Genomic DNA, 57,671 nt, shown 5'->3' on the forward strand with positions numbered 1-57,671 from the left:
GGCCGGCGCGCTGGCCGAGGTGCTCGGCGGCTCCCCGGAGCAGGTGGAGAACGCCGCGGAGATCGGCATGGAGCACAACCTCGGCCTGACCTGCGACCCGGTGGGCGGCCTGGTGCAGATCCCCTGCATCGAGCGCAACGGCATGGCGGCGGTCAAGGCCGTCACCGCGGCCCGCATGGCGATGCGGGGCGACGGCAGCCACAAGGTCTCCCTCGACAAGGTCATCAAGACCATGAAGGAGACCGGCGCCGACATGTCCGTCAAGTACAAGGAGACGGCCCGCGGCGGGCTCGCGGTGAACATCATCGAGTGCTGAGGGCAGGGGGCCCGGGCGGCACGCCCGGGCCCCCTCCCCGGCTCAGCCGAAGTTCACGTCGCTGCACCACATGTAGGCCTGGTCGAGGTGCGAGGCCTGCCAGATCACGAACACGACGTGGTGTCCGGTGTACCCGGAGGTCTGCACCGGGAACGTGATGTTCTGCGAAGGGGCGTAGCTGCCGGTCTGCGTGATGAAGTCGAGGTTGCCCCAGCCCAGGTTCTGGGTCTTGGGGTCGAAGCCCTGCTTGCTCACGTAGACCTTGAAGTAGTCGGCACCGTGCGACGCCTGGTCGTACAGGTGGACCGAGAAGTTGTTGCCGACGGTGGTCGTCTTCCACTGCCCGGGCTTGTTCAGGCTGTCGTTCCTCGACAGGTTGTTGCTGCAGAGCGTCCCGTCGGGGGTCCGCGCCTGGAACTGGCCGCCGAGGCCGTCCCGGAGAGCGCTCATCCAGTTCCACATGGTGTCCGCGTTGGCCTGGAAGGCCTGCCAGCACATGGGGTCCTGGGTCTGCATGGCCGGGTTCATGTGGTCGCTGCCCCACGTCTTCCAGCACTGGTACGCGCGGCTGGCGGGACCGACGATGGTGCCGTGGGCCTGGGCGGGGGCCGACCAGGTCAGGGCACCGGCGACTAAGGCGAACAGCATGAGGAGCGCTTGGAGCGGCCGGTGGAGGGGCGACCGCGGATGCCCCGTGAGGGGGGTCCGTGTGCGCATGGGGGGAACTCCTTCCAGTTGTGAGACTGTCATGGGAGCGCTCCCAACATCGAGGCTCCCGCGGGAAATGTCAATGAAACAAACAAAGTTGATGCCAGGGGTGGCAGCGGGCGGGGGCGGCGGGGAGACTGCCCTCGCGTCCGTGTCCGTCCGGCCCCCGGCAGCACCGCGCCGAGCGGGCCGGTACACCGTCACCCCATCGAGACGAGGTCCCATGTACCGGAACCGAGCCGCCGTCAGCGCGGTCGCCGTGACCCTGTTAGCCGCCGGCCTCGCCGTCGGCCCGGCGGCCACCGCCGGCGCCACCGAGGCGAAGGCCCGTGTCGGAGCCGACTGGTCGACCCAGTCGATCGTCTTCACCGCCGCCGCGGGGCAGGTGAACGACCTCAGCATCTACGCCATGTACACCAGTGACGGGATCAAGCGGATCGGCTTCCGCGACGTGGTCCCGATCGAACCGGGCGACCACTGCGCCCACTCCAGGGCCGAGGATCCCACCACCGTCGTCTGCGAACTGCCCGCCGACAGCCCCCGGCCCGACAGGATCGACGCCTTCCTCGGCGACGGCGACGACACGATCGCCGCCTTCACCCCCGGGGTCGGCACCGTCAGCGGCGGCCCCGGCGACGACGAACTGCACGCCCACACCGCCCGCACGGTATTCGGCGACGCGGGGAACGACATGGTCATGGGCCCCGGAGTCCTGCACGGCGGCGACGGCATGGACCACCTGATGGGCGACGACGGCGACCAGCGGATCTGGGGCGGCCGGGGCGACGACATGATCGAGGGCTTCGGCGGTGACGACGCCGTGTACGGCGGCGACGGCGACGACCACGCCATGGGCGGGGACGGCCGCGACATCCTCCTCGGCGGTCCCGGCGACGACACACTGGACGGCGAAGGCGGCGACGACCTGGTCTGCGGCGGCCGCGGGGAGGACACCCTCGAAGGCGGCGAAGGCCGCGACATCGTCCTCCCCTGAGAACACCCGCGCGACGACGGCACGACGGCACGGCAACGGCGACGGCCCCCGGCGGGGAATCCGCCGGGGGCCGTCGTCTGCGCGATCAGGCCTTGTTCAGGTGGGCCCAGAACTCGTCGAACGACAGGAGCTTGTCCTTGTCGGTGTCCTGCGCGGCGATCACGGCCTCGGCCACGGACTCCGTGACGTTCCAGTCGCCCATCTGGGCCATCGCCGTCTTGTACTCGGCCGCCGTGATGAAGCCGTCGCCGTCCGCGTCGTAACGGTCGAACGCCTTGCGTGCTGCCTCGATGTCCGCCACCGGGTCCACCCCTTCTTGGTGCATAACTGACGGGCCCAGATTATCGGCCCGGGCGCGGACCCCGGAGGGCAGGCCGGTACGGCGGACGGCGCGGTCGGACGGCCGGGGTCAGCTGCGCCAGGGCTCGTAGTGCGGGTTGTCCACGCACTCGGCCATGATCTCCCGCTTGGTCTTCCTGTCGACCGGGCAGACACCGACGACGAACTCGCGCGCGATGCCGCCGGGGAAGGCGACCTCGACCTGGTCGGCCCACTTGTGGGTGTCGCCGATGGTCCGGTTCACGTCCACGCCGCCGGGGGCGTCGATGTAGTAGTTCCAGGCGCTCTTCCACTGCTTGTACAGGTCGTGGTCGTAGGTGGTGGAGACGTACGGGGAGGGCTGGTTGACCAGGACGTACTTCTCGATGTCGTACTGGCCGTCGAGCGGCGCCTTGGGGTGGAAGCCCTGCTCGAAGACGATCTCCGGGCCGCGGCCGTCCGCGCGGTAGAGCTGCCCGCAGGTGCTGCGGTAGGCGGGCTCCGGCGTGATCCGCCCGACGTCCACCCGACGGTCGGCGGCGGCGTGGAGGCGGTCCGAGACGACGGGGCACGCGGCGGCAACAGCGGCGGCGGGGACGGCCCGGGCGGCGGCAGGAGCCGCGGCGGGGGCCGGTGCCGCGCCCGCCGAGGCGGAGGCGGCGGCGGGGGCGAGGAGTGCGGACAGGGACAGCGCGACGACGGCGGCCCGGCGCCGCAGACGGGAAGTGATCATGAAGATCACCTTTCCGCGACCGTGGCGGCGGGCGTCGCACCGTCACCCGGGAGCGGGCGATTCGCTCCACGGGTTGACGCGGGAGCCCTCCGGCCCGGTGAGAAACACATGAAGGTTCATTAAAGATTCACCCGAGCATCGCCATAGTTATGCATGGATTGCCAGGTCAGTGGCCCATCGCACCTAAGATTCACCTCGCGAATGAGGCGATTGTGACTGTTTGTCCCGTTAAGGACTTTTGGCGGTACGGAGTCCGTATGCCATAGTCGGTGGCACGACCCCCATTGACCCGGGCCAGGTCGTCGAAGACCGCCGTGGATACACCCCCCCGTCCACGGCGCTCCACACAGAAGCCCCCACAGCGCCTCCACCCCGGCGCACGGGGGCTTCTGTGCACGCGTCCGCGGGGAGGGCGACGGGTCAGCGATCGGCCGTGCGCATCTCGAACCAGGTGGTCTTGCCGCGCGGGAGCAGATCGACGCCCCACCGGTCGGAGAGCGTGTCCACCAGGAAGAGCCCCCGGCCGCTGGTGTCCATCTCCTGGACCGGCATCAGACAGGGCAGCCCCCGGGACGGATCGCGCACCTCGATCCGGATCCAGCCGCGCCGGCGCACCATCCGTAACCCGAACACCCGGGCGCCGGTGTGCCGGACGGCGTTGCCCACCAGTTCGGAGACGAGCAGGACGGCGTGTTCGCACGTCTGGGCGGGCAGCGCCCACTGCCGCAGCACCACGCCCTGGGTGAGCCGCCGCGCGATGCCCGCCGATTCCGGACGGGACGGCAGCCGTACCTCGCCCTCCGTCGGATTGCCGTACAACTCCAGCGCCTTGAGCGCCTGTTCGTCGTCCACGGCCGGGATCCACCGAGCGGCGGTCGCGCTCGCACGCTGCCGCGGTGGTCCCGCACCCTCCAGGCCCGCCATGCGTCCATGATGGCCGCAAAGACGGGGCGCCGTGGGCGATCCGGCGGAATCGAGCCCCTGGAATGCCTGATTCCGGGAGGGTCGTCGGGCATATGCCAGGCGTCGCGATCCGACCCCGAAACCCCGTCCGACCTGCGGCGACGCACCCCTGCCGGTCGGCGCGCGCCAGGAGAGGGGACCTGCGGAGCCCGTGGGCGCCGCCACCCCGACGGGTCACGCCGCCAGGCGCACACGATTGACGTGCGCCGCCCCGGCGGCGTCAACACCGCAGCGATCAGGAGAACTTGGCCTTCCCGGGGCCCTCCTCCACGAAGCTGCGCATGCCCCGCTCACGGTCTTCGGTGGCGAACAGGCCCGCGAACCAGTTCCGTTCGATGGCGAGACCGGTCTCGATGTCGGTCTCCAGACCGGCGTCCACCGACTCCTTCGCGGCCCGCAGCGCCAGCGCGGGGCCCTTCGCCAGCCTGCCCGCCCACGCGAGCGCCTGCTCGTACACCTCGGCGGCGGGCACGACGCGGTCGACGAGCCCCAGCGACAGGGCCTCCTCCGCCTTGACCATCCGGCCCGTGAAGATCAGGTCCTTGGCGCGGGAGGGGCCGATCAGCCGGGACAGGCGCTGGGTGCCGCCGGCGCCCGGGATGAGGCCGAGAAGGATCTCCGGCTGACCGAGCTTCGCGTTCTCGGCGGCGATCCGGTAGTCGGCGCAGAGCGCCAGCTCGCAGCCGCCGCCGAGGGCGTAACCGGTCACGGCGGCCACCACGGGCTTCGGGATGCGGGCGACGGCGGTGAAGGCCTCCTGGAGACCCCGGGAGCGCAGGACCATCGCCGTGTGGTCCATGTTCTGCATCTCCTTGATGTCCGCGCCCGCCGCGAACACCCGCTCGCCTCCGTAGAGGATCACGGCCCGCACGTCGTCGCGCCGGGTCGCCTCCCCGGCGAGCTCGCGGAGCCGGTCCTGGACGGCGATGTCCAGGGCGTTCATCGGGGGCCGGTCCAGGCGGATCGTGCCGACGCCTTCGGAGACTTCGAGGGAAACAGTCATGGGCCGAAGGTTAGCCGCCGTTAACGGGACGGGGCCCGGTGCCGTTGCTCACAGCACCGGGCCCCGTCCGCGGGGTGCGCGGACTACTTCGTCCACTCGGCCCAGGACATGTTCCAGCCGTTCAGCCCGTTGTCGGGGGCGATCTGCTTGTCCTTGGAGTTCTTCACGACCACGACGTCGCCGATGATGGAGTTGTCGTAGAACCACGCCGAGGGCATGCCCTTGTCGTAGCCGCCGCGCACGTCCCGCAGGCCGATGCAGCCGTGGCTGACGTTCGCCGAACCGAAGGTCCCGGCCGAGGCCCAGTAGTTGCCGTGCACGAAGGTGCCCGAGGTGGACAGCCGCATCGCGTGGGGCACGTCCTTGATGTCGTACTCGCCGCCGAAGCCCACGGTGGCGCCGTTCATCCGGGTCACCTTGTACTTCTCGCTGATGACCATCTGGCCGTTGTACGTGGTGGTCGACGGCGCGCCCGCGGTGATCGGGACGTTCTTGATCTCCTTGCCGTCCCGCACGACGCTCATCGTGTGGGCCGCCGCGTCCACGGTGGAGACCTGGGAGCGGCCGATGGTGAAGGTGAAGGTCTTGGCCTGCTTGCCGTACACGCCCTCTCGGCCCTCGACGCCGTCGAGGTTGAGCTTGACGGTCACCTTGGTGCCGGCCGCCCAGTACTTCTCGGGACGGAAGTCGAGGCGGTCGTTGCCGAACCAGTGGCCCTCGACGGGCACGGCGGGCTCGGCCGTGACCTTGATCGCCTTCTCGACGCCCTCGGGGTTGGTGATGCCCCGGGTGAAGTTGATGGAGACCGGCATGCCGACGCCGACGGTCGAACCGTTCTCCGGCGTGTAGTGGCCGATGAAGGTGTTCTGCGGGACCAGCGTGGTGAACGTGGTGTCCTTGGCGGACTCACGGCCGTCCGCGTCCTTCGCCACCGCGTGGACCTTGTACTTGGTGGAGCCCGCCAGGTGGTGCAGCGGCTCCCAGCTCGCGCCGTCGGCGGATATCTTCCCCTCCACCGCGGTGCCCTTGTCGTCCTGCACCGTGACCGTGGTCAGCTTGCCCTTCTCCGCGGTCACCTTCAGCGCGCCCGTCGTCGCGACGGCGTCGGCGCCGTCCTTCGGCGCGATGTCCACCACGGCCTGGGAGGCGGCGTTCTCCACCGTCCCGCCGCCCTTGCCGTCGGACCGCGCGCCGTCCTTGCCGTCGTCGCCGCCACCGCAGGCCGTCAGCACCAGCAGCGCCCCCAGCGCCAGAGCGGACAGCCTGGCGCCCCCGCGCCTGCGTCCGGTCCGGACCGATGCCCCCGAAATCGGCTGCCCGTTCACCGTTGTCGTCTCCCCTCGCACGGCCTGGCAACGCCACGGCCCGCACCCCCGCGCACCTCACGCACGCACAGGGTTCAGAAAATCACACCGCACGTCATGAGAAGTCCCCTCGGATGTCACCGTTCCGTCCCAACTTCTCCGCCGGGACGGACGGTGAAACCGCTGATGAGGGTGGTGGCGGCGCGGGGCGGGAGGAGACCGCGCGCCGCGCCGGGGGCCCGGGCCGCCGCGGGCGGGATCAGCGCAGGGCCGAACCGGCCCGCCAGCGCTCCCAGTCGAGGTTCCAGCCGCCCAGACCGTTGTCCGGCGCGACCGTGCGGTCCTTGGAGTTGACGACCTCGACCACGTCGCCGATCAGGGTCCGGTCGAAGAACCAGCCGGCCGGGGACTCGCTGCTGCCGCCCTTGTCGTCCCGCAGGCCGACACAGCCGTGGGAGACGTTCTCGCTGCCGAAGGTCTCCGGCTCGGCCCAGTAGTTGCCGTGCAGGAAGGTGCCCGACGTGGTGAGCCGGATCGCGTGCGGCACGTCCTTGATGTCGTACTCGCCGCGGCCGTCCTTCGTGGTGAAGCCGACCGTCGCGCCGTTCATCCGGGTCACGTCGTACATCTCGGTGACCACCATCTTCCCGTTGTACGTGGTGGTCCTGGGCGCTCCCGCGGTGATCGGGACCTTCGCCAGCAGCGCGCCGTCGCGCACCACCCGCATGGTGTGCGCCTCGGCGTCGACCGTGGACACCTGCGAGCGCCCGATGGTGAACGTGATCCTCTTCTGCTGGATGCCGTAGGACCCGGGGGCCGCCGCCACGTCGCGCAGCCGCATGTCGACCGTCACCTTGGTGCCCGGCTTCCAGTACGCCCGCGGCCGGAAGTCGAGCCGCTCGGCGCCGAACCAGTGGCCGGCGACCTCCACCGGCGGATCGGACGTCACCCGGATCGCCCGTTCGACGGCCGCCCGGTTCTCGATCGCCCGGTTGAACGAGAACGAGACGATCATGCCGGTGCCGACGGTGGAGCGGTTCTCCGGCTTGAAGTAGCCGATGAAACGGCGCTCGGGGACGGCCGTGGTGAACGTCGTGTGCCGGGCGGTGCGCCGCCCCTGCTCGTCGAGGGCGACCACGTCGACGCTGTACTTGGCCGCGAGCCCCAGCCGGGCGCCTTCCTCCGGCGCCCAGCGCAGCCCGTCGCCGGAGATGCGCCCCGGCACTTCGGCGCTGCCCGCCGCCTCGACCCGGGTCACCTCCACCCGCTCCAGCCGGCCGCCGGCCAGCCGGACGGCGAGCGGGCCGTCCGGGCCGACGTCCTTCGCGCCGTCCCGCGGCGTCACCTGGATGGTCTCGTCGGGCGAGCGCGGCTTGCCCTCGCCGCCGTCCCCCGCGCCGGTGCACGCGGCGAGCCCCGCGATCAGCCCGGCCCCTGCCAGTGCGAGCCCCGCCCGCCGCCCTGCCCGCTTCAGTACATGTCTCACACAGGCCCAACGACGGCCCCCCTCCCCGGGCAACGTGGGCGCGCGATGTTGGGACGGGTGCCGCGCGGGAAGACATGACGGGAGGAGAGACGCGGGGCGAACGGCCGGGACGCCGTCCGCCCCCTGTCCGTGCCCCGCCGAAGGGCGGGGCGACGAGCCGCGGGAGGCCGCAGGGTGTCGAGCGCAGCCGAGCAGGAGACGGTGGACGACGGGGTGCGCGACGCCGTGCCGGCCGCCCTCGGACAGGCGGCCGGCCCGCGGGGACGCCCGGCCGGCGGCCCGGCCCGGCCGGTCTGGCCGGGTGCCCCGACACCGCTGGGGGCCCGGTACCGGGTGGGACCGGACGGTGCCGCCGGGACCAACTTCGCCCTCTGGGCAGGCGGGGCGGAGGGCGTGGAGCTGTGCCTCTTCGACGGCCCCGGGCCCTCGGCGGCCGAGACCAGGATGCCGCTGACGGAGCTGACCCACGGGATCTGGCACGGCTTCGTGCCCGGCATCGGCCCCGGGCAGCGCTACGGCTTCCGGGTGCAGGGCCGCTGGGACCCGTGGACGGGCGCCCGCTGGAATCCGGCCAAACTGCTCCTCGACCCGTACGCCCGCGCGGTGGACGGCGACTTCGCGCTGCCGCCGCAGGTGTACGGGCACGTCCGGGACTGGCCGGAGCAGCATGTCGCCGACACCGTCCGCGACGACCGGGACTCGGCGCCGTACGTGCCGAAGGCAGTCGTGGTGCACGACGAGGCGGGCGGCCAGGACGAGTGGATGGACGACCGCAGGCCCAAGACCCCTTGGGCCGACTCCGTCATCTACGAGGTGCACGTGCGCGGCTTCACCCGGCGGCACCCCGGGATCCCCGAGGAACTGCGGGGCACCTACGCGGGGCTGGCCCACCCCGCGGCGATCGAGCACCTGACCGGGCTCGGGGTGACGGCGGTCGAGCTGCTGCCGGTGCACCAGTTCGCCCACGAGGACCATCTGCTGCGCAGGGGCCTGGTCAACTACTGGGGCTACAACTCCATCGGCTACTTCGCCCCGCACGCCGGCTACGCGGCGACGGGCACGGCGGGGCAGCAGGTCGGCGAGTTCAAGCGGATGGTGCGGGCGCTGCACGAGGCCGGCATCGAGGTGATCCTCGACGTCGTCTACAACCACACCGCCGAGGCGGGCGAACTCGGCCCGACGCTGTCGCTGAAGGGCGTCGACAACCGCGGCTACTACCGGCTCCAGCAGGACGCCCGCCGGTACGCCGACTACACCGGCTGCGGCAACACCCTGCACGTGGTGCAGCCCCATGTGCTGCGGCTGATCACCGACTCGCTGCGGTACTGGGTCACGGAGATGGGCGTCGACGGCTTCCGCTTCGACCTGGCGGCCGCCCTCGCCCGCTCCATGCACGACGTGGACATGCTCTCCCCGTTCCTCGCCGTGATCGCCCAGGACCCGGTGCTGCGGCGGGTGAAGCTGATCGCCGAGCCGTGGGACGTGGGCAACGGCGGCTACCAGGTGGGGGCGTTCCCGCCGCTGTGGACGGAGTGGAACGACCGCTACCGCGACGCGGTGCGGGACTTCTGGCGGGGCGCGCTGCCCGATGTGCGGGACCTCGGCTACCGGCTGTCCGGGTCGAGCGACCTGTACGCCTGGGGCGGCAGGCGCCCGCACGCGTCGATCAACTTCGTCACCGCCCACGACGGCTTCACCCTGCGGGACCTGGTGAGCTACGACCACAAGCACAACGAGGCGAACGGCGAGGGCAACCGCGACGGCACGAACGACAACCGCTCCTGGAACTGCGGCGCCGAGGGCGAGACCGACGACCCCGAGGTCAACGCGCTGCGGCGGCGCCAGATGCGCAATCTGATCACCACCCTGCTGCTGTCCACGGGGGTGCCGATGCTGGTCGCCGGCGACGAGATGGGGCGCACCCAGGGCGGCAGCAACAACGCGTACTGCCAGGACAACGAGACGAGCTGGCTGGACTGGTCGCTGCCGGACGGGGAGCCGGGCCGGGGGCTGCTCGCCCTCACCCGCCGGCTGCTCGCCCTGCGCCAGGCCCATCCGGTGCTGCGCAGGCGGGCCTTCTTCTCCGGGCGCCCGCAGGCCCCCGACGGGCTGCGGGACCTGGCCTGGTTCACGGTGCGGGGCGCGGAGATGACCGAGGCCGACTGGTACGCCCGGTCGGCGACGCTGGCGCTGTTCCTGTCGGGCCGCGACATCCCGGGGCGGGACGCGCGGGGCGAGCAGGTGACCGACGACAGCTTCCTGACGGTGCTGCACGCCGGGGCGGATCCGGTGGACTTCCGGCTGCCGGGGCCGCCGTGGGCCCAGTCGTACGAGCTGGTGCTGGACACCTCGCGGGAGGAGCAGACCGAGGCGCCGGGCACGGTGCACGAGGGCGGTGCCGTGGTCACCGTGCCCGCGCGGTCGGTGCTGCTGCTGCGGGTGCGCGGCTGACGGGGGCTCGCGCCGGGGGCGGGGCTGTGCGGTCGAGACGGGGCGGACGGTCCGTCAGGCGCTGGTGGTCGAGCCCGGGCGGGCGGTCCGTCAGGCGCTGGTGGTCGAGCCCGGGCGGACGATCATCAGGACGACGACGACCGCCCAGAGCAGGTTGAAGACGCCGGTGAGCATGGCGAGCCGGGCGGCGGCGGCGCGGGGGCCGGGATGCGCGGGGGCCTCCGGCACCGGGGTGCCCGCCGTGGCGAGGAGGCGTTCCTGGCCCGGCAGGATCAGCGCGCCCAGGACGACCGCGGCGGCCGTGGTCAGCACCAGTGAGACGACCAGCCAGGCGTCGGTGAGCACACCGAGCCGCGCGCCGGTGGCGATGCCGAAAACCGGCACGCTCACGCCGACCACCGCGTAGACGCGGCAGATCCGGTGCAGGAAGGCCGCCGTGACCCAGCCGCCGAGCGGCGGCTGCCCGCCGGCCGCGCCGGGCCCGGCCGGATCGCCCGCGGTCTCCTTCACCGCGCGCGGGAACAGCGAGGCGGCGACGGCGACCGGGCCGATCGCCAGGATCGCGGCCAGGACGTGTACGGACAGCAGGAACTTGGTCACCGAGGACGCCTCCGGGACGGACCGTGCAGATATGTTGGCTGCCAATAGATAGCACGCCAAGACAACGGATGTGTAGGCTGCCTACTCATGAGAGGGGATCCCGTCCGCGGTCATCTCGACGGCCTGCTGCTCGCCGCCCTGGAGTCCGGGCCGAAGCACGGCTACGCGATCATCACGGCCGTACAGGAACGCAGCGCCGGCGCGCTGGAACTGCGCACCGGCACCACCTACCCGGCCCTCAACCGGCTGGAGCGGGCGGGCCTGCTCGCCAGCCGCTGGGAGTCCGTCGGGGAGCGGCGGCGCCGGTGCTACGAACTGACCGACGCGGGGCGCGCCTCGCTGGCCGAGGAACGCGCGTCGTGGCGGGAGTTCACCGCGGCGATCGGCTCCGTGCTCGATCCGGGGCCGCTGCCCGGGGCCGCCACATGAGCGGGGCGGCCGCCCGGCTGGTCGAGGGGCATGTCGCCGCCCTCGCCGAGGGGCTGCACGGCCCGGCCCGCGCCCGCGCCCGTCTGCTGCGCGAGGCGCACGACGGGCTGAGCGACGCCGTGGCCGACCTCGTGGGCCGGGGCGTGCCCGAGGGGCGCGCGGCCGAACGCGCGGTGCGGGACTTCGGCACCGCGGACGAGGTGCGGCCGGCCTTCCAGGCCGAACTCACCCTCGCCCAGGCGCGGGGGACGTCGCGGCTGCTCGCGCTGGTGCTGCCCGCGCTGATCGCCTGCTGGTACCTGGCCGCCACCGTCGCCCCCGCACCGGGCGACGCGGCGGCGCTCCTCGCCGGGCTGCTCGGGGCGGTCGCCGTGGGCGGCACGCTGCTCGCCGCCGGGGCGGCGGCGATGACCGGCGCGCTGGGCCGGGTCGTCCCGGCCCCGGCCCGCCTGCCGGAGGCCGTCGCCTGGACGGCCACCTGCATGAGCGTCGCGCTCGCGGTGGGGGCGCTGTCGCTGACCGCGGTCTGGACCGCCTCCGGCGACTGGGCGGCGGCGGGGGCGGCGGGCGCCCTGACCCTGCTCTCCCACGCCCGGGTCGGGTCGTCCGCCCGGGCCTGCCGGCGGTGCCTGGGGGGAGCGGGTCGCTGACCCGCAGGACCCGGCCGCGCACACGAGCCCGCGCCCCCCGGTGGGCGCAACACCGCGCTCCGCACGGAGTCCTCAGACACCGGACGGGCTGAAGCCACCCGACCCCGGCCCGATCCAGCCTCGCCGGCACTTGAGCCGCGGGCTGCGGGGCAGAGCCCCGCCGGACCCGCCTGCGCACACGACCCCGTGCCCCCCCAGTGGGCACAACACCGCGCTCCGCACGGAGTCCTCAGACACCGGACGGGCTGAAGCCACCCGACCCCGGCCCGATCCAGCCTCGCCGGCACTTGAGCCGCGGGGAGCGGGGCAGAGCCCCGCCGGACCCGGCCGCGCACACGGCCCCGTGCCCCCCGGTGGGCACAACACCGCGCTCCGCACGGTGTCGGGCCGGGTGTCGCCGAGCTCCGTCAGGAAGCCCCGAGGATGCCGCGGTCGTACGCGGTCGCCACCGCCGCCGCCCTGTCCTTCGCGCCGAGTTTGGCGAAGATGTGGGTGAGGTGGGTCTTCACGGTGGCCTCGCTGATGAACAGCTCCGCCGCGATCTCCTTGTTGGACGTGCCCTTGGCGACCAGCTCCAGCACGTCGCGCTCGCGGGCCGAGAGCTGTTCGCCGCCCGGGGACGCCGGGGTGCGGACGCGGGAGACCAGGCGGGAGGCGACGGCCGGCGAGAGGACGGTGCGGCCCTCGGCGGCCGCGCGCACGGCGGTGAACAGTTCGTCGCGCGGGGCGTCCTTGAGGAGGTAGCCGGTGGCGCCCGCCTCGATGGCGGGGAGCGTGTCGGAGTCGGTGTCGTAGGTGGTGAGCACCAGGACCCGGGAGCGCGCGCCCCTGCGGGCGAGTTCGGCGATGGCCGCCACTCCCCCGCCGCCCGGCATCCGCAGGTCCATCAGGACGACGTCCGGTGCGAGCCGGAGGGCGAGTTCGACGCCGGCGACGCCGTCCGCCGCCTCGCCGAGGACCCGGAAGCCGGGCGCGGACTCGAACATGCCGCGCAGGCCGTCCCGTACGACGGGATGGTCGTCGACGACGATCAGGGTGATGGTGTGCTGGTCAGCCATGGCGCACCAACGGTACGCGAGCGGAGACGGCGGTGCCCTGCCCGGGTTCGGCCTCGACGGCCGCGGAGCCGGCGATGCGTTCGGCGCGGGCGCGCATCCCGGCGAGGCCGAAGCCGCCGGTGCGCGAACGGGGCGGCAGGGCGAGGGGGTCGAAGCCGCGGCCGTCGTCGCGGATGTCGAGGGTGACCTCGTCGCCCATGTAGGACAGGGTCACGCCGACCCGGGTGGCGTCGGCGTGCCGCGCGGTGTTGGCGAGGGCCTCCTCGGCGATCCGCAGCAGGGTGCGGGCGACCTCGTCGTGGAGCGGCTCCTCGGTGCCGGTCACGGTGAGGCGGGCGGTGACCCCGTGGTCGTCGGACCAGGCGCGGACGGTGCGCTCCAGCGCCTCGGGCAGGCTGTCGTGCTCCAGCGCCGCGGGGGTGAGGTTGTGCACCGAGCGGCGGGCCTCGCCCAGGCTCTGGCGGGCGAGGTCGGCGGCACGGTCGACGTGCCGGCGGGCCAGCGCCGGGTCGGTGGCCGACTGCACCACCTGGAGCTGGGTGATGATGCCGGTGAGGCCCTGGGCGATGGTGTCGTGGATCTCCGCTGCGATCCTGCGCCGCTCGTCGGAGATGCCCGCCTCCCGTGCCTGGAGCAGCAGTTGGGCGTGCAGGCCGGCATTCTCCGCGAGGGCCTGCTCCAGGCGGGCGTTGGTGTGCTCCAGTTCCCTGATGGTGGTGATGCGCTGGCGGGCGCGTTCGGCCTCGTGGACGCCGATGTTCGAGAAGACCACGCACAGGGAGGCGTTGAGGAGGTACAGCGCCCCGAACAGGGCCCAGTTCATCCCGCTCGCGGGCGGCAGTCCGCCGGACTGCGAACCGGCCATGCTGACGGCGGTGGCGAGCAGTCCGATGCGGGCCCCGCGCCGCGGCAGCAGTTCCGTCGCGTCGAAGTAGCCCATCACCGCGTAGATGGCGTACAGCGGGTTGAGCCAGGTCAGGACGAAGGCGATGAGGGTGCGCAGGGCGAAGTGGAGCTGGGCGGCCGGGGCGTGCTCGGGTACGCCGGGGCGTATCGCGCTCCAGCGCCACTCCACCGCCAGCGCCACCAGCACCAGGCCGCCGGCCGCGTACATCTCGCCCGCCGTCATGAACGCCGGTGCGCTGGCGGCGGAGACCACCGTCGCGAGGGCGAGCAGGGCGTAGGGGCCGTGGACGAAGAAGCGCGCCCACAGGGAGTCCGGCAGGTCGCCGGCGGGCGGCGGCCCGGCCGCCGCCGGCCGCGGCCTCCCCCACCGGCCGCCCGCCGGGCGGCCCTCCGGGGTGGGCGCGCCGCAGGGCGTGCCGGGCGCCAGCGGTTCCCGTGATGCCCCCCGGGGCACCGTGTCCGACAGTCTCATGCGCTCAGTGTCGTGCACGGGCCCCGTCCCCGGCCCTGCTCCCGGCCCATTCCCCTCACTCCCAGCGGAACCAGCGGACCGCGGCCGCCGTGAGGACCACCGCCCACAGACCGGTCACCGTGAGGTCGCCCCAGGCGGGCCAGCCGCCCGCCGCGGCCTCGTCGAGGGCCTGGGCCGCCGCGCCGAACGGGGTGAAGGCGACGACGTTCGCGAGGGTGTCGGGCATGGCCTGCACCGGCACCCAGACGCCGGCCGTGAACATGCTGGGGAAGAAGACGGCGGACCCGACGGCGGTGGCGATCTTCTGGTTCGGCGACACGGCGCACACCGTCGCGCCGAGGGCCAGCGCGGCGGCGGTCGTCAGCACCAGCGCCAGTACGTAGCCGGCGAACTGCCCGGGCAGCGCGACGCCGAAGGCGATCCGCCCGATCGCGACGGCCAGCACGGAGGCGACGAGGACCGCCGCGCCGTGCAGCACGAGCTGGGAGGCGAGCAGGGCGGAGGGGCGCACGGGGGTGGTGTGCATCCGGCGCAGGATGCCGCGCTCGCGGTAGCCGGTGAGGATCGGCGGCATGGCCTGGAGACCCGCCATGATCGTCGCGAGCAGCACCACGACGGGGACGTAGAGGTCGATGACGCTCAGTCCGGCCAAGTCGTCGGAGGGCTCCCGGAAGGACGGGATCAGTCCGAGGATCGTCAGCAGGACGCTCGGGAACACCACCACCCAGAAGAGCGCGGCGGGCTCCCGGGCGAACAGGCGGGCCTCGGTGCGCAGGACGGCGAGGGCCGCCGCGCGGCGCACGGGGGCGGGGGTGACGGTGACGGCGGCGGTCATCGGGTCCTCTCTTCGTGCGCGGGGGTGTGCGCGGGAGCGTGCTCGTCGGCTTCGGCGTCGGCGGCGTCGGGTGCCGCGGATCCGGTCAGGTCGAGGAAGGCGTCGTCGAGCGTGGCGTCGGAGACCCGCAGCCGTGCGGCGGTGATGCGGTGGCGGGCGAGCAGCGACACGACGGCGTCGACCGTCTCGTCGGTGCCGTTGATCACGATGCGGTCCGCCCGGCGCTCGATCGACACCGCCTGCGGCAGCCGGTCCAGTTCGTCCTGGTCCAGCGGCTGGGAGGGGGTGAACGAGATGACGGTGGACGCCGTGGAGCGCGACACGAGACCGGCGGGGGTGTCGAGGGCCGCCACCCGTCCCTGGTCGATGACGGCGATGCGGTCGCAGAGGCGCTGCGCCTCCTCCATGAAGTGGGTGACCAGCAGCACGGTCACCCCGGAGTCGCGGACCTCCTCGATGAGCTGCCAGGTGTCCCGGCGGGCCCGGGGGTCGAGGCCGGTGGTGAGCTCGTCGAGGACGACCACCCGGGGGTTGCCGATCAGGGCCAGCGCGATGGACAGCCGCTGCCGCTGCCCTCCGGAGAGCGCGGCGAACCGGGTGGTGAGCTTCTCCTCCAGGCCGAGGCGCCCGACCAGCGCGCGCCAGTCGGCGGGGTGCTCGTAGAACTTCGTGTACTGCTCCAGCGCCTCGCGGACGGTGATCTTCGGCTGGAGCTCGCTCTGCTGGAGCTGGGCGCCGAGCACCGTCGTGAGCCGGTCGTGGTCGCGCACCGGGTCGAGCCCGGCGACACTGACCGTGCCGCTGTCGGGGACGCGCAGTCCCTCGACGCACTCGACGGTGGTGGTCTTGCCCGCCCCGTTGGAGCCGAGGATCCCGAAGATCTCCCCCTCCTCGACGGTGAAGCTCACCCCGTCGACGACGTTGCGTCCGCCGTACGCCTTGCGCAGGTCCTTCACTTCGACAATCGCCATGGCGGAAGCCTCCCGCGGGGGGCGGCGCCGGCGGTATCGGCCGTCGCGCCCGACCGGGCATCGTCCGTTCGCCCGGGCATCGTCCGATCGGACGATGCCCGGGCTACGACCTCCGGGGCGCCGGCACCCCCGACGAGGGCGGCGGGTGCGCCGAGCAGGCACTCCGGGCGGGCGGGGCGGGTGCGGCCGGGCGGAGGGGCCGGGCGTGGCGGGGAGGGGAGGGCGGGGACGGCCGGGCGGGAGGCGCGGGTACGGCCGGGTGGACGGGGCGGGCGCGGCGGGGCGGGGCGGGGCGGGCGTGGCGGGGCGGAAAACCATGTGAGGCTGTCAGTGGCGAACCGTAGGCTCGCTCCTGATGCCCTCCTTCGACAACGACACCCAGGACCGGTCCGCCGTGCGCTCGCTGCTGCGCCTGTGGCCGTACGTACGGCCGGTGCGCACCCGGCTCTTCAGCGCGGCGTTCGTCGCCGTGGTGGCCTCGTGCCTGAGCCTCGTCATCCCGCTGGTGCTCAAGTGGATCGTGGACGGCCCGGTGGCGGACCGCGACCCCGGCGGGGTGTGGCTCGGGGCGCTGGCGCTGCTGCTGCTCGGGATCACCGAGGCGGTGCTCTTCGGTTTCCGGCGCTGGCTGGTCGCCCGGCCGCTCGCGGGGGTGGAGGCGGCCATGCGGGCCGACCTGTTCCGCCATCTCCAGCGGCTGCCGGTCGCCTTCCACGACCGGTGGGCGTCGGGGCAGCTCCTGTCGCGCGGCACCACGGACCTGATGCTGCTGCGGATGTTCCTGGCGTTCCCGCTGACCTTCCTGCTCGTCAACGGCACGACCATCCTGGCCGGTTTCGTCATCCTGTTCCTCCAGGAGTGGACGCTCGGGCTGCTGCTGCTCGCGCCGGTGGTGCCGCTGGTGGTGGCGTGCTCCCTCTTCGAGTCGCGGTACTCGCTGGCGGCCCGGCGGTCCCAGGACCAGGTGGGCGATCTGACCACCGTCGTCGAGGAGAGCGTGCTGGGCATCCGGGTGGTCAAGGGCTTCGGACGCCACCGCAGCCAGGCCACGGCCTTCCGGGAGATGGCGGAGCGGCTGCGCGGCACGGAGCTGCTCAAGGCGCGTCTGCTGGGCGGGATCTGGGCGCTGATCACGGTGATCCCCGAGCTGGCCGTCGGTGCGGCACTGGTCCTCGGCACCGTGCAGGTGGCCGACGGCGACCTGTCCGCCGGGACCCTGGTGGCCTTCCTGTCGACGGCGCTGGCGCTGCGCTGGCCGGTGGACTCGATCGGCTTCCTGCTCGCCATGAGCCAGGAGGCCGCGACCGCGGCCGACCGCTACTTCGAGGTGATGGACGCCGCCGTGGAGCACGAGAGCCACGACGGCGCCCCGGAGGCGGAGCGGGCACCCGGCACGGCGGACGGCCTGCGGTTCGAGGGCGTGGTGTTCCGCTACCCGGACGCGCCCGCGGACGGCGAGCCGGTCCTCGGCCGGATCGACCTGCATGTGCGTTCCGGCGAGACGATGGCGCTCGTCGGCGGCACCGGCAGCGGGAAGACGACGCTGACGGCGCTGGTGCCGCGGCTGTACGACGTGGACGCGGGGCGGATCCTGCTCGACGGCCACGACGTCACCGGCATGCCGCGGGAGCGGCTGCGGGAACTGGTGTCGGTCGCCTTCGAGGAGCCCACGCTGTTCTCGGCGAGCGTCGGCGAGAACGTGCTGATGGGCGCGGGCGGCGGCGCGGGCGACGCGGAGCTGCGGCGCGCGCTGGACATCGCCCAGGCCGGCTTCGTGGACGGTCTGCCGCACGGGGCCGGCACCCAGGTCGGCGAGCAGGGCCTCAGCCTGTCGGGCGGTCAGCGCCAGCGTCTCGCGCTGGCCAGGGCGGTCGTCGGGCAGCCGCGCTTCCTGGTCCTCGACGACCCGCTGTCGGCGCTCGACGTGCACACGGAGGCGCTGGTGGAGGCGGCACTGCGCGAGGTCCTCGCCGGCACCACGGCGCTGGTCGTGGCGCACCGCCCGTCGACGGTGATGCTCGCCGACCGGGTCGCGCTGCTGTCCGGCGGGCGGATCGCGGCGGTGGGCACCCATCACGAACTGCTGCGCGACAACGCGGAGTACGCGTGGCTGATGTCGGGCGGCGCGGAGCGGCCGGCACCGGGCGGGCCGCCCGGCACGGCGGCGGCGGCCTACAGAGCACAGGCGGGCGGCGGAGCGCACGCGGGCGGCGAAGCACAGGCGGCCGACGGAGCACCAACGGACGGCGAAGCGCACGCGGGCGGCGGAGCGCACGCGGCCGACGGAGCAAAAGCGGACGGCGGAGCACAGGCGCGCGGCGGAGCACGGGCGGCCGGGGCCGCGGAGAGCGCCGCGGGCGCGGAAGGGAGCATCCGGTGACGGCGGGTCCGGCGACGGTTTCGGCGAAGGAGCCCGCGGAGGAGCGGCCGAAGGACGCGGATCCCGGCGCGGGCTCGGGCGGACCCGGCCCGGTGCCGGAGCCCGGTGCGGAGGCGGGCGACCCGTTCGACCGGGACGCCCTGCCCGCGCCGCGCGGGGCCACCGGCGCGCTGCTGCGCTCGCTGCTGGCGCCGCGCCGCGCCCGGGTGGCGTTCGCCGCGGTGCTCCTGCTGCTCCAGCAGGCGGCGGTGCAGGCCGGGCCGCTGCTCGTCGCGTACGCCATCGACCGGGGCGTGCCCGCCTTCCGGGCGGGCGACAACGGGCCGCTGGTCGCGGTGGGCGCCGGCTACGCCGTCTGCGCCGTCGGGGCGGGGGCGCTCCAGTACGGCTTCATCCGCGCCTCGGCACGGGTCAACCAGGACGTGCTGCTCGACCTGCGGGGCCGCATCTTCCGGCATGCGCAGGCGCTCAGCGTCGACTTCCACGAGCGGTACACCTCGGGCCGGCTGATCTCGCGTTCCACCACGGACGTGGAGTCGCTCCAGGAGCTGCTGAGCGAGGGCCTCCAGGAACTGATCGGCGTCGTCCTGTCGTTCGTGTACATCTCCGCGATGCTGCTCTGGCTCGACCTGGGGCTCGGCGGTGTCGCGGTGCTGTCCTTCGTCCCGCTGTACCTGCTGGTGCGGCTCTACCAGCGGCGGGCGAAGTCCGTCTTCATGACCCGGTCGACGGCGATCGCCGCGGTGATCGTCAAGTTCGCCGAGACGATGAACGGCATCCGCCCGGTGCGCGCCTTCCGCCGCGAGCGGGCCAACGACGAGGCGTTCGCGGGGCTGAACCACCGCCACGAGCGGAGCAACGGGGACGCGCTGCTGGAGATGGCCCGCTATGTGGTCGGCTCCCGGCTGGTGGCCAACACGGCGGTCGCCGCGATGGTGCTCTGGGGTGCGTACCGGGTCGCGTCGGGCACCCTGGCGCTCGGGGTGCTGGCGGCGGCGGTGCTCTACCTGCGGCGGCTGTACGACCCGATCGACCGGCTGGGGATGTTCCTCAACTCCTACCAGTCGGCGGCCGCCTCGCTGGAGAAGATCGCCGGTCTGCTGGCGCAGGTGCCGTCCGTCCCGGAGGCGGCCCGTCCCCGCGAGCTGCCGGTGCGCGGCGGCACGGGAGCCGGGCGCGAGGTGGTCTTCGAGGGGGTCGGCTTCGCCTACCGCACGGGCGGCGAGGTGCTGCCCCGGTTCGACCTGACCGTCCCGGCCGGCCAGACGGTGGCGGTCGTCGGTTCGACGGGCGCGGGCAAGTCCACCCTGGCCAAGCTGCTCGCCCGGTTCTACGACCCGACCGAGGGGCGGGTGCTGCTCGACGGGACGGACCTGCGCGAGCTGTCGCTGCCCGAACTGCGCCGCGGGGTGGTGATGGTGACGCAGGAGGCGTTCCTGTTCTCCGGCACGGTCGCGGAGAACATCGCGATCGGGCGTCCGGAGGCGAGCCGCGCGGAGATCGAGCAGGCGGCGAAGGCGATCGGCGCGCACGACTTCATCGCGTCGCTCCCCGACGGCTACGACACGGACGTGCGCAAGCGGGGCGGGCGCATCTCGGCAGGTCAGCGTCAGCTCGTGGCATTCGCCCGGGCGCTGCTCGCCGATCCGGCGGTGCTGATCCTGGACGAGGCGACGAGTTCGCTGGACATCCCGGGCGAGCGGGCGGTGCAGCAGGCGATGGACACGGTGCTGCGGGGGCGTACGGCGGTGGTGATCGCGCACCGGCTGTCGACGGTGGAGATCGCGGACCGGGTGCTGGTGATGGAGTCGGGGCGGATCGTGGAGGACGGCACTCCGGCCGAACTCATCGGCGGCGAGGGCCGGTTCGCGGGGCTGCACCGGGCGTGGCGCGAGAGCCTGGCCGGCTGACCCGCCCCGTGTGCCCGTCCGAGGGCGGGCACACGGGCCCGCACGGACGGGCACCGCCGGAGCGACCCGGGCTCCGGCGCGCCCTCGCCGTGCCCGCCGCCCCGCCGTGCGGGCTTCCGCGCGCCGGGGTGCTCCACGCGGGCGTACGCCGGGGGCGCTCGGATCCGGCCAAGCGCCGGGGGTGTCGGCCCCCCGGCCGCGACGCCACGCTCCACACTCCTGTCACATTCCGAGACGTCCCCGCGGGGCCCCGCCGCCCATTCGTCCCCGGCCTGGGGCTACATCCCGGCGGCACCGTCCGCCCACGCGACGAAACGTCCGCTTAACGAACATCAGCCATCGGACACCGGACGATTTCCGGCCAACTTCTTGTCGCGCTCCTGACAGGAACCGTTCACGACTGCCACTCTTCCCCCGTTCCACGCAACGGTGTTCCACCGCTCCAGATCCACCGCGCAGCACCGTATTCCACGCTCCGCACGCCCCACTGCACGCCCGGCCGGCCCGACCCAGCCGACCGGTACCCCCCTCGCAGAAGGAGTCCGCGTGAGACCCACGCATCGCCGTCGCGCCACCGCGACCGGAGCCCTCATCGCGTCGGCAGCCCTGATAGCCGTCGGCTTCCAGACCGGCACCTCCGCCGCGGCCCCCGCGGCCGCCCCGGCCGCACAGGCGTCCGCGGCCGACCCGGGCGCCCTGCCCAAGAGCCTCACCCCGGCTCAGCGCGCCGAGCTGATCCGCGCGGCGACCGCCACCACGGCCGCCACCGCGAAGGAACTGGGCCTGGGCGCCCAGGAGAAGCTCGTCGTCCGCGACGTCACGCAGGACCGCGACGGCACCACGCACACCCGCTACGAGCGCACCTACGCCGGGCTGCCGGTCCTCGGCGGCGACCTGGTGGTCGCCGAGACCGCGGCCGGGGCCACCGAGGCGGTCACCAAGGCCAACCGGGCCCAGCTGAGGGGCATCGCCACCACGGCCGGCGTGGCGGCGGCCACCGCCGAGAAGCAGGCGCTCGGCGCGGCGAAGGCGGAGGGCTCCAAGGCGACGGAGGCCGAGCGCGCCCCGCGCAAGGTGGTCTGGATGGGCACGGGCAGCCCCACGCTCGCCTACGAGACGGTGGTCGGCGGCCTCCAGCACGACGGCACCCCGAACGAGCTGCACGTGGTCACCGACGCGGCCACCGGCGAGAAGCTCTTCGAGTGGCAGGCCGTCCACAACGGCACCGGCAACACCCAGTACAGCGGCACGGTCACCCTGGGCACGGCCCCGTCCTACTCGCTGACGGACACCACCCGCGGCAACCACAAGACCAACAACCTCAACCGGGGCACGTCGGGCACCGGCACGCTGTTCTCGGGCTCCGACGACGTCTGGGGCGACGGCACCCCGGGCAACGCGGAGACGGCCGGCGCGGACGCCCACTACGGCGCCGCGCTGACGTGGGACTACTTCAAGAACGTGCACGGCCGTTCGGGCATCCGGGGCGACGGCGTCGGCGCCTACTCCCGTGTGCACTACGGGAACAACTACGTCAACGCGTTCTGGCAGGACAGCTGCTTCTGCATGACGTACGGCGACGGCGCGGGCAACGCGAAGCCGCTGACGTCGATCGACGTCGCCGCCCACGAGATGAGCCACGGCGTCACCTCCAACACCGCGGGCCTGGTCTACAGCGGTGAGTCCGGCGGCCTGAACGAGGCGACCAGCGACATCTTCGCCGCCGCCGTCGAGTTCCACGCCAACAACAGCTCGGACGTGGGCGACTACCTGGTCGGCGAGAAGATCGACATCCGGGGCAACGGCACGCCGCTGCGGTACATGGACAAGCCGAGCAAGGACGGCTCGTCGAAGGACTACTGGTACTCCGGCATCGGCAGCATCGACGTCCACTACTCCTCGGGCCCGGCGAACCACTGGTTCTACCTGCTCTCCGAGGGCAGCGGCGCGAAGACGGTCAACGGCGTGAGCTACGACTCGCCCACCTCGGACGGTCTGCCGGTCACCGGCATCGGCCGCGAGAAGGCCGCGCTGATCTGGTACAAGGCGCTGACCACCAAGTTCAACTCGACCACCAACTACGCGGCCGCCCGCACCGGCACCCTCGCCGTGGCGACGGAGCTGTACGGCGCGAGCAGCGCCGAGGTGAAGTCGGTGACCGACGCGTGGGCCGGCATCAACGTCGGCGCCCGCCCCGGCGGCGGCAACCCCGACCCGGGCACGGTCTTCGAGAACGCCGCCGACGTCGCCATCCCGGACGCCGGCGCCGCGGTGACCTCCACGGTCAACGTGACCGGCCGCACCGGCAACGCCCCGGCCGCGCTGAAGGTCGACGTGGACATCGTCCACACCTGGCGCGGCGACCTGGTGATCGACCTGGTCGCCCCGGACGGCACCGCCTTCCGCCTGAAGAACTCCAGCAGTTCGGACTCGGCGGACAACGTCCAGGCGCAGTACACCGTCAACGCCTCCGGCGAGGTGGCCAACGGCGCCTGGAAGCTGCGGGTGCAGGACGTGGCCCGGTACGACACGGGCTACATCAACAGCTGGAAGCTCACCTTCTGAGCCGGCCCCGCACCGGCTGAGAACCACCGAGCACGGCTGAGCGACACCGACACACCATCGAGGAACCGGCCGCCCGGGGTGCCCCACGCGCCCCGGGCGGCCGCGCGTCGTGCCGTCGTACAGTGACCGGATGATCAGGGTGCTGCTGGCCGACGACGAGGCACTGATGCGGGCCGGTGTACGGGCGGTGCTCGGCGCGGATCCCGGGATCGAGGTGGTCGCGGAGGCCGCCGACGGCCGGGAGGCCGTGTCGCTCGCCCTCGCCCACCGGCCGGACGTCGCGCTGCTGGACGTCCGGATGCCCCGGCTGGACGGCCTCGCGGCGGCCGAGGAACTGCGCCGCGCGGCACCCAGCACCGCCGTCGTGATGCTGACGACGTTCTCCGAGGACGAGTACATCGAGCGGGCGCTCGGCTGCGGCGCGGCCGGCTTCCTCCTCAAGTCCGGTGATCCGCGCGAACTGATCGCGGGGGTACGGGCGGTGACGGAGGGCGCCGCCTTCCTCTCGCCGGTGATCGCCCGGCGGGTCATCGACCGCCTCGGCACGGGCCGGCTGACCCGCGGCGCCTCGGCGCTGGCGGCCCTGGAGCCGCTGACGGGGCGGGAACGGGAGGTGGTGGCACTGGTGGGCGCGGGGCTGTCGAACGCGGAGATCGCCGCCCGGCTGCATGTCGTGGAGAGCACGGTCAAGGCCCATGTCAGCGCCGTCCTGGGGAGGACCGGGCTGCGCAACCGGGTGCGGCTGGCCGTCCTCGCGTACGAGGCGGGGCTGGTGGAGGAGCCGCCCGCACCGCCCCCGGCACGATCGTCAACCACGGGTTGACGATCCGGGGAGCGTCAACCTAGGGTTGTCGCATGACGGACACCGATCCCGTGCGTCTCACGCACCCCGTGCGGCTCGACGATCTGATCGAAGCCATCAAGAAGGCCCACTCCCAGCCCCTCGACCAGCTCTCCGACGCGGTCATCGCGGCGGACCACCTCGGCGACATCGCCGACCACCTCATCGGCCACTTCGTGGACCAGGCCCGCCGGTCCGGCGCGTCCTGGACCGACATCGGCACCTCCATGGGCGTCACCAAGCAGGCCGCCCAGAAGCGCTTCGTGACCAAGCAGTCCGACCAGCCGCTCGACCTCGACCCCAGCCAGGGCTTCGCCCGCTTCACCCCCCGGGCCAGGAACGTCGTCGCGGCGGCCGCCAACGAGGCGGTCGCCGCCCGCAACGCGCTCGTCGGGCCCGAACACCTCGTCCTCGGCCTGCTCGCCGAACCCGACGGCCTCGCCGTGAAGGCGCTCGCCGCCCAGGGCGCCGCCCCGGACGCGATCCGCGCCGCGGCCTCGGCGGCGCTCCCGCCGGCCGCGGACGAACTCCCGGAGATCGCCCCGTACGACGCCCGCGCCCGCAAGGTGCTGGAGCTGACCTTCCGTGAGGCACTGCGCCTCGGCCACAACTACATCGGCACCGAGCACATCCTGCTCGCCCTGCTGGAGGCGGAGGACGGCAGCGGGCCGCTGGCCACGCTCGGCGTCGGCAAGGAAGCCGCCGATCAGTGGGTGACCGACACCCTCGCGGTGTTCCTGGCAGCACGGCAGCAGCAGCAATAGGGGTCCCCCCACCCCCACTTCCGTCGGGGGCCCCGGACGCGGGGTCCCTGACAGGGTGGGGGCATGCGCAGAGAGAACACCCGCGAAGTCCTCACCGACCTGGCGCTGTGGGCGGTGCTCGCCCTGTGCGTCCTGCTGCGCTCCGACCCGGACGACGGCGGCTCCTGGTGGTGGGTCGCCACCGGCGTCCCGCTGCTCGGCGCCGCCGTCCTGCTGTGCCGCACCGCGCCGCTGGTGTCCCTGGGCATCGCCGTCGCGCTGAGCGCCTGGCAGACACCCGAACTCTTCACCGCCTCCTACGCCCCCGCCATGGCCGCGTTCGGCTACCTCTCCGGCCGGCGCACCGCGACGGCCCGCCCCGCGCTGCTCGCCTTCGGCGCGACGGCCGCCGCCGGGCTCGTCCTGTGCCTGGCCCTCAGCGACCTGTGGAGCTGGTTCGCCCTCCTGGTCACCCTGCTGCTGGTGGTCGTCGTCCCGTGGCTGTCCGGCCGCTACGTGCGCCAGTACGCCCAACTGGTCTCCACCGGATGGCGGCTGGCCGAGCACATGGAACGCGAGCGGGAGGCCGCCGCCGACCGCGAGCGGCTGCGCGAACGCTCCCGCATCGCCGGGGACATGCACGACTCCCTCGGCCACGACCTGTCCCTGATCGCCGTCCGGGCCGCCGCGCTGGAGGTCGACGCGAGTCTCGGCGAGCGGCAGCGCGAGGCGGCGGGCGAGCTGCGCCGGGCGGCCGCCGACGCGACCGCCCGGCTGCGCGACATCGTCGGGGTGCTCCGGGAGGACGGCACGCCGGCGCCGACCGCGCCGTACGGGGAGACCGTGGCCGCCCTCGCCGAACGGGCCCGCGAGGCGGGCCTCGACGTCACCCTGGACGAGGCCCCCGCACCGGCCCCACTGCCGCCGATGACGGCCCTGGCCGTCCACCGGGTCGTCCAGGAGTCCCTGACCAACGCGGCCAAGCACGCGCCGGGCGCCGCCGTGCGGGTGTCCGTCGCGTATGCCGTGGACACCCGCACCGTCACCGTCACGGTCGCGAGCGGCCCGGGCGACGGGGGCGCCGCGCCGGCCGCCTCGGGGGGCACCGGCCTCGTCGGCCTCGACGAACGCGTCCGCCTCGCCGGCGGCACCCTCGCCCACGGCCCCGGCGCCGGCGGCTTCACCGTCACCGCGCGGCTCCCGCTGTCGCCCGGCGTGCGTCCGGCCGCGCCCGCCCCCACCACGGCCGGCGAACTCCACGACGCCCGGCGCCGGGTGCGCCGCAACCTGCTCCAGGCGGTCACCGTCCCGCTCGCCGCCGGCCTGGCGCTCGCCCTGCTGATCCTGGGCTTCCGCTTCTGGAGCGACTCGCGCACGGTGATGGACCCGGCGCAGTACGACGCCCTGCGCGTCGGCGACACCCGCGCCGAGGTGCTGACCCGTCTCCCCCGGCTCTCCCTCGACGGCCCGCCGGCCGGCGTCCCGCCGGAGCCGGCCGGGGCGGGCGCCTGCGAGTACTACCGGGCGGAGCGGTACGAGGCCACCCCGGCCTACCGGCTCTGCTTCAGGGACGGCCGGCTGCTGTCGAAGACGGTCGTCACGGACGTGGCGAACGAAGAGGACCGCCCCCGGTGACACCGGGGACGGTCCTCGCGCCGCGGACGGCCCCCGCCGGGGCCGTCGGCGGCGGTCCGGTCACTTCATGCCGAGGAGCTGCTCCACCGGGTCGATGGCGAAGTAGACGAGGAAGAGCGCCGCGGTGCCCCACAGCAGCCAGTGCACCTCGCGGGCCTTGCCCAGGCATGCCTTGATGACGACGTAGGCGATGAAGCCGGCGCCGATGCCGTTGGTGATGGAGTAGGTGAACGGCATGACGACGATGGTGAGGAACGCGGGGACGGCGACCTCGTAGCGGTCCCACTCGATGTGCTTGACCTGCGTCATCATCAGGAAGCCGACCGCGACGAGCGCGGGGGCGGCGGCCTGCATCGGCACGATGGTCAGCAGCGGCGCGAGGAACAGCGCCAGCGCGAACACACCGCCGGTGATGATGTTGGCGAAGCCGGTCCGCGCGCCTTCGCCGACACCCGCGGCGGACTCGATGTAGGTGGTGGCGGACGACGACGAGGACGCGCCACCGGCGACGGCGGCGGCGCCGTCGATCAGCAGCACCCGGCCGAGACCCGGGACCTGGCCGCGCTCGTCGAGGAGCCCGGCCTCCGCGGTCACACCGACGACGGTGCCCATGGTGTCGAAGAAGTCGGAGAGGATCAGGGTGAAGACGATCAGGACCACCGTCAGCACGCTGACCTGACCGAACGCGCCGAACAGGTCGAAGTTGCCGAGCAGCCCGAAGTCCGGTGCCGCGAAGACCTCGTCGGGCAGGGACGGCGTCGTCAGACCCCAGGACTTGATGTCGGCGAAGGCGTTGACGACCACGGCGAGGACGGTCATCACGACGATGCTGATGAGGATGGCGCCCTTCACCTTGCGGGCGAGCAGCACGATCGTCATGAGGACGCCCAGGCAGAAGATCAGCATGGGCCAGCCGGTGAGCGTGCCGGTGCCGAGCTGCACGGGCACGGTGGTGTTGGCGACGTCCGGGATACGGGTGACGAAGCCGGCGTCCACGAAGCCGATGAAGGCGATGAAGAGGCCGATGCCGACGCTGATGGCCTGCTTGAGCGGTTGCGGGATGGCGTGCATGACCGCCTCGCGCAGGCCGGTCACGACCAGCACGCAGATCAGCAGACCTTCGAGCACGATGAGGCCCATCGCGTCGTCCCAGGCCATCAGCGGAGCGACCTGGAAGGCGACGACGGCGTTGATGCCCAGACCGGCCGCGAGGGCCAGCGGCAGATTGCCGCCCACGCCCATGATGATGGTCATGACCGCGGCCACCAGGGCGGTGGCGGTCACGAGCTGACCGGGGTCGAGCTGGTCGCCGAACTTGTCCTTGGCACTGCTCAGGATGATCGGGTTGAGCACCAGGATGTACGCCATCGTGAAGAACGTGGCGAATCCACCACGCACTTCACGGCCGACGGTCGAGCCACGTTCGGTGATGCGGAAGAACCGGTCGAGCGGGCCACCGTCTCTGGCGGGCGGCGCGTCGACCGTGTTGGTCGCGCTGTTCTGCATGAGGGCGTCTCCTGGGACTGCGGAAAGGGATCGGGGACAGTCGGCGCGGCGGGGAAAGCGCATGCGCGCGCGTCGTACGAACGCACATACGACGCCCCGCGGAGCGGATCATACGCGCCACGCCGGAAACCTCAACCGGCGTGACTTCTAGGGGAAGTTGGTGGTAGGGGGCACCTTCTGTACGTTCCTACAGAATCGAACACGACCTACTCCACAAAGCGGGATGCAGGCGACGGCGGCCGTGGAGTAGCCGGCTGTGACGGCCTACTCTCAGCGCGTGCATCCACCGCTCCCCTTCAACGCGCGCGCCGCCCGGTTTCTGCGCGAGAAACTCGGGATGGCCCACGGCCACGTCGCCTACGGCATGCGCGCCTCCTACGGCATGAACCACATCACCCCGGAGCACATCGCTGCCTGGGAACGCGGCACGGCAGTGCCCACCTCCGACGAACTCGCCGCCCTCGCGGGCGCGCTGTGGTGCGGTCCCGGCGAACTCATGGGACACCCCCGCACCCTGCGCGAACACCGCCTCGCCCGGGGCGTCCCCCCCGAGGACGTGGCACGCGCGATCGGGCTCCGCATCGAGGACTACCTCCGCATCGAGGAGACCGGCCGATGGACCGGCGACGCGAGGCAGTCAGCCGCGCTGGGCCAGGTACTCGCGCTCCCCGCACGGGACTTCATCGCCGTCACCGGCCTGGAGGACGAACTCGCCCGGCTCCTCACCGAGGCCGTCTCCACCCGCTGGCAGGCCCATCTGCGCTCCATCGCCAAACACCTCGGCATGGACAAGCGCGACCTCAAGGAGACCCTGCGTGCCATGCACGCCGAGTACCAGTCCCTGATGGCCGCCACCCTCAGCCGCGCCGGCGGCACCACCGCCTCCGGCGAGGACGGCCGGCGGTACGTGGAGGGGATCGTGGAGCGCTTCTGGGAGGGGCTGCCGAAGGAGTGAGGCGCGGCGTCACGACTGCTTGCACACGAAGGCCGCCCCCGGTGAATCACCGGGGGCGGCCCGTCGTTGCTCCTCAGAAGGAATCTGCCTCGCTCACACGTGTGGCGGTGCCGGCACCGTCGCACGGCAGGAACCAGGCGGGCTCACCCCAGTCCGTGGACAGGACGAGAGCGTGCACCTCCCGCGCAGACTTCCGGCGGAAGGCCAGCAGGAGCACGCAAGCGGGGGCGAGCGACCTCAGACGCTCACCGTCCTCCTCCTCCAACTCCTCGATCGCGGCCGACTGCGGGGCCTCGATCGAGACCTCACAGGTCGTACCGTCTGCCAGCCGGCAGAGCAGGTACTGCTCGCCGGACGGGGCGGTACGGATCTCGACGCCGACTTCCTGCGTCGCCAGCGACGTGCCCACTGCGGAGAGCGTCACCTCGTGCGAGGTGGCGACCAGAACCGAATCCACGCTACGGCCTCAGCACTTCCAGGAGATCTTCCAGTGAACTCTGCCTGCCACCGGCGGCGACGCCTCCTGCGGCATTGATGGACTTGGATGCTACGCCCATGTTCCTCGCATAGCCGAAGACGGGTTTGCCCTGCGGATTGATCGCCGACGGTCCTTGCCGACGCTCGATCTGCTTGGTCAGACCCGACCCGTTGCCTCCCTTGACCTCGATGATGGCGTTCCTGGTCTCGATGTCGATCTCGACACCGTCCCTCGTGTGGTTCACGTCGACGACGTGTCCGGGGTAGCGCTCCTCGATGGCGTTCGCCAGCTCTGCCACGTCGGGGTCGTCCGACGTGAAGCGTCGCGGAGATGGAACATCCCCTGCCCCGTCGCAGTTGTGCACGAGGAGCGGGGTCGAGCCGGCCAGGACGTAGTACGCGTGAATACCCGTGACGGTGAGGTCGTGGGTCCGCTGACGCTCGTCGAAGTAGCGGGTGTCCGTGACCTTTACGGCGTCGCCGTCCGGAGTACGCAGCTCCATGCCGGGTCGGAGATCACCCGCCTCGATCCACCGCCCTTCGGACTGCACCCAGAACGGGTGGGTCGTGGTGGAGATGAGCGCCTCGGGCACTCCCGCCCCGCCGAGGACCGTCAGATCGACGAAGTGCTTGTCGTCCTCAGTGACGATCGTGCCGGCGACCTCCCTGACCGTGGTCTTACCGGTCTCGGAGTCGGTGACCGTCACCTTGTCTCCGAGAGCAACCTCTTCGATCGCCTTGGTGGTTCCATCGGCCAGGAGCACCTGCGTACCCGGCAGGAAGCTGTGGCACTTCGGCTTCTTCTTGAGCGCCGCCGCTGCCTTTTTCTTGGCCGCGGCCAGTGCGTCCTTGGCCTTGGAAACGCCGTCCTTGGCCTTGTCGACGGCCTTGCTGGCCTTCCAGAGGTCCTTCACCCCGCCGACCAGGTCGCCGACGAGATTGACGACCCGCTTGGCGAGTTTGGCGCCCTTGGCCCAGTTCCACGGTGCGCCGTACTTGGCGAGGATCTTGCCGGCGAGACCGCCGGCGAAGCTGCCCGCGATGTTCAGCAGCGTCTCACCGCACGCGCCCATGTCACCGCTGGAGACACAGTCGAGAGCGGCGTCCACACCCAGGATGTCCCGGGCGATCTTGACGAGCGCCTTGCCCGCGGACTTGATCCGCTGCTTGGCCGCCGTCTGCTGGCCCTGCGCCCCGGCCAGGTTGGTCTCCGCCCCGGAGACGGCCTTCTCCTCCTGGTAGGTCGGGTTCCTGTCCTTGCTGGGGACGGGGAGACCGCCGCGGCACTCGATCAGGCCCTGCATGCACTCCGGGATCGCCATGCCGCTCGGGTCGGCGTGGGTGACCGGGGTGTTGTTGGCGTACGCGTAGCCGTTGATCTGCTGCGGCTGGGTGTAGTCGATCAGCGGGTCGACGGAGATGAACTTGCCGATCACCGCGTCGTACTCGCGTGCGCCGAGATGGGTCAGCCCGGTCGACTTGTCGATGGTGCCGCCGACATAGCCCTTCTCGCCCGGCCAGGTCCCGGTCGCCGTGCCCCGTTCGACACCGTAGGGATCGAAGCGGCGCTGGGACACAGAACCGGTCACGGCGTCGACTGCGACCTCGCCGGTGCCGTGGTGATCCGACGCGACGAACGACACGGTGCCGTCGTCCGTCCGCACGGCGATCGTCTGCCCGGCGTGGGCGTAGTAGCGGGTCGCCGTCTTCTTGGCGCCGTCGGCGGAGAGTTTCAGCTCCGTATTGGGGAGGTAGACCGTGGTGCCGGTGGTGTCCTTGCGCTGGACCCGGTTGCCGGCGCTGTCGTAGAGGTAGGTCGTCTCGGAGCCGTTGGCCTCCTTCGCCTTGGCGAGCTTCCCGTCGGCGGTCCACTCCAGCGTCTGGGCGTTGCCGCCGATGGTGCGCTTGGTGGTGTTGCCGGAGTCGTCGTACTCGTAGCTGGACTGCCGGTCGCCGGTCGGGGTGTTCTCGACGACCTTGGTGACCTGGTGCGGTCCGTCGCCGAGCGCGCCCGCGCCGCCGTAGGTGAAGGTGCGGGTGATGTTCTTCGCCGGGTTCAGCCCGGTGTCGTGCACCGTCTCCGAGGTCCGGTTGCCGATGGCGTCGGTGACGTACGACTTCCAGTACGGCGCCGGGCCGCCGAGCGCCTTCGCGCCGGGAGCCGCCTGACAGGCGGCCGGGCCCGAACCGTCGAGCGGCGCAACCGAACCGGTGGAGCCGCTGCCGGCCGCCTCGGCGACGGTGGCCGCAGGTGTCCACGCCTCGGCGAGACGCTTGCGGGCGTCGTAGCCGAAGCACTGCACGTCCGGCGAGGCCGTGTTCGAGGTGTCCGCGATCGACAGGACGTTGCCGGCCTGGTCGTAGGAGTAGTTCGCCTCCTTCACCGGCGCCGGAGCACCGTACACGTCCACGACCATGCGCTTGAGACGGTTGGTGCCCGTCTCGTAGTCGAAGGTCTGCCAGACCTTCTTGCCACCGGTGTTCAGCTCGTACTGTTGAACAAGGCTCTTGTTCGAGTAGACCGTGTTGGTGACGTACGGCGTCGCACCCGTCAGGGTCGTCGGCCGCTGCAACTCGTCGTACTCACTGACGAGGACTTCGCCGGCCAGACCGCCGGCAGCCGGCAGACCACTGGACTGCACCGTGCCGTCCCGGTTGTAGGCCGAGGTGAACGAGTAGGTCCCCGCCAGCGCTCCCTGGGACGCCGGCACCACGTAGTCCGTCCGCAGGGGCCTGTAGAGGTCGTCCCACGTTTGCGTGACCGTCGCGAAGTACTCCGTCGGCGAGACATAGCTCAGGTCCGCATACGGCTGCCCGAGCATGCCGGCCTTGTCGTACCGGGTCTCCGTCAACCGGGTCCCCGTGTTCGCCTCGCCCTGCCAGGTCGACAGGGGCCGGCCCAGCTTGTCGTAGACCGTGGAGATCTTCTTCCCGCGACCATCGATGGCCGAGACGGGTCGGTCGAGCCCGTCGTACTGCGTCGTCGACGTCCCCGCGTCGGGGTCCACGCTCTTGGTCTTGCGGCCCAGCAGGTCGTACTCGTAGCGCCACACGTTGCCCTTGGCGTCGGTGACGGTCTCCAGCTGGCTCTTCGGTGTGAAGGTGTACTTGGTGACGTCGTAACCCAGCAGCGGGTTCGGGGAGTCGCCCTTGTAGTGCCAGATCTCCTTCGTGTTGCCCCGGGCGTCGCTGATCGACGTCGTCGGGACACCGCCCTGCGGCGGGTCGACCGTGGTGCGCTCGCCGTCGTAGCTCGTCGTGGTGCGCCACTGCTCGGCGCCCGAGACGGCCATGATCTGCGCGGTCGGACGGCCGAGACCGTCGTACCGCAGCAGCGACTGCTGGCCGACCTCGCCGTTGCGGACGATCAGCAGCTCGTCCGACGCCGCTCCCGCCGCGTTGTAGGTGGCATTGGTCTGCTTGACCTTGCCCGTGCCGTCGTAGAAGGCGTCCGCCACCATCCGGGTGCCCTTCGGGCCCTCGGTCTGGAGCTGACGCGGGCGCAGCAGGCTGTCGAACAGCTCGTACTCGGAGCCGTAGGAGCCGTCGTTCTCGATCTTCTCCGTCCGGATCGCCGTGACCTTGTCACGCCGGACGTTGTAGGAGTACTTGATGGACGGCGTCTGCGTCTTCGCCCGGTCCGGCAGCCAGACCGAGGTCAGGCGGCCCAGTCCGTCGTAGGCGAGGTCGGTGCGCTTGCCGTTGGCGTCGGTCTGACCGGCCGACATGCCCCACGCCGGGACGTAGTCCGTGGTGGTGACGTGGTTCAGCGCGTTGGTGTTCTTCGTCTGCGAGATCAGGCCGTTGACGTCCGTGTACGACGTCTTGGTCTCGGCCCCCGACGCGTCCTTCTGCGACAGCGGCCGCCCGAAACCGTCGTAGGTCGTGGTGCCGGTGACCTGGTAGGTGCCGGTGGTGCCGTTGTGCGCGGTCAGCCGCTCGGTCGTGGTCGCCAGACCCCGGGTCGGGGCCTCGCCGAACGCCTTGTTGTCGTAGGACGTGCGCTCGTCGGCGTGGACCTGCGTCTTGCGGTCCGGCGTCGCCGAACACTTCACGCCCACCGACTCGCTGCGCGACGGCAGCGTGAGCAGGTTGGCGGAGAGATTGTCGGCGTACCAGGTGCGCGTGCAGGTGTCGTCGGACGAGGTGGAGACATCGCCCTGGTCGTCGACCTCGGTCACCCGGCCGGTGCCGTTGGCCGTGTCGTACTTCGTGACCGTCTTCGACTCCAGCCACGACCCACCGGACCGCAGCTCGAAGCCGCGCTCGGTCTCGGTGCGCACGATCGACGCGTGGGTCGTACCCCAACTGCGCGTCTGCGTGGCGGTGTTCACCTTCCACGGAGTGCCGATGACCTTGGAGACGACCTTGTCGCCGTTCCAGGTCTGGGCCTCCAGCTGGTGCCCGGTGAACTCCTCCGCGTCCGTGAACTCCGCGCCGGTCGAGTCCTTGACCTTGACGGAGCGGTTGCCGCCGTCCGGGTCCTTGTCCCCGTCCATGCCCTGGAGATAGGTGTAGTCGACGCGGGTGGACTGGACATCGGCACTGCCCGAGGTGACGGTGACCTTGCCGTAGCCCTGCCAGCCACCCCAGGTGAGGTACTTGTCCTCGGTGATCCCGTCCGGCTTCGCCTTCCGCCAGGCCGCGTCACCCTTGTAGTCGTAGCGGGTGACCAGGGAGTCGCCACCACCGGTGCGGTCCGTCTCCACGATCTCCGCGACCACGTACTTGTGGAACCAGTCCGTGATCGGCTCGATCGTCCCCGGCGGCGCCCACTTCACCGGATAACACCGCTTCACCGACTCACCCGGCTTCGGCAGCGACGCCTTCGAGCACTCGGTCGGCGCGTAGTTCACATCGAGCTGCGCGCCCGTCTCACTCACCACAGCGGCGAGGCGGTAGCGGTGGAACGGCGCGATGTTGTCACCGATCGCATCCACCCGGTTGACCAGCTGCTCACCGAACAGCTCCAGCGCCGGCAGCTTCGCCGCCGTCCCCACCCGGCCCTCGTGCTCCAGCTTCGACAGCCACAGCGTCTTCGAGTCGTCACCGTTGTCCGTGAACAGATGCGTGAACGACCACGCATCCACATCCTGGTACTCGGTCGCACTCTTGCGCATCTGGGTCGTGATGCCCGTCAGCCGCTTCGTCGTCCAGAACGTCTGCCCGACCGTGCACTTCGTATCGGCCTTGCACTCCTGATCCACCGGAGTGTCCGGCCACCGCGCCGCGTTCGCCTTCGTCCGCTTCGACTCCGCACAATCGAAATCCGACGTCGGAAGACAACGCTCCGCGGTCTCGAACACCACCCGCGCCGGCGCCTTCGCCGCATACACCTGACCGTCACGCTGACCGTAGTCGATCCGCTTCAGCCAGCCGCCACGGTGATACGCCGTACCGTTGACGTCCGTCTTCCCGTTCAGCGCGTAGTAGTTCGTCTCCGGCGCGTAGAAGTACGACATCACATTGCCGTGCGTGTCCTTGACATAGTCAAGACTCCACCGCCACGCCTGCTTGCAGTGCGCACTGGTGAACGTCGCGTTGTAGCACGGCTCCCCGGAGTCGTCACCGAACACCGGCACGGTCCACGTCGAACCGGTCGTCTCCTTGCCGTCCGTGTACCCCGGCAGCCGGTTCAGCCCGAACCAGTACTGCGTACCGTCGGCCGTCGTGACCTTCCAGTGCTCACCGTTGTCGTCACCGTTCGACGCACCCGTGAGCTTCTCGACCTTCGTACCGTCGTCCGAAGCGAACTTCCACGCCCCGGAATCGTCGTCCTTGATCAGCTCACTCGACGTCCCGTTGAGCATGATCGAGGCATTGTCGAACGCCCAGCACTGCTCACCCGACGACTCGTGCCCGTCATCGGAACAGGGCTTGTAACGGCGCTCGATGAACCCCGCGTCGTACGAGAAACCCTCACCGACCCAGGAACCCTGGTTGTTCGTCACCGCCGTCCGGCCGTCCGCCGACTGCGACGAATACCCCAGACCCACCGTCGGCGACAGACCACCCGGCGTCGGAACCGTCCGCATCGGATAGTTCCAGCTGAACCCGCCACTGGAATTGGCGACGCTCCAGCTCGACGCAGGAGCCAGGGACGTCGCCTTGTAGGAACCCTGGCCCGACGACGGACCCGCCGCCAGCGCCACCAGCGGCGCGGCCTCGGCCGCCATCGTCGACGCGCCCGCCGCCTGCGCAGGAGCCGCCGTCACCGACGCCGACACCGTGCGCGCCTCGGGATCGTTCACCGTCGCCAGAGGCTTCGGCAGCTCCGGACACCCGGCGCTGCCCGGCACCGCGACCGCCGCACACGCCGGCAACTGCACCAACCGCAGCCGCGACGCATACGAGCCGCCGTACCCCTCCGCGAACGACGAGTAGTCCACGGTCAGCCGGACCGGAGCAGCCTTCGCCCCCGCGTCCGAACGCTCCACCCGCAGCACCGCACCCGCGCCCAGCTCACCGGCCCGCTTCCCCGGCAGCACATCCACCCGCACCTCGGCGGGCGACGCAGCCGCAGCAGCACGGGCCGACTTCGCCGCCCTCACCGGCACGGATGTGACGGTGACCGGCAGACCGCCGACCACCTTCTCCTTGCCCGAAGCCGCAACGGCCAGCTCCGCGCTGCCGTCGCCCGGCCAGACCGCCTTGTCCAGCGCCGTGACGGCCGCCTTCCGCGCCGCATCGGCACGCCGCGGCGCCGCCTTCGCGTCCCGGCCCTCGACCGGATCACCGAAGTCCTGCACACCGGGACGACCCCGGACCTGCTCCTCCAGGGTCAGCGGCATCGCCTGCACCGAGGAACCGGTCAGAGCGATCGTCACCCCCAGAGCGGTGGCCGCAAGCAGCCGCCCTGGTATTCGCCGGTTCAGCAACCGGCCGCGAAATGGCATCACGTGTCTCCGCACGTCAGTAAGGAATGGTGGGTGGTGCGTGGCCGCCACGGCCTCGGGGACCGTGGCGGCCTCGCGGCTGTGCCACCCGGCGGGCAGGGGCTCGGGCCCCCGCCGGCCGGGTGCGTCATGGGGCGCGGCTGTGCCGCGTGTGCCGTCAGCGGACCGTGGCGCCGAAGGCGGTGTCGCCCGCGGGGATGCCGCCTTCGCCCGGCCTGAACGACTGGCTGGGGGCACCGCCGTTGGCGGTGTTCCAGGGGAAGAGGTGGACGGAATGGCCGGCGGCGGGGCCGTACGGCATGCCGACGTACAGACCCGCCGTCGATCCCGAGAGGCTCAGTCCGGCGAGCTGGAGCGGTGCGGGCTCGCCGGGGACGCCCCAGCCCGGGTCGATCCACGCGTCGGACGTGCCGGGGGCGCCGACCATCGGGACGATGTGGACGCCGCCCTTCTCGCGGTGCTCCTCGGCCGACTCCTCGCCGGGCACACCGATCGCCAGGCGCGCCGTCGTGCCCGTGGTGGTGGTGTTCGGGGAGGTGTTGACGGCGGCGAGACGCTGGCCGAAGAAGTCGCCCGCCTCGCCCTCCTGCTCGACGTCGGCGGTGTTCTGCTCGACCCACATGGTCTCGCTGAACCCGCCGCTCGCGTTGATCCGGAAGATCTGCACGGCTCCGGCGTCCACGGTCGTCGACAGGTCCTCGCCGGGGCTGCCGATGGCGAGCAGGACCTCGGTGGTCGAGGTCGCGCCCGAGGGCCGGTAGGGGACCATCGCCAGCGCGGTGCCGAAGCCGTCGCCCGCCTCCTCGGCGCCGGCGACGGTGTCCGCGTCCTGTGACAGTCCGAGGAGCGGCTTCGGGTATCCGGAGGCCAGCGTGTGGCTGAAGACCGCGACCCCGCCGGCGAACGGCACGGTGCCGATGGCCTCGCCGGGGGTGCCGACGGCGAAGTGCGTGGGGGTGGACGTGAGGGAGGCGCCGAACCGGTCGTCGGTCTCCGCGACGCCGGGCACCGCGCCCCCGGTCTCCACGTTCTGGCTGATCACGCCGACGACCGTCTGCGCGGTGCCGTGGATGTAGACGAAGCCGCCCGCGTCCTCGACGGCAGGGCTGCCGATGGACTCGCCCGGCACGCCGGCGACGAGGTACGGCGTGCCCGCCGAGGTCTTGCCGGCGACGAGCGCGTAGCCGAGCCAGTCGCCGGGTTCGGCGGCGCCGCCGATGGTGGTGCCGGCGCCCTGGAGGTGCTCCTTGGGCACCTTGCCGCCGTTGAAGCCCGCGGCGGAGCCGTAGACGATGTGGACCGAACCGGCGTCGGCGTTGGTGGAGATGTCCTCGTAGGGAGCGCCCACCGCGAGGTCGGCGCAGCCGTCGAGGTCGGCGTCGTAGACCGCGAGGGCGAAGCCGTACCGGTCTCCCTCCTCGGCGCCGCCGGGGATGTTGGGAGAGTCCTGGCTGAGTTCGTAGGTGCCCTTGCCGCCGCCGTAGACGATCCGGACGAGTCCGGCACGGGCGTGCCCGGTGACGGTGGCCTCCGGGTCGGCGATGGCGGTGTCGCGGATGCCGTCGCCGTTGAAGTCGGACTCGGTGCCGGAGCAGGCGGCGGCCGCCGCCGTCGCGCCGGGCGCGAGCCCGAGCGTGGCGGCGGCGAGGACGACGGCGCTCGCGGCGAGCGCAGTCCGCCGTCGTGCCGCCCGCGGGCGCGGGCGGGTCGGTCGGTTCATCGGTGGGGTCCCTCCCCCGGAGCCGCGTGCTGTCCCGCCGGCGGTCCGGGCTGATGTCGGACGGAAGAAAAAGGGGCGGGTGGGACGGCACGGCCGTCCCACCCGCCCTCAGGGGTCCTACATGTCCGGCAGGGCCATCGGGTTGGCCATCTGCTGGACCGCCGTCTTGTCGGCGGCTCCGCTGTAGACGCGGACCTCGTCGATGGCGCCGGCGAAGTACTCGCTGCCGCCGCCGAGGGCCGAACGGCCGACCTGGAGGGCGCCGGTGGCGGCCCACAGGGTGTCGTCGCTGCCGTGTGCGATGTCGGCGAGCATGCCGTTCACGTACAGCCGGATCTCGTTGGCGAAGGCGTCGTAGACGACCGCCAGGTGCTGGCCGGCCGGGTCGGTGTCCGGCAGCTCCTGGTCGTCGCTGAACGTCTTCACCGTGGCGCCGGCCGTGTCGGTCTCGGCGACCGCGAGCTCCCACATGGGGGGCGAGTCCACGTCGGCCCCCGGGCGGTAGCGCACGGCGAGGCGGTTGGCCGCCGCGCCCGGCAGCGAGAGGACGGTCTGCGCCTTCTCCGGGTCGATCGTGGTGAGCATCGCCCGGGCGGTCAGCGTGAAGCTGGCCGCGCCGGTGACCGGGGCGGTGGCCGTGGACGCGTAGTCACCGGCACCGTCGAGCACCATGTGGCCCGCGCCGACCATCGGGAACGGGTCCGGCGACAGCGGGTCCTCGGGCTTGGGCATGATGAGGGCGTTGCCCGCCAGGGTCAGCGGCTGGCCCGTGCCGGTGTCCGGGGAGGTCGTGCCGGACTTCACGTCGAGCTGCCAGTAGTTCTTGCGCTCGGGCTTGACCGTCATCATCTCCGCCACCTGGGCGGCGGGCAGGACGCGGTCGAAGACCCGGACCTCGGCGAGGTCGCCGGTGAAGTTGTCGCGGTAGCCGCTCTTGGCCGTGCTGCGGCCGATCTGGAGCGGACCGTACGACTTCCACACCGAACGGCGCGACGCGGTGCCCTTGGAGTCCTTGTTGATGTAGAGCCGCAGTTCGGACTTGGTGGCGTCGTAGACACCGGTCAGCAGCACCCACTGGTCGGGCACGACGGTGACACCGGTGGCGACGGCCTTCCACTCGCCGAGCGAGTCGACGTCGGTCACCGGGACGGAGAACGCCCAGGTGCCGGCGGTCTTGTCGTAGCCGAGGGTGAAGCCGGGCTCGCCGGTGCCGTCCTGGCTGACGACCGCCATGTCACGCGTCGGGGTGCCCTTCGGGCGGACCCAGGCGCTGACGGAGAAGCTCTCCGAGGAGTCGAGCACGGTCTCGTTGACGTCGGCGTAGGACGCCGCGGTGCCGTCGAAGCGGGCGGCCGCGTCGGCCTTGCCGCCGGGGCCCTCGACGCCGAAGGTGACACCGGTGCCGGCGTCGGCGGCGAACACGCCCGTCTCGTCGTGCGCCTCGGTGCTGGCCGGCGCGTCGGCGAGGTTCCACTGCGCGGCGACCGGCGTGCCCTCGGTGACGAGGAACTCGTAGTGCGCCTTGGTGCTCGGGTTCTTCGCCTTGTCGACGGCGATCACGTCGACCCAGTGACGCCCGGAACGGGTCGGCATCCAGTTCACCGTCGCGGGACCGCCCGCGGAGGTGGCGGGCACGGTGGTCGCCGGGGTGGCCGTGCTGTCGAACGCGTACCGGTACTCGACGATGTCGGCGTCCGGGACGTTGTCGTTCGGGTTGGGCGTGAAGGTGAACGAGCCGTACGTGCCGACGCCGTCGTGGTACACGCTGTCGGACGGGTACTGCTTGGACAGCACGTTCGGCTTGCCCGGCAGGGTGGCGTCGTACATGAACTCGCAGCGCACCGTGTCCCCGTCGTAGCTCCACGGGCCGTAGCCGTCACCGTCGGTGGCGCGTGCGCTCCAGTAGATGACGGTGTTCTGCGGGATCGACGACTTCACGGTGTGGGTGAACTTGGTGCCGGAGGTCGGCGCCAGCCACGACGGTGTGAGATACGTGTAGCTCTTGGCCTCCTTGGTCACCGGGTCCGTCCAGTCGACCTTGAACTCGACCTTCACCTTGTCGGTGCTGCTGGAGGTGTGGTCCGGGTCGCTGGCGATGGCCTGGAGCTGCGGGGGCTTCTCGGCGTAGGGGCGCCCGGCGCCGGAGGTGCAGATGCCGCCCGGGTTCTGCGACAGCGAGGTGATCTTGCGCGGCAGGTTGTTGTAGCTGATCGACAGGTACGCGTTGCCGCAGATCCGCTTCCACTCGGGCAGGCGGGACTCGTCGGAGGCGCGCAGACCCAGCGTCATCGAGGACCAGCCCTCGGCCGCCGCGGTCTTCACCTCGCTCGTCAGCTCACCCGAGGCACCGCCCTCGAAGTGCAGGTTCGCCCCGCTGGAGCAACTGGTGGGCGAGATCGCCTTGTCGACGGTGCCGATGTGGTCCGACCAGTCGTTGGACGCGCTCGACCAGCTCGTCGAGGAGTTGATGCTGTAGTTCTTGCCGCCGATGCGGTAGAGCCGGATCGGCTCGGCCGTCGGCGAGGCGCTGTAGATGTGCTCGACCCGCGCGGAGAACGTCGCGCCGAGGATCTGCTTGCCCTTGTAGAACGACATCCCCATGGTGAACAGCAGCCGGCGCACGCCGACACCGTTGCAGGAGACCGGGCTGTAGTCGGTCGGGCACTTGCCCACACCCGCGCTGCCGGAGTACTTCCAGTCCTGCTCGCCCGGCATGCCCGACATGATGCCCGTCCACGCGCTGCGCGACGTGGTCCGCTGGATCGGGTCGATGACGACCGGGAAGACGGTGTCCTTGCCCCTCAGGAGCTTCTGGTCGGGGACCAGCGACAGCTTCCCCTTGCCGACCTCCACGCCGAGCGGCGAGGTCTTCCCGCCGCCGCCGGGACCGGCGAGCGCCGGCTCGGGCGCGATCGACGGAGCCGGGTCCGCGTCCGCGCTCGCCGCCGCGAGCGCCTTGGAGACCGCCTTCGGGCCCTGCTTCCTGGCGGCCGCCTCCTTGACCGCCGCCGAGTCCCACATCACCGGCTTGCCCGCCTCGAAGACGGTGCCGCCCACCGCGGCGTCCTCCGCCTTCAGCGCACCCTTGGCGTCCTCGCTGATCTTCAGCCCGTCGGCCTTCATGCCGAGGTCGAGCCGCGCGAGGCGCGGATCGGCCGCCGCCTCGGGCGTCTTGACGATCAGCAGATGACCGAAGCCGTCCGCCTCCGCGCGCACCGCGAGGTCCACCCCCGGCAGCGCGTCCCGGTACGTCGCGGTGTCCCCGTCCAGGACCGGCGCCGCGAGCTTCCCGTACGGCCAGGTCAGCGACAGCTCGCGGCCCGCCTGGTTCATCGTCACGAACGGCCGCCCGGCCGTGCCGTCCGAGAACTTCAGGTCCACCGCGGTCGCCTTGGGCGCGACACTGCCGTCCGCGGCCCGCCGCAGCGTCCGGTCGATGTCGGCCCAGGAACCGTTCTTGAACGTGCGGATCGGGTCGGTGTACTCACGGGCCGTGAAGGTGCCGTCCGGCTTGGCGTAGATCTCCCGGCGCGCAGTGCGCATACCGAGGATCTCCACCTGCTTGTTGCTCTTCTTCGCGACCGTGAGGGCCTCGGCCTCCGTCTGCACCGGGGTGCCGGTGCCGACGGTCTCCTGCTCCGGTGCCGCGCCGGCGTCGCCGCCGTCCTGCGGCAGGGCGTTGAAGCCGCCGGTCAGTACGGCGCCGGCGGCGACCGCGGCTATGGCGGCGCGCAGCAGGATGCCGCGGGGTGTGCGTCTGGACATCTGTCCGTTCTCCTTGTGGTTCATCAGCGGACCGTGGCGCCGAAGGCGGTGTCGCCCGCGGGAATGCCGTTCTCGCCGGGCTTGAACGTCCGGCTGGGGAAACCGCCGTTGACGGTGTTCCAGGGGAAGAGGTGGACGGCGTGGCCCGCGGCGGGGCCGTACGGCATGCCGACCAGCAGTCCCGCCGTGCTGCCCGACAGGCTCAGGCCCGCGAGCTGGGTGGCCGCGGGCTCACCGGGGATGCCCCAGCCCGGGTCGATCCAGGCGTCCGAGGCGCCGGGGGCGCCGATCATCGGGACGATGTGGACACCGCCCTTCTCGCGGTGCTCCTCGGCCGACTCCTCGCCGGGCACACCGATCGCGAGCCGCGCCGTGGCGCCGGTGGTGGTGGTGTTGGGCGAGGTGTTGACGGCGGCCAGGCGCTGTCCGAAGAAGTCGCCCGCCTCGCTCTCCTGCTCGACGTCCGCGGTGTCCTGCTCGATCCACATGGTCTCGGTGAACGAGGAGGCGCCGATCCGGAAGATCTGCACGGCTCCGGCGTCGACGGTGGACTTGAGGTCCTCGCCGGGCACGCCGACGGCGAGCAGCGACTCGGTGGTCGAGGTGGCCCCGGAGGCCCGGTACGGGACCATCGCCAGGGCGGTGCCGAAGCCGTCGCCCACCTCCTCGGCGCCGGCGATGGTGTCCTGGTCCTGGCCCATGCCGAACAGCGGCTTGGGGTACCCGGACGTGAGCGTGTGGTTGAACACGGTCGCCGCGCCCGCGAAGGTGGCGGTGCCGAGCGCCTCGCCGGGGGCGCCGACGGCGAAGTGCGTCGGCGTGGCCGCGAGGGAGGCGCCGAACCGGTCGTCGTTCTCCGCGACACCCGGCACGGCGCCGGCCGTCGCGGTGTCCTGGTGGTTGCCGAGGGCGGTGGCGGCGTCGTTCTGGACGTAGAAGAAGGCTCCCGTGTCCACGGCGGTGCCGATGTCCTCGCCGGGCGCGCCGATCAGGAGGTAGGAGGCGCCCGCGGACGTCCTGCCCCCGGCCAGGGCGTATCCGGTCAGGTCGCCGGCCTCGGCGCCGCCGCCGAGCGGGGCGCCCTCGCCCTGCTTGTACTCGCGCACCGCCTTGCCGCCGTTCAGTCCGGCGGTGGAGCCGTAGACGATCTGCACGAGGCCCGCGTCCGGTGTGTCCAGGTCCTCGTAGGGGATGCCGACGGCGAGGTCGCTGCATCCGTCGCGGTCGGCGTCGTAGACCGCGAGCGCGAAGCCGTACTGGTCGTCGGCCTCGGCGGCGCCGGGGACGCCGGCGGTCTCCTGCGACAGGACCATGGTGCCCTTGCCGCCGCCGTAGTCGATGTGCACGACGCCGGCGCCGGGCATGCCGTTGACCGTCGCCTCCGTGTCGGCGATCGCGGTGTCGCGGATGCCGTCGCCGTTGAAGTCGGACTCGGCGCCGGTACAGGCGGCTGCCGCGGCGGCGGCCGGGGACACCGGTCCGAGCCCGAGCGCACCGGCGGCGGTCAGGACGAACGCCCCGGCGGCGAGCGCCGTGCGTCGTCGTATGGCCCGCTGGCGCGGGCGGAGCGGTCTGATCACTGAGGTGGGTCCCTCCCCTGGTGCGGTTCCGGCTCGTCGGGCCGGGATCCGTGATGGCGCCGCGTCCCCTTCGGGTGCGGCCTGCCGGCCGCGGCCGGCGCTCGGCACACGCGTCCCCGGGCCCCGGCCCCTGGGCGGCTGTGCCCGGGGTGGGCCTGCGGACTGCGGAGGTGCCGGTGCCTGCGGGCCGGCTGCCCGGGGCGGCCCCGCGCCGGGCGCACGGTGACCGGCCCCGCGAGCGCGGGGGCGGGTACGTGCCGGACGGGACGGAGCCGGGCAGGGCACGGCGGCCCCCGGGGCGCCGGACGGGGCCCGCCGGGACGGCGGGGCACCCGGCCGGGTGCCGGGAGGCGGCCGGTCGGTCAGCTCAGAAGTGCTCCGAAGGCGGAGTTCTCCGCCGGGATGCCGCCCTCACCGGGGCGCCAGGTCCGGCTGGGCGCGCCGCCGTCGGGGGTGTTCCACGGGAAGGCGTGGACGGCCCGGTTCTCGGCGGGTCCGTAGGGGACGCCGACGTACAGCGCGGTGGGGCTCGCGCCGATGCCGAGGCCGAGGAGCGTGCGGGGGGCCCGGACGGCGGCCGGGATGCCGTGGCCGGGCGAGAGCCATACGTCACCGGTGCCGGGGTCGCCGAGCAGCGGCAGGATCTGCACGCCGCCCTCCTCGGGGAACTCCTCGGTGTCCTCCTCGCCGGGGACGCCGACGGCCAGGCGCATGGTGGCGGCCGTGCCGGGCGCGGACGGGGAGGTGTTGACGGCGGCGAGCCGCCGGCCGAAGAAGTCGCCGGGCTCGGCCTCTCCCTCGACGCCGGGCTGGTTCTGGTCGATCCAGCGCAGCGGTGTCACGGTGCCGTCGGCCTTGATGTGGTACGTGTGCACGGCCCCGGCGTCGACGGTCCCCGCGAGGTCCTCCCCGGGGACGCCGACCGCGAGGAGCGAGTCGGTGTTCGAGGTGGCCCCGGCGGGCCGGTAGGGCGCCATCGCCAGCGCGGCGCCGTACTGGTCGTCGGTCTGGGCGGTGGTGTCGCCGGTGCCGGTGCGTCCCTGGCCCATGCCGAACAGCGGGTCGGGGATGCCGTAGGTGTTGATCGACGGCCGGAAGGCGACGACGCCGCCGGCGAACTCACGGTTGCCGGTGCTGGTGGCCGTCGACTCGCCCGGGGCGCCGACCACGAAGTGCCGGTCGGTGGCGGCGATCGAGGCGCCGAAGCGGTCGTTGGGCTCCGGGTCCTCCCAGACGCCGGTGCTGTCCTGGGCGACGTGGGCGACGTCGTACCCGACGCCGTAGACGTAGTGGAACATCCCCATGTCCTTGCCCTCGCCGCCGTCCTCGCCGGGGGCGCCGATGACCAGGAAGGGGATGTTGGTGGCCGAGCGTCCGGCGGCCACGGCGTAGCCGACCCAGTCCTCGGCCTCGTAGCCGCCGGCGAGCTTGCCGTCGGAGCCCTGGCGGAAGCCGATGGAGCTGGTCCCGCCGGTGACGCCCGTGGTCGAGCCGTAGACCAGATGGACGAGTCCGGCGTCCTGGACGGTGCCGACGTCCTCGAACGGGATGCCGACGGCGATGTCGCTGCATCCGTCGAGGTTGGCGTCGTAGACGGCGTACGAGAAGCCGAACTGGTCGCCCTCCTCGGCACCGTCGGAGACGTTCGGCGAGTCCTGCGACAGCAGGAAGGTGCCCTTGTCCCCGCCGTAGACGATGTGGATCTGTCCCGCACGTTCCTTGCCGGAGACCGTGGCCTCCGGGTCCGCGATCACGGTGTCGCGGATTCCGTCCCCGTTGAAGTCGTGCTGTGCGCCGGCGCAGCCGGCGGCAGCGGCGGCCGGTGCCGCCGGCACCACCGCCTGCCCGATCAGTGTGACGGCACCGGCGATTGCCAGCGCGGCCACCCCGCTCCGTGTACGTGTCATCGCACGCGGCATGTTCCCCCCACCCCGCAGATCCTCCGTACCGTCAGAAACCGTACGGAGGTGATCAGTTGAACGCTCTACGACCTTGGTCCCCCCACGGCCACAGAAGCGGAACGGGACTATTCCATGGTGACGGCGCACCGACAAGGTCCGATGTCGGACATGGCCTCATCAGCGGCAATCATGGGTTCGTCACATCCGTCACACGGCACGGTCATGATTTGGTCACACCCCGGACACCGCGACCGGAAACCGGACAACGCGATCCGGCCGAGGTCCCCGCGTACGGAACGCCGGGGAGCCGCATCGGCGAGCCGCGCCGCGAACGCCGAGGGCCGCCCCCGCGAGCGGGGACGGCCCTCGTCCTTCTGCCGGTCGTTCAGATCATCCGGAGCGCGTCGCCCGGGTGCGGAAGTGCACGGGGTCCAGCAGGAACCCGGGCCGGTCCCCGGTGAACCGGGAGACCCCCACCGCCACCTTGGAGCAGACGACCCAGCCGAGCGAGTCCCCGCCGCGCAGCACCAGGGCGAGCAGCGGGTTCGGCCGCGGCTTCAGCACGCCCGTCGCGGCGATCTCCGCGAGGACGGTCTCGTCCGCCGTCTCCAGACTGAGCCCCTCGAAGGACCGCCCCAGGTTCATCCGTTCCACCGCCTCGAAGCGGAGGCCGAGCGGTTCGTCGTCGATCCCCTGCCCGCTCTGGGTGCGCAGGAGCAGCTGCGAGTGCCCGATCCCGTACATCCACAGGCTGAAGCGGAGCGGGCTGGACCACAGGACACGCCCCGGGGCGTGCGGCTCGTCACTCAAAGGGGTTCGACACCTCTCTTCCCTTGCGGTACCAGGTGACCCGGCTCCAGGCACCCGAGGACTGGCTCAGCCGGTACATCTCCCAGCGGGTGGCGCCCTGCATCTCGGGGGCCGGCTTCAGGTCCTTGCCCAGCTTGGCATAGGCGACGGGGTCGTCGATGCCGTCGAGGTTGACGTGGATCCTGGTCTTGCCGTCCTTGAGGAACTTGTTGACGTGCTCGTACCACCAGGAGTCGTCGTCCCACTCCTTGTACGTGGTGGCGCCGCGCTCCATGGCGAAGATGTCGAGTGCCATGTCGTCGCCGTCGACCGTCTGCTTGCCGAGGGCGATGTCGTCGCAGTTGTGGACGAGGACGGGCGTCGTGCCGGCCGACACGTAGTAGGCGTGCACACCGGCGACGGTCAGGTCGTGGGTGCGCTGGCGCCGGTCGAAGAAGTCCTTGCCGGTGACCTCGACGCGCTCGCCCCGCGGGGTGAGCAGCTCCATGCCCGGGCGCAGGTCCCCGGCCTCGACGAACGCCCGCTCGGAAGCGACCCAGAACGGGTGGGTCACCGTGGAGGTGAGCGCGGCGGGGCCGGCGGGGGTGGCGACGGACAGGTCGACGAAGTGCTTGTCGTCCTCCGTGACGATGGTCCGCACGACCTCGCGGGCCGAGTTCTCGCCCGTGCTCGGGTCCGTGACGGTGACCTTGTCCCCGAGTGCGACGTCCGCGATGGGTCTGCTCGACCCGTCGGCCATCAGGACCTGGGCGGCGGGCAGGAAGGAGTGGTTCTCACACGAGTCCTTGTCCCGTTTCCTCTTCTTGTCCGCCTTCGCCTTCGCCTTCTTGGACTTCTCCAGGGCGTCCTTGGCGTTGTCGACCCGCTTCTGTGTCTTGCGCAGATTGCTGATCGAGTCGTAGAGATCGTCGAGCAGGGTGAGGGCCTTGTAGACCTTCTTGCCCTTGACCAGCACCTTCACCGCCGACCCGAGGAGCAGCGAGGCGACCTCCGCGGCGGCCTTGAGGCAGGTGCCGACCCCCGGGTTCGACGCGCAGTCCTGCAACGCCGTGACACCGACGATGTCCTTGACCTCTTCGATGATCTTCTCGGTCACCTGGGAGACCTGGTACTCGGCGTAGGCGTGGTCGGCCTCGGCGGCCGCGACCTCCTTCTCCTCCTTGGACGGCTGCGGCTTCGGGTCGCCGAACTCCCAGCCGTTGGGGCCCATCCGGCAGGTGATGAGACCTTCCCAGCATTCCGCGGGAATGGCGCCGGTGGGGTCGGAGAACGTGACGGGCGAGTTGTTGGCGTACGCGTAGCCGTTCATCTGCTGGGCGTTGCCGAAGTCGATCAGCGGATCGACCGAGATGAACTTGCCCAGTCCGGCGTCGTACTCACGGGCACCGAGATTGGTGAGACCGGTGTCGGCGTCGGTCGTGCCGCCGACGAAGCCCTTGCGACCGGCCCACGACGCGGGCTCCGCCCCCCGCGCGTTGCCGTACGGGTCGAAGCGGCGCTGGGTCGTGCCTCCCGTCGCGGCGTGGACGCTCAGGTCGCCGGTGCCGTGGTGGTCCGACGACAGGAACGTGACCATGTTGTCGTCGGTCCGCACCGCGACGTCCTGCCCGGCGTGCGCGTAGGTGCGCGTGGCCTGGACCTTGGCCGCGCCGGCCGGCAGGTGGAGCTCCATGCCCGGCAGGTACAGGGTGGTGCCGTCGCTGTCCTTGCGCTTCAGCCGGTCGCCGTCGGGGCCGTACAGGTACGTGGCCCGGGTGGCCTCGTCCGCGGGTGTGGTGACGTCGTCGGGCCGGTCGACCTGGGTGAGCTTGCCGCCCGCGTCCCAGGTCAGGGTCTCGGTGTTGCCTCCGATCGTGCGGGTGTCCATGTTGCCCGCGGCGTCGTAGCCGTAGGTGGCCTGGCTGTCGCCGGTCGGGGTGTCGGACACGACCTTGGTCACCGCGTGCGGTCCGGCCGGGCCCTCGCCGTAGGTGAAGGTCCGGGTGACGTCCTTGGTGGCGTCCAGACCGGTGTCGTGGGTGATGTCCTGGGTGCGGTTGCCCACCTCGTCGGTCCGGTACGACTTCCAGTACGCGGCCGGTCCGCCGAGGGCCTGGCTGCCCGGTGCCGCCGAGCAGGCCGACGGCACGGTGCCGTCGACCGGGGCGGTGGTGCCGGCCGTGCCGGAACCGGTGGCCGCCGCCGTGCTCGCGCCGGGAGTCCACGCCTCGGACAGCCGCCGGTTCTGGTCGTACTGGAAGCACTGCACGTCGGGAGCCGCGGCGCCCGAGCCGATGTCCGACACGGACAGGACGTTTCCGGCCTTGTCGTAGCTGTAGCCGGTCTCCTTGACCGGTCCGGTCGTGGAGCCCGCGACGTCCACCACGGCGCGGGTGACACGCTTGGTGCCCCGCTCGTAGTCGAAGGTCTGCCAGACCTTCTTGCCGCCGGTGTTCAGTTCGAGCTGGAGCAGGTCGGTCGTCGGCGACCAGGTCGTCCCGGTGACGTAGGTGGACAGGCCCTCCATCGTCACGGGCCGCTGGAGCTCGTCGTAGCCGTAGCGGATCACCTCGGCGGCGAGTCCTCCGGCGGCGGGCAGACCCGCGGACTGGACGGTCCCGTCCCGGTTGTAGGTGTTGGTGAAGAGGTAGGTGCCGGCGAGCGCGCCCTCGGACGCGGGGACGATGTGGGCCGTCTTCATCGGACGGTACTGGTCGTCGAACTCCTGGACCGCGGTCCCGAAGTACTCGGTCGCGCCGGTGTACCGCAGCGAGGCGTACTGCTTGCCGAGCGCCCCGGAGCGGTCGTAGCGGTTCTCGGTGAGCTTCTTGCCCGCCGACACCGGCCCGTCGTACGTGGCCGTGGCGCGTCCGACGGCGTCGTAGGCGGTGGTCACCTCGGTGCCCCGGCCCTCGTGCCGTACGGAGACCACCCGGTCGGCGTCGTCGTAGCCGGTGATCGTGGTGCCCGCGTCGGGGTCCACGGACTTCACCTTGCGTCCGCGCTGGTCGTACTCGAACGACCAGGCGTTCTGCTGGGCGTCGGTGACCGTCGCGAGCTGGCCCGACGGCGTGTAGGTGTACCGGGTCGACGTGTACGACGACGGGCCGGCCGACAGCGGGCTGCCGCTCTGGTACTGGCGCTGCTCGGTCACCTGCCCGTCCACGTCCGTCAGCGACGTGGACACGACGCCGCCCTGCGGCGGGACGCTGTGGGTGCGGTCGCCCTCGTGGACGGTGGTCGTGCGCCACTGCTCGACGCCGGCGACGGCGAACACGGCCGCGGTGGCCCGCCCCATGTCGTCGTACTCGTAGAGCTTCTGCGACTCGACCTCACCGTTGCGCACGACGAGGAGCTGGTCGGAAGCGGCACCCGCGGCGGCATAGGTGTCGTACGACGCCTTCAGCTTGCCCCGCGCGTCGTAGAAGGTGTCGGCCACCAGCCGGGTGCCGCCCGGTCCCATCGCCTGCTTCTGACGCGCCCTCAGCAGGCTGTCGTACAGCGTGTACTCGGTGGTGTAGGAGCCGCTCTCCTCGACGATCTCGGTCTTCACCGCGAGCGGCGCGTCCTTGCGGACGAGATAGCTGTACTTGGTGTTCGGGGTCTGGTTGCTCGCCTTCTTGCGGTCCTGCAGCCAGACACCGGTGATGCGGCCGAGGCCGTCGAAGGTGAGGTCGGTGCGCTTGCCGTTGGGGTCCTGCTGGCCCTTGGACTGGCCCCAGGCCGGCTCGTAGTCCGTGACGCTCGCGTGACCGAGGACGTTGGTCGCCTTCGTCTGCGTGGTCAGGCCGTTGACCATGGTGTACGTGGTCGTCGTGCGGCCGGAGCCGGGGGTCGTGGCGGAGGTCGGACGCCCGTAGGAGTCGTAGACGTTCTTGAAGACCTCCTGGTACACCGGCGTGGTGCCGTCGTGCGACGCCAGCCGCTCCGACGACGTCTCCAGGCCGCGGACCGGGGCGGCGCCGTGGGCGAGGCTGTCGTAGAAGGTGCGGACGTCGGAGAGCACCTGCTTCCTGCGGTCCGGCGTCGTGCCGCAGGAGACCGCGACCTCCTCCACCCGCTTGACGCGGTCGAGGAAGTTCTGGTCACCGGCGGTGTTGTCGGCGTACGTGGTGCGGGTGCAGGTGTCGTCCTTCGCGGCGGCGTCCTTCTCCGCCTGCGTGGCGGTCGCCGGGACCACTCGCCCGAAGTCGTCGACCTGGGTGACACGGCCGGTGCCGGTCGCCGTGTCGTACGACGTCTCCGAACGGGACTCGCGCCAGCCGCCCGCCTTGAGCGAGGTGAAGCCGCGCGTCACGGTCGGCTTGACGAGGGTGGAGCGCAGGGTGCCCCAGCTCTTGGTCTGGGTCGCCGCGTGATGCTTCCACGGCTTCCTGATGACCTTGGTGGCGACGGCGCCCTCGTTGAAGACCTGTGCCTCCAGCTCGAAGCCGGTGAAGTCCTCGTCGTCCGTGTACACCGTGCCGGTGGAGTCCGTGACCGTCGCCTCGACGGTCCCGCCGCCGGGCTTCTTGTCGCCGTGGCGGCCCTGGAGGTAGGTGTAGTCGACCCGGCTGCGCTGCTTGTCCTCGGCGCCGCTGGTGACGGTGACCTTGCCGTAGCCCTGCCACTCGCCCCAGGTCAGGAACTCCGCGGGGGTGATGCCGTCGGCCTTGGAGTGCCGCCAGCCGGCCGGACCCTTGTAGTCGTAGCGGGTCACCATCTTGTCGCCGCCGCCGGTGCGGTCGGTCTCGACGATCTCCGCGACGACGTACTTGTGGAACCAGTCGTCGATCGGGTCGATGTTGCCGGGCGCGGCCCACTTGACCGGGTAGCAGCGCTTCGTCGACTCACCGGGCTTCGGCAGGGCGGAGGCCGTGCAGTCCGCGGGCGCGAAGTTGATGTCGAGCTGGGCGCCGGTCTCGCTCACCACGGTCACCAGACGGTGCCGGTGGAAGGGGGCGATGTTGTCGCCCACGGCGTCGACCCGGTTCTCCATCTGCTCGCCGAAGAGGTCGAGCGACGGGACCTTGGTGGTGCTGCCGACCCGGCCCTCGTGGTCGATCTTCGACAGCCACATGCTCTTCGAGTCGTCACCGTTGTCGAGGAAGGCGTGGGTGAACAGCCAGGCGTCGACGTCCTGGTACTCGGTGGCGCTCTTGCGCATCTGGGTGACGACGGCCTTGAGACGCTTGGTGGTGAAGAACGTCGGCGAGACCTGGTCCGATCCGCACTTGGTGGAGGCCTTGCACTCCCGGTCGACGGGGACGTCCGGCCAGTGGGAGGCGTTGGCGCCCGTGCGCTTGGACTCGGCGCAGTCGAAGGACGAGTCGGCGAGGCAGCGCTCGGTCACGTCGAAGACCACCCGCGCCGGGGCTTTGGCCGCGTACACCTGGGTGTCGCGCTGACCGTAGTCGATCCGCTTCAGGTGACCGCCGCGGTCGTAGGAGGTGCCGTTGACGTCCGTCTTGGCGTTCAGCGCGTAGTGGTTCACCTCCTTGGCGTAGTAGTGCGAGACGACGTTGTCGTGCGGGTCCTTGACGTAGTCCAGGTTCCAGCGCCAGGCCTGCTTGCAGTGGGCACTGGTGAACGTCGCGTTGTGGCAGGGCTCGCCCGAGTCGTCGCCGAAGACCGGCAGCGTCCAGGTGGACTGCGTCTCCTCGTTGCCGGACGCCCAGCCCGGGAGCCTGTTCAGCCCGAACCAGTACTCCTTGCCGTCCGGGGTGATGATCCGCCAGTGCTCGCCGTTGTCGTCCCCGTTGACGGCTCCGGTCAGCTTCTCGACCTTCGAGCCGTCGGAGTTCGCCAGCTTCCAGGCACCCGTGGTGTCGTCCTTGATGATCTGGGACGCGTTGCCGTTCAGCACCACGGTGGCGTTGTCGAAGGCCCAGCACTGTTCGGCGGAGCCGTCGTGGCCGTCGTCGGCGCAGGGCTTGTAGCGGCGCTCCACGTAGCCCGACTCGTAGCTGAAGCCCTCACCGATCCAGGAACCCTGGTTGTTCGTCGTGGAGGTCTGGCCGTCGATCGACTGCGACTGGTACGAGAGCCCGACCGAGGGCGCGAGTCCACCGGCCACCGGCACCGTGCGCATCGGGTACGACCAGGAGAAGCCACCCGTGGAGCGGGCGACGCTCCAGCTCGCGGACGGCGAGAGGGAGGTCGCCCCGAAGGTGCCCTGCGACGAGGAGGAGCCGGCGGCGAGCGCGACGAGCGAGGCCCCCCGGGCCGCCATCGCCGAGGTGCCGTCCGGGTCCGCCGGCGCGGCGGTGACCTCGGCGGAGGCCGTGTTGGCCACCGGGTCGTTCACGGTGGCCAGCGGGGTGCCGGTGCCGGGGCACGCCTTGCTGCCCGGTGCGGCGAACTCGGCGCAGGCGGGGAGCTGCACCAGGCGCAGCCGGGCGCCGTAGGAGCCGCCGTAGGCGTCCTCGAAGGCCGAATAGTCCACGGAGAGGCGGACCTTGGCCCCGTCCGCGGACTCGTCGGACCGCTGGATCCGGAGCACGGCCCCCGCAGAAAGGTCCTTCGCGCGCGCCGGGGACAGCACGTCCACCCGGACCTGTGCGGGCCCGGCGGAGGCGGCCGTGCGGGCACTCTTCGCCCCGGACGCCTTCGCGGACGGCACGGCGGCGACCGTGACGGGCAGGCCGCCGACCTCGACGGGCTTCGGGGAGGCCGCCACGGCGACCTCCCGGCTGCCGCCCGCGGGCAGGACTGCCTTGTCCAGCCGGGTGACGACGGACTTCCGGGACGGATCGGACGGCCGCGGCGCCGCCTTCGCGTTCCGGCCCTCGACCGGGTCGGCCTCCTGGACCCCGGGCCGTCCCCGGCCGGGATCCGCCGCGGGTACCGCGTGGACCGTACTGCCGGTCAGGGCGACAGTCAGTCCGAGGGCGGTGGCTGCGAGCAACCGCCCTGGTATGTGCCGGTTCAGCAACCGGCCACGGAATGGCATCACGTGTCTCCGCACGTCGAAAGGGACTGAGTCGGTGGAATCGGCCGGGGCGGCGCGAGGGGCGCCGCCCCGGCCGGGGTCTCAGCGCGCCGGGATGCCCGGTCGCCCGGGTTCCGGCAGCGGGGCGGCACCGAGGTGCGAGCGCGCCCGGATCGTGTCGGCGACACGGATGAAGGGGTGCGGGGCGGACCCGTCCGGCGCGCCGAGGCGCGCGAGGACCACCGCTGTGCTCCCGGGCACCGCGCACCGCCGGCCGGGCATGTCGGAGCCCGTCCCCCTACGCGGCATGTTCCCCCACCCCGCATCTCCCCCGCGGCACACCGGCCGTGCGGGGGTCCCCAGTTGAGCCTCCGTCAGCACCCTCGATCCCACCCCCCGAGGGCCCACGGAAGCGGAACGGGACTATTCCACGCGCCCCGACGGCGTTCAAGATCACAAGTCCGACATGGAGCCATCGGTCAGCATCACGTCTTCGTCACAGGGGGCACACGGCACGGTCATCGTTCTGCCACGTCCTGTGCACCGGACGGCCGCGGGGCCCGCGGCCGCGCGCCCCCGCACATGCCGAGGGCGCGGCGCTCGCCCCCGAGCACCGCGCCCGGCCGTGTGCGGCCGCGCCGCCGTCAGCGCAGCAGCAGACCCGCCCGGCCGCCGGCGGACTCGGGGGCCTCAGGCGGCAGGGCGACGAGGCCCATGTCCGCGCCCGCCGGGATGAGCCGGTGGGCGGGCAGCACCCGCACGGTGTAGCCGAACGGGCCGGTGCGGTCCAGGGCCAGCGGGCCCTCGTAGACCCAGCGGCCCTCCAGGTCGGGGCCGCCGGCCGGCTTCAGCGGGAAGGTGCGGGTGTCGCGCAGGGCGTCGTCCGGGTCCACCCGGCCGGCGACGACCTGCACCTCCACGTCGTCGGGCCCCAGTTCGCCGAGGGTCGCGTGGACCCGGAGCGTCAGCGTCGAGCCGAGGCCGGCCGTCGGCGCGCCACCGGTGGCCGCGTCCTGGTCGACGGCCTCCACATGGTCGACCGCGACGGCCGGCCACGCGCCCCGCACCCTGGCCTTCCACCCCGCCAGCTCCTCCGCGGCGGCGGTGCCGAGCGCGCGGTGCGCCTCGGCGGCGGGGGCGTAGAGCCGCTCCACGTACTCGCGCACCATCCGGCCGGCGAGCACCTTCGGGCCGAGGGTCGTCAGGGTGCGGCGGACCATGTCGATCCAGCGGTCCGGCAGACCGCCGCCGCCCTCCTCGTAGAAGCGCGGCGCGATCCGCTCCTCGATGAGGGTGTAGAGGGCCGCCGCCTCCAGTTCGTCGCGGCGGTCCTCGTCGGTGGCCTCGCCGTCGGCGGTGGGGATCGCCCAGCCGAAGTCCGGCTCGTACCACTCGTCCCACCAGCCGTCGAGGACCGAGAGGTTGAGGGAGCCGTTGAGGGCGGCCTTCATCCCGCTGGTGCCGCAGGCCTCCAGGGGGCGCAGCGGGTTGTTCAGCCAGACGTCGCAGCCGGGGTAGAGCTTCTTCGCCATCGCCATGCCGTAGTCCGGCAGGAAGACGATGCGGTGGCGCACCCGCGGGTCGTCGGTGAAGCGGACCAGCTCGCGCACCAGCCGCTTGCCGCCGTCGTCGGCGGGGTGGGCCTTGCCGGCGACGACGATCTGGATGGGGCGGGTGGGGTGGAGCAGCAGCTCGGTGAGCCGCTGCCGGTCGCGCAGCATCAGGGTGAGCCGCTTGTAGGAGGGCACCCGGCGGGCGAAGCCGATGGTGAGCACGCCCGGGTCGAGCACCCCGTCGATCCAGCCGAGCTCGGCGGACCCGGCGCCGCGCTGGCGCCATGAGGCGCGCAGCCGCTCCCGGACCTCGGCCACGAGCTGTTCGCGCAGGGTGCGGCGCAGCTCCCAGATCTCGGCGTCGGGGATGTCCGCGACGGCGTCCCAGCGGGGCGAGCCGCCGACGGAGAGGGCGTCCTCGGCGCGGCCCGGTCCGAGCCGGCGGGCGCCGAGGCGGAAGACCTCGGGAGCGACCCAGGTGGGGGCGTGGACGCCGTTGGTGACGGAGGTGATGGGCACGTCGGCGGCGTCGAATCCCGGCCAGAGACCGGCGAACATGTCCCGGCTGACGGCGCCGTGCAGTTCGGATACCCCGTTGGCGCGCTGGGCGAGCCGCAGCCCCATCACGGCCATGTTGAACACCCCGCCGTCGCCGCCGGGGTAGCTCTCCGTGCCGAGCCTCAGGATGCGGTCGACGGGCACCCCGGCGAGCTCGGCGCCGTCGGCGAAGTGCCGGGCGACGAGGTCGCGGTCGAAGCGGTCGATGCCGGCGGGCACGGGCGTGTGGGTGGTGAACACCGTGCCCGCGCGCACCGCCTCCAGGGCGGCGTCGAAGCCGAGCCCGGGGCTGTCGCCCAGCTCCCGGATGCGCTCCAGCCCGAGGAATCCGGCGTGGCCCTCGTTGGTGTGGAAGACCTCGGGCGCGTCGTGGCCGGTGAGCCGGCAGTACGTGCGCACGGCGCGGACGCCGCCGATGCCGAGGAGCATCTCCTGGAGCAGCCGGTGCTCGCTGCCCCCGCCGTACAGCCGGTCGGTGACGTCGCGGGCGCCGGGACCGTTGTCCTCGACGTCGGAGTCGAGCATCAGCAGCGGGACCCTGCCGACCTGGGCGACCCAGATGTGGGCGTGCAGCAGGCGCCCGGCGGGCAGGGCGAGGGTGACCCGGGCGGGGCCGCCGTCCTCCTCGCGCAGCAGCGAGACGGGCAGTTCGTTGGGGTCGAGCACCGGATAGTGCTCCTGCTGCCAGCCGTCGCGCGACAGCGACTGGCGGAAGTAGCCGTGGCGGTAGAGCAGCCCGACGCCGATCAGCGGGACGCCGAGATCGCTGGCGGCCTTGAGGTGGTCGCCGGCCAGGATGCCGAGACCGCCCGAGTACTGCGGGAGGGCGGCGGTGACGCCGAACTCGGGCGAGAAGTAGGCGATGGCGGCGGGAAACTCGGGGGCGTCCTCACCGCCGCCGCCGGCGCTCTGGTACCACCTGCGGCCGTGCAGGTAGTCGTCGAGGTCGTCGGCCGCCGCGGCGAGCCGGCGCAGGAAACGGCGGTCCTTGGCGAGTTCGGCCATCCGTGCGGCGGACACGCCGCCGAGCAGCCGCACGGGGTCGCCCCCCGCCGCCTGCCACCCCTCGGGGTCGACGGATCGGAACAGCTCTTGGGTCTCGGTGTGCCAGGACCAGCGCAGATTGCGCGCCAGCGCGCTGAGCGGTCGCAGGGGTTCGGGCAGGACGGGGCGGACGGTGAAACGACGAATGGCCTTCACAGGTCCCACCTTCGCAGGGGATATGGGCATCCGAGCGGACGCACGACGCATTTCGTGTCGGACGCCGCCTTTCCGTCGCCGCCGACGCTACCGGGCGCGTCCGGGACCCCACCACGGCGCACGGAGGCGCTCCGGCGCATCCGTATACACGAGCGGCGTGCGGGGGTCGGGTTCCGGCCGTGTGACGTCCGGGGTCCCTGATGTGTGTCTTGTCGGGACCGCTACGTCCTAGTAGTTAACACATAGCCGGATTGCCCCCCGGGGACCCGGGGGAAGGCTCATCCGGTACGCAAGCGAGCACACCCGACGATCGCGTCCTTTCCGTCCACCCGAGTGAACGCGGACTGGAGCCGACATGCCCGCACCCGGCCAGTCACCGACTGAGCAGTTACAAATTAGACACACAGTGCGCAATCCACCCCTTACCGCTCGAACCGACCTGCCCGCACAGCCCTCAGGTGATGTCGTGAACTCGCTCATTGGCCGCATTCCCGTCCTGGACGTACGCCCGCTCGTCGACTGCGGAAGAAAGCCCGCGAAGGCCGTGGCGGGTGAGACCTTCGAGGTCACCGCCACGGTCTTCCGCGAAGGGCATGACGCGGTCGCCGCCAACGTCGTGCTGCGCGACCCGAAGGGCCGCCCCGGCCCCTTCACCCCGATGCGCGAACTCGCGCCGGGCACCGACCGCTGGGGAGCCTTCGTCACTCCGGAGACCGAGGGCGAGTGGACGTACACCGTGGAGGCGTGGAGCGACCCGGTCGCCACCTGGCGCCACCACGCGCGGATCAAGATCCCGGCCGGCATCGACACCGAGCTGGTCCTGGCGGAGGGCGCCGAGCTGTACGAGCGCGCCGCCGCCGGGGTGCCGAAGAAGGACGGCCGCGAGGGCGTGCTCGCCGCCGCCGACGCGCTGCGCGACACCGCCCGGCCGGCCGGCGCGCGGCTCGCCGCCGCCCTGGCCGCGGACGCGACCGCCGCGCTCGGCCGCCACCCGCTGCGCGAACTGGTCAGCGCCTCACCGGCGCTGCCCCTGAAGGTCGAACGCCGCCGGGCGCTGTACGGGGCCTGGTACGAGCTGTTCCCGCGCTCCGAGGGAGCCGTCGTCGAGGAGGGCAGACCGCCGGTGTCCGGCACCTTCCGGACGGCGGCCGAGCGGCTGCCCGCCGTCGCGGCGATGGGCTTCGACGTGGTGTACCTGCCGCCGGTCCACCCCATCGGCACCACCCACCGCAAGGGTCCGGACAACGCGCTGACGGCCGGCCCCGACGACGTCGGCGTGCCCTGGGCCATCGGCTCCGCCGAGGGCGGCCACGACGCCGTCCACCCCGATCTCGGCACCCTCGCCGACTTCGACCACTTCGTGCGCGCGGCGCGCTCGCTGCGCATGGAGGTCGCCCTCGACTTCGCGCTCCAGTGCTCGCCGGACCACCCCTGGGTGAAGGAGCACCCCGAGTGGTTCCGCCACCGGGCCGACGGCACGATCGCCTACGCCGAGAACCCGCCGAAGAAGTACCAGGACATCTATCCGATCGCCTTCGACGCGGACATGCCGGGCCTGGTGGCCGAGACGGTGCGGGTGCTGCGGTTCTG

The 57,671-nt window shown here is 72.1% G+C and carries 35 protein-coding genes (2 of these 35 running past the window's edge); 13 read left to right on the top strand and 22 right to left on the bottom strand.

Going from position 1 to position 57,671, the window contains the following annotated elements:
- A protein-coding gene (locus tag JE024_RS10930) for an L-serine ammonia-lyase (RefSeq protein ID WP_205373397.1) crosses the window boundary here: on the top strand, positions 1–316 show its final stretch. 1,055 nt of this gene lie to the left of the window's left edge; the window shows 316 of its 1,371 coding nt (coding positions 1,056–1,371); the start codon falls outside the window, past its left edge; it ends in the stop codon at positions 314–316.
- 42 nt (positions 317–358) lie between these two features.
- On the opposite strand, the gene JE024_RS10935 is transcribed toward JE024_RS10930, so the two are convergent.
- Positions 359–1,033: a lytic polysaccharide monooxygenase auxiliary activity family 9 protein gene (locus JE024_RS10935; RefSeq protein ID WP_465270495.1), complete on the bottom strand. Its 675-nt coding sequence runs from the start codon at positions 1,031–1,033 to the stop codon at positions 359–361.
- A gap of 214 nt (positions 1,034–1,247) precedes the next feature.
- Here JE024_RS10935 and JE024_RS10940 point away from each other — a divergent pair, with 214 nt between their 5' ends.
- Positions 1,248–2,018: a calcium-binding protein gene (locus JE024_RS10940; protein WP_205373398.1), complete on the top strand. Its 771-nt coding sequence runs from the start codon at positions 1,248–1,250 to the stop codon at positions 2,016–2,018.
- An 85-nt stretch (positions 2,019–2,103) separates the two neighbouring features.
- Here JE024_RS10940 and JE024_RS10945 read toward each other — a convergent pair whose 3' ends face one another.
- The 6 genes from JE024_RS10945 to JE024_RS10970 form a co-directional block, all read right to left on the bottom strand.
- Positions 2,104–2,319, bottom strand: a complete 216-nt coding sequence (locus JE024_RS10945; RefSeq protein ID WP_187742484.1) for an EF-hand domain-containing protein — start codon at positions 2,317–2,319, stop codon at positions 2,104–2,106.
- A gap of 108 nt (positions 2,320–2,427) precedes the next feature.
- On the bottom strand, positions 2,428–3,069 hold the full coding sequence (locus tag JE024_RS10950; protein ID WP_205373399.1) for an ADP-ribosyltransferase: 642 nt from the start codon (positions 3,067–3,069) through the stop codon (positions 2,428–2,430).
- Positions 3,070–3,489: 420 nt separating this feature from the next.
- Positions 3,490–3,993: an ATP-binding protein gene (locus tag JE024_RS10955; protein ID WP_205373400.1), complete on the bottom strand. Its 504-nt coding sequence runs from the start codon at positions 3,991–3,993 to the stop codon at positions 3,490–3,492.
- A 274-nt stretch (positions 3,994–4,267) separates the two neighbouring features.
- Positions 4,268–5,035: an enoyl-CoA hydratase/isomerase family protein gene (locus JE024_RS10960; protein ID WP_205373401.1), complete on the bottom strand. Its 768-nt coding sequence runs from the start codon at positions 5,033–5,035 to the stop codon at positions 4,268–4,270.
- An 83-nt stretch (positions 5,036–5,118) separates the two neighbouring features.
- A complete protein-coding gene (locus JE024_RS10965) occupies positions 5,119–6,360 on the bottom strand; it encodes a L,D-transpeptidase (RefSeq protein ID WP_205373402.1) in 1,242 nt (413 codons plus the stop codon).
- Between the two features lie 238 nt (positions 6,361–6,598).
- On the bottom strand, positions 6,599–7,825 hold the full coding sequence (locus JE024_RS10970) for a L,D-transpeptidase (RefSeq protein WP_205373403.1): 1,227 nt from the start codon (positions 7,823–7,825) through the stop codon (positions 6,599–6,601).
- A gap of 225 nt (positions 7,826–8,050) precedes the next feature.
- Between JE024_RS10970 and glgX the strand changes: the two genes are divergently transcribed.
- The gene (glgX, locus tag JE024_RS10975) at positions 8,051–10,276 is read left to right on the top strand and encodes a glycogen debranching protein GlgX (RefSeq protein WP_372449861.1); all 2,226 of its coding nucleotides are present in this window, start codon (positions 8,051–8,053) and stop codon (positions 10,274–10,276) included.
- Positions 10,277–10,366: 90 nt separating this feature from the next.
- Here the strand turns inward: glgX and JE024_RS10980 are convergent, their stop codons facing one another.
- Positions 10,367–10,876: a hypothetical protein gene (locus tag JE024_RS10980; RefSeq protein WP_205373405.1), complete on the bottom strand. Its 510-nt coding sequence runs from the start codon at positions 10,874–10,876 to the stop codon at positions 10,367–10,369.
- A gap of 87 nt (positions 10,877–10,963) precedes the next feature.
- Here JE024_RS10980 and JE024_RS10985 point away from each other — a divergent pair, with 87 nt between their 5' ends.
- Together JE024_RS10985 and JE024_RS10990 are read left to right on the top strand one after the other, a co-directional pair.
- A complete protein-coding gene (locus tag JE024_RS10985; RefSeq protein ID WP_205373406.1) occupies positions 10,964–11,305 on the top strand; it encodes a PadR family transcriptional regulator in 342 nt (113 codons plus the stop codon).
- Entirely contained in the window at positions 11,302–11,955 is a 654-nt protein-coding gene (locus JE024_RS10990) for a permease prefix domain 1-containing protein (RefSeq protein ID WP_205373407.1), read from the top strand. The genes JE024_RS10985 and JE024_RS10990 overlap by 4 nt, the downstream gene beginning before the upstream one ends.
- Before the next feature lie 407 nt (positions 11,956–12,362).
- Here JE024_RS10990 and JE024_RS10995 read toward each other — a convergent pair whose 3' ends face one another.
- The 4 genes from JE024_RS10995 to JE024_RS11010 are packed head-to-tail and all read right to left on the bottom strand — an operon-like array spanning position 12,363 to position 16,197.
- On the bottom strand, positions 12,363–13,013 hold the full coding sequence (locus JE024_RS10995; protein ID WP_205373408.1) for a response regulator: 651 nt from the start codon (positions 13,011–13,013) through the stop codon (positions 12,363–12,365).
- Entirely contained in the window at positions 13,006–14,391 is a 1,386-nt protein-coding gene (locus JE024_RS11000) for a sensor histidine kinase (protein ID WP_205373409.1), read from the bottom strand. Before JE024_RS11000 ends, JE024_RS10995 begins: the two co-directional genes overlap by 8 nt.
- 55 nt (positions 14,392–14,446) lie before the next feature.
- Positions 14,447–15,226 carry an ABC transporter permease gene (locus JE024_RS11005; protein ID WP_205373410.1) on the bottom strand — a complete coding sequence of 260 codons (780 nt, stop codon included), beginning with the start codon at positions 15,224–15,226 and terminating at the stop codon, positions 14,447–14,449.
- Positions 15,223–16,197, bottom strand: a complete 975-nt coding sequence (locus JE024_RS11010) for an ABC transporter ATP-binding protein (protein WP_205373411.1) — start codon at positions 16,195–16,197, stop codon at positions 15,223–15,225. The genes JE024_RS11005 and JE024_RS11010 overlap by 4 nt, the downstream gene beginning before the upstream one ends.
- A 355-nt stretch (positions 16,198–16,552) precedes the next feature.
- On the opposite strand from JE024_RS11010, the gene JE024_RS11015 reads away from it, so the two are divergent.
- The 6 genes from JE024_RS11015 to JE024_RS11040 all read left to right on the top strand — a co-directional run bounded on the left by JE024_RS11015 (position 16,553) and on the right by JE024_RS11040 (position 26,271).
- Positions 16,553–18,577 (top strand): ABC transporter ATP-binding protein, encoded by a 2,025-nt coding sequence (locus tag JE024_RS11015; protein WP_244882757.1) that lies wholly within the window; start codon positions 16,553–16,555, stop codon positions 18,575–18,577.
- Positions 18,574–20,487 carry an ABC transporter ATP-binding protein gene (locus tag JE024_RS11020; RefSeq protein ID WP_205373412.1) on the top strand — a complete coding sequence of 638 codons (1,914 nt, stop codon included), beginning with the start codon at positions 18,574–18,576 and terminating at the stop codon, positions 20,485–20,487. Before JE024_RS11015 ends, JE024_RS11020 begins: the two co-directional genes overlap by 4 nt.
- A 546-nt stretch (positions 20,488–21,033) precedes the next feature.
- Entirely contained in the window at positions 21,034–23,052 is a 2,019-nt protein-coding gene (locus JE024_RS11025) for a M4 family metallopeptidase (protein ID WP_205373413.1), read from the top strand.
- A gap of 130 nt (positions 23,053–23,182) precedes the next feature.
- The gene (locus JE024_RS11030) at positions 23,183–23,875 is read left to right on the top strand and encodes a response regulator (RefSeq protein ID WP_205373414.1); all 693 of its coding nucleotides are present in this window, start codon (positions 23,183–23,185) and stop codon (positions 23,873–23,875) included.
- 32 nt (positions 23,876–23,907) lie between these two features.
- On the top strand, positions 23,908–24,657 hold the full coding sequence (locus tag JE024_RS11035; RefSeq protein ID WP_205373415.1) for a Clp protease N-terminal domain-containing protein: 750 nt from the start codon (positions 23,908–23,910) through the stop codon (positions 24,655–24,657).
- Between the two features lie 63 nt (positions 24,658–24,720).
- Positions 24,721–26,271, top strand: a complete 1,551-nt coding sequence (locus JE024_RS11040; protein WP_205373416.1) for a sensor histidine kinase — start codon at positions 24,721–24,723, stop codon at positions 26,269–26,271.
- Positions 26,272–26,331: 60 nt separating this feature from the next.
- On the opposite strand, the gene JE024_RS11045 is transcribed toward JE024_RS11040, so the two are convergent.
- Positions 26,332–27,777 carry an NCS2 family permease gene (locus JE024_RS11045; RefSeq protein WP_205373417.1) on the bottom strand — a complete coding sequence of 482 codons (1,446 nt, stop codon included), beginning with the start codon at positions 27,775–27,777 and terminating at the stop codon, positions 26,332–26,334.
- Positions 27,778–28,054: 277 nt separating this feature from the next.
- Between JE024_RS11045 and JE024_RS11050 the strand changes: the two genes are divergently transcribed.
- Complete coding sequence (locus tag JE024_RS11050; RefSeq protein WP_205373418.1) at positions 28,055–28,732, top strand: helix-turn-helix domain-containing protein; 678 nt, start codon at positions 28,055–28,057, stop codon at positions 28,730–28,732.
- A gap of 73 nt (positions 28,733–28,805) precedes the next feature.
- Here JE024_RS11050 and JE024_RS11055 read toward each other — a convergent pair whose 3' ends face one another.
- The 9 genes from JE024_RS11055 to glgP all read right to left on the bottom strand — a co-directional run bounded on the left by JE024_RS11055 (position 28,806) and on the right by glgP (position 56,081).
- On the bottom strand, positions 28,806–29,189 hold the full coding sequence (locus JE024_RS11055; RefSeq protein WP_205373419.1) for a hypothetical protein: 384 nt from the start codon (positions 29,187–29,189) through the stop codon (positions 28,806–28,808).
- 1 nt (position 29,190) lies between these two features.
- Entirely contained in the window at positions 29,191–36,036 is a 6,846-nt protein-coding gene (locus JE024_RS11060) for a polymorphic toxin-type HINT domain-containing protein (protein ID WP_244882758.1), read from the bottom strand.
- Positions 36,037–36,262: 226 nt separating this feature from the next.
- Positions 36,263–37,825 carry an FG-GAP and VCBS repeat-containing protein gene (locus JE024_RS41920; RefSeq protein WP_280521554.1) on the bottom strand — a complete coding sequence of 521 codons (1,563 nt, stop codon included), beginning with the start codon at positions 37,823–37,825 and terminating at the stop codon, positions 36,263–36,265.
- 117 nt (positions 37,826–37,942) lie between these two features.
- A complete protein-coding gene (locus JE024_RS11070; protein WP_205373420.1) occupies positions 37,943–41,590 on the bottom strand; it encodes a LamG domain-containing protein in 3,648 nt (1,215 codons plus the stop codon).
- 23 nt (positions 41,591–41,613) lie between these two features.
- Positions 41,614–43,170, bottom strand: coding sequence for a VCBS repeat-containing protein (locus JE024_RS11075; RefSeq protein WP_244882760.1), 1,557 nt, complete (start codon positions 43,168–43,170; stop codon positions 41,614–41,616).
- Between the two features lie 362 nt (positions 43,171–43,532).
- Complete coding sequence (locus JE024_RS11080; protein WP_244882761.1) at positions 43,533–45,077, bottom strand: VCBS repeat-containing protein; 1,545 nt, start codon at positions 45,075–45,077, stop codon at positions 43,533–43,535.
- Between the two features lie 384 nt (positions 45,078–45,461).
- Positions 45,462–45,881 (bottom strand): hypothetical protein, encoded by a 420-nt coding sequence (locus JE024_RS11085; protein WP_205373422.1) that lies wholly within the window; start codon positions 45,879–45,881, stop codon positions 45,462–45,464.
- Positions 45,874–52,746, bottom strand: coding sequence for an RHS repeat-associated core domain-containing protein (locus JE024_RS11090; RefSeq protein WP_244882762.1), 6,873 nt, complete (start codon positions 52,744–52,746; stop codon positions 45,874–45,876). The genes JE024_RS11085 and JE024_RS11090 overlap by 8 nt, the downstream gene beginning before the upstream one ends.
- A 668-nt stretch (positions 52,747–53,414) precedes the next feature.
- Complete coding sequence (glgP, locus tag JE024_RS11095) at positions 53,415–56,081, bottom strand: alpha-glucan family phosphorylase (protein ID WP_205373424.1); 2,667 nt, start codon at positions 56,079–56,081, stop codon at positions 53,415–53,417.
- A gap of 355 nt (positions 56,082–56,436) precedes the next feature.
- Here glgP and JE024_RS11100 point away from each other — a divergent pair, with 355 nt between their 5' ends.
- On the top strand, positions 56,437–57,671 hold the 5' portion of the coding sequence (locus JE024_RS11100) for an alpha-1,4-glucan--maltose-1-phosphate maltosyltransferase (RefSeq protein WP_205373425.1). 874 nt of this gene lie beyond the right edge of the window; 1,235 of the gene's 2,109 nt are visible here — the first part of the coding sequence; its start codon is at positions 56,437–56,439; its stop codon lies off the right edge, out of view.

The organism is Streptomyces zhihengii (assembly GCF_016919245.1).
Lineage (GTDB): Bacteria > Actinomycetota > Actinomycetes > Streptomycetales > Streptomycetaceae > Streptomyces > Streptomyces zhihengii.

Excerpts from the sequence above, each read along its gene's own strand:
- JE024_RS11080 (WP_244882761.1), bottom strand. The coding sequence starts at position 45,077 with ATGACACGTACACGGAGCGGGGTGGCCGCGCTGGCAATCGCCGGTGCC.
- JE024_RS11070 (WP_205373420.1), bottom strand. The coding sequence starts at position 41,590 with ATGTCCAGACGCACACCCCGCGGCATCCTGCTGCGCGCCGCCATAGCC.
- JE024_RS10995 (WP_205373408.1), bottom strand. The coding sequence starts at position 13,013 with ATGGCTGACCAGCACACCATCACCCTGATCGTCGTCGACGACCATCCC.
- JE024_RS10955 (WP_205373400.1), bottom strand. The coding sequence starts at position 3,993 with ATGGCGGGCCTGGAGGGTGCGGGACCACCGCGGCAGCGTGCGAGCGCG.
- JE024_RS10960 (WP_205373401.1), bottom strand. The coding sequence starts at position 5,035 with ATGACTGTTTCCCTCGAAGTCTCCGAAGGCGTCGGCACGATCCGCCTG.
- JE024_RS41920 (WP_280521554.1), bottom strand. The coding sequence starts at position 37,825 with ATGAACCGACCGACCCGCCCGCGCCCGCGGGCGGCACGACGGCGGACT.
- JE024_RS11030 (WP_205373414.1), top strand. The coding sequence starts at position 23,183 with ATGATCAGGGTGCTGCTGGCCGACGACGAGGCACTGATGCGGGCCGGT.
- JE024_RS11005 (WP_205373410.1), bottom strand. The coding sequence starts at position 15,226 with ATGACCGCCGCCGTCACCGTCACCCCCGCCCCCGTGCGCCGCGCGGCG.
- JE024_RS10940 (WP_205373398.1), top strand. The coding sequence starts at position 1,248 with ATGTACCGGAACCGAGCCGCCGTCAGCGCGGTCGCCGTGACCCTGTTA.
- JE024_RS10950 (WP_205373399.1), bottom strand. The coding sequence starts at position 3,069 with ATGATCACTTCCCGTCTGCGGCGCCGGGCCGCCGTCGTCGCGCTGTCC.
- JE024_RS11010 (WP_205373411.1), bottom strand. The coding sequence starts at position 16,197 with ATGGCGATTGTCGAAGTGAAGGACCTGCGCAAGGCGTACGGCGGACGC.
- JE024_RS11045 (WP_205373417.1), bottom strand. The coding sequence starts at position 27,777 with ATGCAGAACAGCGCGACCAACACGGTCGACGCGCCGCCCGCCAGAGAC.
- JE024_RS11000 (WP_205373409.1), bottom strand. The coding sequence starts at position 14,391 with ATGAGACTGTCGGACACGGTGCCCCGGGGGGCATCACGGGAACCGCTG.
- JE024_RS10990 (WP_205373407.1), top strand. The coding sequence starts at position 11,302 with ATGAGCGGGGCGGCCGCCCGGCTGGTCGAGGGGCATGTCGCCGCCCTC.
- JE024_RS11040 (WP_205373416.1), top strand. The coding sequence starts at position 24,721 with ATGCGCAGAGAGAACACCCGCGAAGTCCTCACCGACCTGGCGCTGTGG.
- JE024_RS10935 (WP_465270495.1), bottom strand. The coding sequence starts at position 1,033 with ATGCGCACACGGACCCCCCTCACGGGGCATCCGCGGTCGCCCCTCCAC.
- JE024_RS11035 (WP_205373415.1), top strand. The coding sequence starts at position 23,908 with ATGACGGACACCGATCCCGTGCGTCTCACGCACCCCGTGCGGCTCGAC.
- JE024_RS11015 (WP_244882757.1), top strand. The coding sequence starts at position 16,553 with ATGCCCTCCTTCGACAACGACACCCAGGACCGGTCCGCCGTGCGCTCG.
- JE024_RS10985 (WP_205373406.1), top strand. The coding sequence starts at position 10,964 with ATGAGAGGGGATCCCGTCCGCGGTCATCTCGACGGCCTGCTGCTCGCC.